The following is a 41,741-nucleotide window of genomic DNA, read 5'->3' on the forward strand; positions in this document are numbered from 1 at the left end:
GAACCCCGCCTGACGACAGAGATCGTGGAGAGCCCGTTGCCGAGAGATCGGCACGGCGGGTTCGGCGAGCGGCCTGGGGAAACGGACCGAGAGCAATCCCGGCACCGCGCCCCAGGCCGACTCAACAACCGTGTGCCCTTCTCTAGTCCAGCCTTCTCGACACCTTCCCTCCAGCACTCATTGAACGACTTCCGCTGAACGATCCGACGACAGCGATTGGTGATGAGAACCTTGTCGGGGCCTTGGTCGTGTTGAGCTATGTGCCGATTGATCTCGTCGAGCAGGAAGTCATCGATCGGAAGTGACCTCTTGCTGGCCTTCGTCTTCAGCTCGACCAGCTTTCCGCCTTGTGCTTGCTTGAGGACCTGAACCCGTTTCCTGAGGAAGTCCACCCGAGGAAGGGTCAGCCCGAGAGCTTCCCCTTCTCTGAGTCCCAAGCCGGCGCCCAACCACACTGCCAACCTGTATCTGGGAGTGATGAACGCGGCCAAGGCAACGACGGCCGAGGGCGGGAGAGGCTCCACTAGTTCCTTCTCGATGGTCGGTAGAGGAACTCGGGTACAGGGGTTGGCCGGTATCACACCATCGTCCACAGCAGCCTGCATCATGGCCCGAAGGACCGAGAAGACTGTGTGAGTGGTGGACGGAGCAAGCCTGAGCGATGCGACGAAGGCTTTCATATCACTACGACTGAGGGTCCCCATCCTGCGATCACCGAGAAGCGGGATGATGTGGGCCCTGATGTGCGTCCTGTAGGTGTCTGAGGAGTTCTTCCTGAGGTGGACCTGAGCAGGTAGGTACTTGGCCTCTGCATACTCTCGGACCTTCACCGCACCGTTCTTGGGGTCGAAGCCTGGAGTTGTCTGCTGCGCGGCCTCCATCTTCTTGTGGTGAGCCTCAGCCTCGGTCTTCTTGGTGAATGCCTCGGTCTGCTCTCGGCCGTTGACCCCCATCCAGCAGGCTAACCACCTCTTTCCTCTGCCGTTCTTCTTGGTGGGCTTCCTCGTCGGGCCTGTGCCGCTGAACCACTGATCTTTGACTCTTCCCATGCACCGCTCCTCTCCTTCGTCGTTCCGCTAGCCAATCTAGGTGCTCTATGCGCTCTACGTCTACTGTCCAGCTCACTTCTCATAACCGCTGCTCACCTACCACTGCTCACGCTGTTCGCACCTAGGAGGTACTCGTATGAACCCTGTTGCTATGTCCGTTACCGCGAGCCTGATCACGTTCTTCCTCACGGGTCTCCTTGGCTTAGGTGGCCGGCTGATGCTGAAGTCCCTGAAGAGATGGATGGACGAGGAGATCAAGTCACGACTCGTCCCCAATGGTGGGTCCTCGATCGACGACAAGCTGAGACGCATTGAGAAGTCTGTGACTGCCTTGATGGAACTGCACGAGGAAGATCCGACACACGCTCACAACACAAGGCCCTAGCGACGCAACACAGGTGGATCGTTTGTGTCGCGCCTGAGACGGCTCCTGCGGGCCTATCAGACTGAAGTGGTCTCCCAGTACCGGGGAAGGCTCCAAGGCGCTCACAAAGCCGTACAGAGCCCTCCAGGACTGTCTAGGGGCTGTGGGACTCTGAGCCGCACCGAGCGAGGAGTCCCCAGTCTTACCCTCGAAGCTCTCAGATCGATTCTAAGGGCCTCTGAGGGTCGGCCCTAGTCCATGTACCCAGAACGGCTGTGAGGCCCTGAGATTCCCGCTGTGTCGCTCTCTAGGAGGTGTCATGCCGTTACGCCCGTGTGGAACCTGTAGGAGGCCAGTCCCCGACGGTCGGTGTGCTGCGCACCCTCCCGCGGCCAACAGGTACAGGCCCAACAAGCCGAGGGGACCGTATGGCACTGCTGAGTTCAAGAGGAACCGTCTGATCGTCCTGGATGCTGCGGGGTGGACGTGCGTGGTCCGAGGGTGTGGTGCCTACGCCGATACCGCTGACCACATCACTCCATGGACCAAGGGTGGCAGCTCAGCCGTCGAGAACCTTCAGGCGATGTGCCGGCCTCACAACTCGGGTAAGAGAGACCGCTAGGGAGCTCTGATAAGCGCGATCGATAGGAGTGCTGGCAAGAGGGATCGGTGAACACATGTCAGGCATAGGTTGCTAGATGCCCAGGTCAACCCTATGTGACCTATCTCACACCCCTGGAATGTTCGGGATCCTTGATTTTTACACCTTTATATAAGTGAGGGACCAAAGAGGGGCGGAGGTTCACCGGAGCGGACAGCCGAGGCATCGAGGAGGCTCCGTCATGGGTCGCCTCCTGCCCAACCCCTCGACGACCTCGGACAGATACACCGTGGATCTTGAAACCTCAGAGTGCCTAGTTGGAGCCCCAGATACCCTCTCAACGTTGCAGGTCAAACCACGTGACGCAGATCACACTTGAGAATCCGCCGCTTTTCGTGATTTGCCGCCCTATATACACATGTAGAGGGGAAAGAGGAGACGAGCCTCGACGGCGGAGTCTCCTCATCGCCTCCACACCCGCTTCGCTCTGCTGACGCCCCTGAGGCCCTGAGAGCGGCTGTGCGGGCCTGTGAGCGTCTCTCTGGTACCGACTAAGCGCAGCACCTCCACTCCGTGATGCGCTGCTACCCAAGATGGCTCTGAGTCGCTTAGGGAGCTTCTCAGGGCTTCGAGACAAGAAGTTGGAGCCCCAAGCACCCTCATCTCGCCGGATTCCTAGATTTGGCGGGTTATAAACAAGTGAGAGGGGAAAAGGGGTACAGCATCCATCGGCAGGTGTCCAGAGCCCTCAGGCAAGAAGTTGGAGTACCAGGCACCTAGAATGTTCGGAATCCTCGATTTTTACACCTTTATACAAGTGAGAGGGGAAAGAGAGGGCATGGCTCCGGCCGAGGGGCCTATGCCGAGGCTGACAGCTCCTCCCACTTCGCTGACAGCTCCGTTGCCCGGAACACTCCTGACACGTCCAAGATTCTTTAGAGCCCAACCCCAGGTCAGAGTGATGGCTCAAAAAAAGTTGCTCGAAACCTGTGCAGGATCGGGGATTTTAACACGTATACACCTATGAGAGAACAAGAGAGCAAACCCCTCCGCACCACCAAGGCCCCACCGGCTTGACGCCTAAGGGGCCTTTCGCATGTCCAAGGAGACACCCGTGAAGACCAGCACCAAGGCTTGTAAGCACTGCACCACCGCCTACGAGGTTCCTGCACGTCGAGGACGGACCAAGGACTTCTGCTCTGACCCTTGCCGTACCACCTACCGGAGGGCGTACAAGGCTGAGTACAAGAGGGACAACGGCAGCAAGTGCGAGGGATGCCTGAAGACGAAGTTCATGGAGGAGTACGAGCGGACCTGTTCCCCCTGGTGCTCTGAGGTCGTCAAGCTGATGGAGGGCTACGACGGCGTACGAGGGCTTACCCGAGAGCAGGCCGTGGTGGTTGCGGATGCTGAGGGTTGGCCCAAGGTGAACCTCCCGCACCGTCCCCGCATCAACGACCTGGAGCAGCTACAGAGGTACGAACTCGCTCCGGTGATACACGAGGACGGAGGTTGGTCACACGGGGACTACCGCATCATCACCTGTGACAGCGACTTCGAGTCCTACGACGACAACGCTTTCGGGGTGCGTGACTGGATCGCTGACGATGACAACACACCCTACGCGAGGCTGGCACGGGATCCTGAGGCTACGGCGTGGTTGAACGAGAACAAGGGTTGGCACCTCTGACCTCGGCGAGTAGTCTTTTTGGTATACATAGGAGGGCATAGCATCTAGCGGAGCATCACGAAGAGACTGCGAAGCTCCTATGGTGTGCTTGTAAGTCCCTCCGAACCACAGCCACCCCCACGCTAGACCATAGCACAAGCGGCCAGTCCTGTCTCTCGACGTCCTGGCCATACCTAGCATGCCTACAATGCCTACAGTCGGGACCTGAGCGATCAGTTCCCTAGGAGACACCATGAGCAGCACCGCACCGACGTTCTATCGCTCGCAGCCCGCTGACAGTGACAACGCCCGGGAGCCCAATGAGGCGACCATGGCGAAGATTCGGGAGATCGAGCAGGCCCTGACCGACGGCTTCGCGATGATGGATGACTACTTCGAGAGGATCAACGCCAAGCTCGACGACATGGGCTTCTCCCGCTGATCGCTTCACTGACGCTCCGCTAGACCTCACAGCTTCATAGACGTACGACCTCAGAGCCCCTTTGGCATCCGTGCCGGCGGGGCTCTCCTCATGTCCAGCAACCTCCCAAGGAGCGAACCATGCACATGGAATCCCGCGACACCAACCCTGTGATCGAGAACTTCATCATGGACTCGATCGAGCGCGGCAGTGACTGGAAGCAGGGCCTTGAATACCTGGAGTTCATCCTCACCGAGTGCACCTACGTCAACGACAACGGCACGATCCGGAAGCTGATGAGGCGGTTCAAGCCGATGGGGTTCGTCCGGGCAAGGGCGCTGCTCCAGGAACTTCCGATCGAGCGCGATGACCTAGGCCGTTGGGTCCACGCAGCCTGACGACCGACACACCCACCGTCTGACCTCTCAGGCGCGAACCTCCTAAGGAGATAGAACGATGACCTCAGAAGTGCACGACATCACGCTAGACGCCCTCGACGAGCTGGAGCTTACGTGGAACGACGCTCCGCAGCCTGAGCCCGAGGCCGGTAACCGTCAGTGGGGCAAGGTCTTCCAGCAGTTCTCAGGAGAGGTCGCAAAGGAAAGCTCAGGGCCTGGTCCTTACCGCCTCCTGCTCGCTGCCATGTCCAGGGCCGATAACCAAGGGCACGCTCTGTTCGCACCAGGAGAGCTACAGGAGATCCTCGGCAAGAACGGCAAGCCAGCCTCCAGGAGGACCGTGTTCAACGTCCTGGAGGTTCTCCGAGAGGACGGCCTGACCTACGGAGGCGGCGGTGAGCACTGTGTGTGGCTGTCCCGAGAGTTCTGGTCCAGGGGTCGAGCCTCGTCGGGGTACTGCCGGGTGCACAAGACGAGCGGCTATCCAGGCTGAGTGCTAAAAAGCTGCACTGGCGAGTGAAGAAAAGCTGCACTGGACGAGTCTCCTACCTGCCAGGATGCGAACTCCTCTAAGAGGCTCTAATCCATGGACGGGTAATAGAACCCCTGGTAGGAGGCTGGAATCCAAAGGGAAGCCTCCTTACTCCGTATCGGCTTCCTAGTAGTTGGTGACTGCCTCACTGTCGTTCGGCTACCAGAAGGTTGGCCGACCGGAGGAAGAGGCCAACCAGTCCATGGGTCCCTGCCTCATCGGCTTCCCATGTACTACCCCTGATGAAGAAAGAAGTAAGTCACCAGTCCTGGCTTAGGCCGTCCTGGTGCTAGAGGGTCCGACCTCCAAGAGGACCCTCGTAGAAAGAAGTAACTAACCACTCCACTCGTACCTCGTTCCGTTAACCATCCAAGCTGTCGAGTCCAGTTTGGGCTGTCCTCGACCTTTACCACTCCAGGCATGCTAACCAAACCTCCAAGACCTGAGGAACATCATGACCAACCAGCCTGAGCAGTTCTGCATCGGCCACATGGCCTCTCACTACCTCTCCTCGTTCTACTCCGAATACCCCATGTGCAAGGAGGCTGGCCGAGACATGAAGCTTCGAGGCCAGTTCTCCATCTCAGCCGATGAGTACGATTCCATGTTGGAGGCCCAAGGCTACTGCTGTGCTCTCTGCGGTAAGTCCGAGGTCGAGAACGCAATGACGAAGGCCGACGGGAGTGTCAAGCCTCGGAAGCTGGCTGTAGACCACTGGCACGGATGTACTCACCAGCCTACGGACAAGCACCTCTCCTGCGGTCGGTGCATTCGGGCTCTGCTCTGCAACGAGGACAACATCCAGCTCACTGAGGCAGTCGAGAAGTACCTCCTGTCTCTCACTTCCTTCGAGGTCATCGAGAAGTACGGAGAGGCCAGCAAGGAACTGCGTCAGTGGCGTTACCTGATGAGGTTCAACCGACGTATGCAAGAGGACATCCCGCCCTACGGCCTCGACTACTTCCCGAACTCACCGGTCTTTGAGAACAGCGTGAGGCGATACACCGAGGAGCTTCACTACATGTCCTCTGCTGTTGGCATCGCCTGATTAACCCCAAGACGTTCTGAGAGGCCCCCTAAGGCTCCATGCCGGTGGGGGCCTAGTCATTCCACCACCCAATCTTCACAGCCCCTTAGAAAGGCACACAGGCACATGAACGAGTACCCCACCACCGAAGAGTTCTGCAAGCTCAGCTCCGACGAACAGCACCGCCTTATCTACCAGCTGTTCGAGGACATCAAGGACACCATGGACCGCATCCTCGACAAGCACTGATCAGCTCGACCGCTTAGCCATCCCCACTGCACTTCGTTCCGTTCCATTGCCATCCCCACTCCATTCGAGTACTAGGCAAAGGGAAAAGAACCATGGGTTACGACGCGCTTCAGGACTGGATCACGAGCTACAACCAGGCCCGCCCCAACATCCACAACACCACGCCGCTGGCCAGCACCCATCGCAGGGAGTATGCCGAGATGCGTTGCCTGGGCTGTGGCAATGAGGATTGGGCCAAGTCCGGTGACATCTCCTACCGCTGTTCGCCCTGTCGCAGGAGCCGATACACGCTAGGTCTGTCGAGGATCGTCAAGCAGTTCATCTGATCCCAACTGAGAACTGGTAGGCGCGACACACTCACTTCGTGGCGCGTCGCTGGGGAGTGCCTACTGATGGGCGCTCCCCTTCTTGCTGCTCATGACTAGTTCAACCAATCAACGCATCATCACTATCACTCGAAGGACTAACCAACATGTGCGAGTTCTGTGGTCGTCGTCCGATCAGAAGCCAGAAGAGCAAGGCGTGCAACCGCTGTCACACCAGGCTGCACCGGAAGGGGAAGTGATCCCAAGCCAACCGAGAGCTTCAATCGTAAGACCAACCAAGGAGAAGTAATGGCTAAGATCGCATGCTCAGGTTGTGGAGATCTGAAGGTCGTCCCCGCGGGTAAGACCGAAGTCCTCTGTCACCCATGCCGGCGGACTCGTAAGCAGAAGTCGTGCGAGGTGTGTGGCACTGACTTCACTACCTATCGCCTCGGGTACGACGCCTGCGGCCAGGAATGTGGGAAGGTTCTCGCCTCACGACGCCACCCTAATCCGAACTACGGCAAGCCTAAGACCTCTCGGCCATGTGAAGGCTGCGGTGAGGACTTCATTCCGAACCGTGAGACCAGGCCACAGAAGTGCTGCTCCCGTGAGTGCGGCGTCAAGGTCAGACCACCGCGGGCGCGTAAGGAACCTGAGCTTAAGGTCATCGAGATCAATGAGGTTGCCTGCGCTGAGTGTGGTGACCCAACCATCTACGTCGGAGTACCCAAGAAGTATTGCTCAGACGAGTGCAGCAAGACAGTCCACAACCGTCGAGCCCTCAAGCGAATCCTCAACAAGTACCACAGCAATCCCGCCTACCGAGATGAGGTCCTTGCCCGAGCACATGCCAGACGAGCAGACAAGTTAGGGCTGGGTTCAGCAAAGGTCGTGCTCTCACACCTGATCGAGAGAGACGAGAAGGTGTGCGGGATCTGTAGTGCACTGGTCGTCGATACCACTGGGCCAATGAAGCCGAGCATCGACCACATCATTCCGTTGAGTCGAGGCGGAGAGCACAGCATGACCAACGTCCAGCTCTCGCACTACCGATGCAACCTGAGCAAGAACAACAAACTCGAATCGGAGATGGCAGCGTAGCTCACAGTGACCCAATTATTCCCGTGCGTTAGGGGAAGACCTGACCCTGTTACCTCCTCGAAAAAGATGTGTACGGGTTGGGGAGTTTCACTAACTTGAAAGGAGGCTCAGCGCATGCCTGGACCGCTACCTAAGGCCGACAAGACAAGGCGCAACAAGCCCAGGACACTCGACGCTCGTAACGGAGAAGTGCCCGAGGCTCCCGAGAACCTACCCGATTACCTGCTGCCTGCGTGGATCGCTTACTGGGGGTCCGCGGCTGCATCGCTCATAGACGTGGATAGTGACCTGGTCCTGGTTGCCCGTCTGTTCAGGGCCTATGCCGCGATTGATGAGGCCACGTCGAGGCTTGAAGAGGAGTTCTCGACCGCTGCCATCAATACGTTTGTGAAGCTCTCGGCAGAAGCCCGCATGCTCGAAAACGCACTTGGTTGCTCTCCTCGTAGCCGTGCTGCCCTTGGTGTAACGAGTTCTGATTCCAATGGCTCACTAGACGATTACCTGTAGCCCTCAAGGAGGTGGTGAGGCATGAGTGATTGGACCAAGCTACCTCCTCGATTCCTGGAAGCCCTCACCAAGCACAACGGGCCTATCCCTCCTCCCGAGCGCACCCTTGGACCACAGATCGTTGAGTGGCTAAGCAAGGTAGCGGTCTTCGGAGAAGGGGATAGGTTCGGTCAGCCTGTAGTGCTAGAGCCATTCCAACGGGCCATCTTCTGGAAGCTATTCGAGCTGAAGGATGATGGCTCCAGGCGTTACCGCTTCGCCCTCATCAGCCTAGGTAAGGGCAGTGGGAAGACTCCTCTCGGTGGTTGGGTAGCGACCGCTGAATTGGCCGGCCCTGTGGTCTTCGATGGTTGGAATCCTGATGGAAGTCCGAAGGCCACACGAAGGACTTCCCCTGACATCCTGGTAATGGCCTCTAGCTACATGCAGGCCGACATGATCCTTGATGAGGTCCGAACTACCTTCACCGAGGGTCCTCTAGCCAAGCACGCCAATACCTTTCAGGGTGTTGTCCAGCTCAAGGGAAGCCGCGGTAAGGCCAGACGGATCCCCGCAACGGTTAGACAGGCTGACGGCTCGAAGGCCACCGTGCTCCTGATCGACGAAGCCCACGAGCTGATAACCGAGCGCCACGAGAATGCTTACGATGTGGCCGCGGCTGGTACTGCTAAGCGCTCTGATTCGCTGACTGCCCTGTTCTCAACGGCCGGCTACGACCTGAGCACCCTCTTTGGTAAGCAGGTCGCTAGAGGGCTCCGAGGTGACTTCACCGACGAGGAGCTGTTCTTCTACATGCAGGCCGAGGAAGGTCTTGATCCCACCAATGATGAGGATATCGCCAAGGGCATCACGCAGGCGAACCCTCTTGTTGAGTCGGGTATCGCCAATGTCAACAGGCTGGTATCGCAGTTCAAGTCCATGCCAGTCTTCCGAGCTAAGCGGTATCTGTGGAACCAGTGGACGAATACGGATGAGTCCTGGCTTCCAGTCGGTGCTTGGGATAGGTGCAAGGGAGAGACCACCTTTGACCCCTCGCTCCCTACGTGGCTCGGGGTGGACATGGCTATCAAGAGGGACTCTGCCGCGGTGGTGATGCTGCAACGGCGCCTCGATGGCAAGTTGCAGGCTTCCTCTCGTATCTGGTTTCCCAATGGTGAGCTTATCGACCAGGAGGAGGTTGACGACTACATCCGCTCTGTCTGTGCGACTCAGAACGTCCTGTGGATAGGAGCTGATGAAGCTTGGTGGCCAACACTCCCGACTCTCGAAGCTGAGGGCCTACCGATCGTACGTGTCCCTCAAATGGGTCGGAATATGGTCTACGCCTACTCCAAGACCTACCGAGTGATTGTTGACGGTGTGCTTGTCCATGACGGCGCACCAGACTTCAGTGACCAGATCGCCTCAGCCGTACCGCAGTCCACAGACGGAGGTTGGCGACTACGTAAGGGCAAGCAGAAGCGCCGTATCGACTCATGCCCCGCACTGGCAGGAGCTGTCTTTGTGTCCGAACTTGAAGTTGAAACCGAACCCGTAATCCCACGATCGGAGGTGTTCTAGATGGTCAAGAAGTACCTGTCTACGAAGTTCAAGCAGTGGTTCTCCCCTAAGCAGGGACCAGCCACAAGTCAATACATCGGCCTATGTATGTGCGTTGGTGGCCTCCTGGTCCTGGTTGGCTTCGGTTGGGCTCTCCTGGCGGCCGGCGTTATCACCACTGCCCTAGGAACTCTTAAGGAAATGGGGAGGCTCTGATGCTTGGAACGACCTTCACACGAGCTAAGAACATTGAGATCACAGACACCATCTCAGGGGCCTCGGAGCTGTTCGTCATCCATGACCACCTTGCCCCCGACTTCGCTACTGGTGCCTTCCGTGGTGGCATGTCTCTTCCTGGTGCCTGGAGAGCGGCCAACCTGATTGCTGACCTCATCGGCGGTATTCCTTGGCATGCCTACCGTGAGCGAGGGGGAGAGCCCGTAAGGAAGCTCGACCCTACTCCTCCCCTACTGGAACAGCCTGCACCGCCAGAGACTCGGATCAATACCTTCTCCTCGTGGGCGCTGGATCTGCTGTGGAACGGTAACGCGGTTGGGCTCATCGCTGACAGGAACTCTGATGGCTACCCGACTGCTGTGAACCCCGTTCCTTCGGACATGGTTCAGATTCGTCGAGTGACCGAGGGTATGGATAGCATCCTGCCGATTGGTGAGATCGAGTATTCCTTTGGGACTCTCAAGAACCTCGGCCCACACGACGTCATCCACATCAAGGGCCCGCACGCTCCTGGTGAACTCCGCGGCATGGGCGTCCTGGAAACTCACCTCGACACTCTCGGCCTCGGTAAGGAACAGAACAGACAGGCAAGGTCCCTCACCAAGCACGGCGTTCCTACTGGACTCCTGAAGTCGATGAACCCTGACCTGACCAAGCCGGAAGCCGAAACGCTGAAGGCTGGTTGGCTGGCTTCTCAGAGGGATCGTACGGTGGCTGTCCTGAATGCCTCTACCGAGTTCGTTCCGCTGTCCTGGAATCCGGAGGAGCTTCAGTTGGTCGAGGCCCGCAAGTTCACTCTCCACGAACTCGCGCTCATCTTCGGGATTCCGCTCTCGTTCCTTGGTGTGGAGCAGTCGAGCAGGACTTACACCAACGTCGAGCAGGAGGCGGTGAACATCCTCAAGTTCTCGCTGAACGGTCACCTGGTGAGGTTCGAGCAGGCTCTCTCACTTCACTTCCCGAATGGGACTTGGGTGAAGGGCAATGTGGATGGCCTCCTTAGGTCGGACAGCCACACTCGCTACGAGACGCACAAGATTGGCCTCGACGCCGGCTTCCTCACTATCAACGAGGTCCGGGAGCTTGAGGACCTTCCCCCGATTGGAGATGCGAATGAGTGACAGTGCAGACATCGTCTATCGCAGCTACGTCCCAGACCTCGAAGTCCGCTCTGCCGCTAAGGGTGGTGATGGGCGTACCGTCGTTGGCCTAGCGGTGCCCTACAACAGCCCTCAGAGGATCGATGCGAGGCTCACCGAGCAGTTCGCCAGGTCAGCATTCAACCGTCAGCTAGAGGCAGCTCACAGGATTCCACTGACTCGGGAGCACATGGCCCATGGTGGAACTCTGATCGGTAAGACCATCCTGCTTCGAGATGACTCCGCAGGATTGTATGGCGAATGGCGTATCTCCCGGACTGCCGTTGGTGACGAGACGCTGGAACTCATCAAGGATGGCGTCCTGTCTCACCTGTCCGTTGGCTTCAGGTCCAAGCAGGATCGCAGGCTCCAGGACGGAACCATCGAGCGTGTCACTGCGGAACTCCGTGAAGTGTCTGTGGTCCTCGAAGGTGCCTATGGCGATCACGCCGCTGTGGCCGAGGTCCGCTCTATCGAGGAGGGCCTAACCCGACTCGAAGAGGCTCGTCAGATCTTCGCCAATCTCCCGATCCTCCCATCGTGACACCTCTCCGAGGCAGCACGACCTAACTATCCTTTCATCGACCATCCCCCAATGTAAGGAAACCCACATCGACTAAAGGAGTGTGCCTATGGAAATCCCTGAGTGGGGCTGGATTGCTTGGTTAGCTGTCTCGGCTGGTGGCTTCGCTGTTCTGGAAGGCATCGCCCTGGTAACCGAGGACAAGCCCGACACCCTGAGCGAGAACATCCGGAAGTGGCTGGGTATCGATCCTGTGTCCAAGAGGAAGCGTGTGGCTGTGCCTGTGTTCGCCGGCTCCCTCATCGCCTTCCTGGCCTGGTTCATCCCCCACATCGTCTGGTCCATCTGGTAAAGCGCAACCAACCTCGTTCCTTGTGGGCGGGGTTCGTAGCGGGTTAGGGGAGTTCGGCCGTCCCCGCTGTCCTCATAAGTCAGAGATCGCAGGTTCAAATCCTGTACCCGCCACCACACCACCTCACGTGACTGCGTAGCTATATGAGTCCGTGCAGGTGGTGCATCTATGGCTAGTAGCTCAATTGGCAGAGCAACCGCCTCCAAAACGGTAGGTTCTCGGTTCGAATCCGGGCTAGCCAGCAACCTCAAGCCAAGTGCACAGGCCCGAGGAACAGAAACACATCGACACCTCAACCCCTAGTCCTGCTTGTGGGATGACACCTCGGCTTATCCTCCGGACGCCGACACCTCATCTTGGGCCCTACGTTGACACCTCGATCATCCATGAATGCAGTGCTAACGAAAGGACTTACCACCATGACGAACCCGTACCTCAAGAAGCTCCGCGGCCAGTACGACAGCCTCAAGGTCAGCATGGAAGGTCTCCAGACCCGAGCTGCGGACGAGGGTCGTGACCTGTCTGAGGATGAGCTTCGTTCCGTCAAGGACCAGAGCGCTACCGCGAAGGGCCTGGCCGAGCAGATCGAGTCCCTGACCGAGATCGAGAACCGTAACCGGAAGGTGGCTGAGCTTGCGACCGCTGCGGAGGGCACTGAGCAGACTCGCGCCCTGGGCATCACTGCCACCGATCGGGACCCTGGCCACTACCGCAAGGATGGGGGTCACTCATTCTTCGGTGACCTCTACCGCGCTCGGTCCCTCGGTGACGACGTGGCCAGTGACCGACTGACCCAGCACAACCGAGCCCTGTCCACTGGTACGAACGGCCCTGGCATTGTTCCTCCGAAGTGGATGACCGATGAGTTCGCGGCGCTCCCCTATCAGGGTCGCGCTCTGGCCAACGTCGTCCGGAACATTCCCCTGGGCAGTGACGCTCGACCGATCACGCTCCCGAAGCAGACGGCCGGCACTGCGGTTGGTGGTCAGGTTGGCGATGCCGAGAACGGCGCGATCGTCAGCACGGACGCCTGGGACTCGGACGTTGACACGATCGTTCCGAAGGCTGTTGCTGGTGCTCAGCTTGTCTCGCGTCAGATGCTCGACATGTCGTCTCCGGCGGTTGACATCCTGATCTACGGTGACCTCCTGGCGGCCTACAACAAGGAGATCGAGAACAAGCTTGGTGTTGCCCTGCTGGGTGTCGGTACTCCTCTGACGGCTACCCAGGCTCAGTTCATCGCCCACGCCTCGACTGGTGGGACGTTCGCGCCTGACCTGGTTGTGCGTGCGGGTGTGGCTGTCCGCAGTGCTCGTCACCAGGCGGCCAACATCCTGGCTATGACCCCTGACCGGTATGGCGAGTTCCTGATGCTGAAGGACTCCACTGGTCGTCCCCTGATCACCGATGGCTCTGAAGGCCCCATGAACGTTGTGGGTGTCGGCTCGGTCAACGTCGATGGTCGGATCAAGGGCTTCGGTGTCGTGGTCTCGGCTGGTATGGACGACGCTACGGCTAACCAGGACTCGTTCTCGGTGTTCCACTCGCCTGATGTCCTGCTGTTCGAGTCCAACCTTCTGCGCTTCCGCTACGACGAGCCCAATGGCCCTGAGTCGGTGAAGCTCGGTATCTGGCGGTATGCGGCTGTGGCTGTTCGTCAGGGTACTCGTGCGGTGAAGAACGTCGAGATCGACACCACTCCTGCCGGCTGACCAATCCCGTTGAGAGCCGTTCCCTTTCGAGGGGGCGGCTCTCTTCCCTTTCACCACTTCGCTACCGCTCCGTTAGGAGGCTCTATGACTTGGCCACCGACGATAGATGACCTGAAGAGTGACCTCGGGATTGCTTCTGATGACACCCGAGACGACTTGAGACTTACCGCCATGCTCCAGGCTTCGATGGCCTACGTCGAGAGAGTGCGTCCGGAGTTCGACTATACGGAGGACGCTGAGGATGTCCCTTCCTATGACCTGGTCCTGGGGACTATCCGTCTCGCTGGCCGTTGGCACACTCGCCGGCGCTCTCCTGATGGCCTGGTGAATATGGCCGAACTTGGAGCCTCACGAGTGCCGTCCTTTGACCCTGACATCGAGAAGCTACTTGGCGTAGGGCGTTATCGAGCGTCGGTGATTGCGTGAACGCGGTTACCGGACTACGTACGTCTCTGAGCGCCTCTCTAAAGGCCGTACAGGGTGCGAGGGTATACGAGGACCCTGGAGCTTCAATGGACCCTCCTGCACTCCTTGTGGGGCCTCCTGAGCTTATGTGGGAAGGCTACGGTGCTGCTCCCTCTGGTGCTCGGGTCATGGTCTATGTGCTTGTCCCTGCGGATGACCGTGTGCTGGAAAGACTCGGCGAACTGGTCACAGAGGTAGCCGAGGTCATCGATAGCACTCCGGATTCTGTCGTCCTCCGTGCTACTCCAGGGACGTTCACCACGGGCGGTTCAGAGCTACCAAGCTACGAAATTCTGGTCGAGGTAGCCCTGTAATCGGGAGCTTCAGACGTGACATAGAAGCTCCCTCGGAGATGCCCCTAAGTACCGTCTGGAGGCATCTCAAAAGCCCTGGTCGCAGGATCGCGTAGTTCCACAGGAGCGATCCTAGGCCGAATGTGGCGTTGACCCTATACCTAGTACCCCTCCGAAACACGACTCCTTAGAATCCGTCCTGGAGACACGACACATTCACTCCGTGGTGCGTCGCTAACCCCGGGACCAGCAGAAAGGACCCCTAACATGGTGGCACATCACCGCAAGCTGAAGACCATTACCCTGACCGTCGATGAGAGTTCCTGGCAGCAGCAACTCTCGAATTGGACGCTCGAAAATAACAGCGAGGATGGCGAGAAGTTCTACACGTTCAGCCCTGATGGCGAGTTCCGCGAGGAGGCCGAGCCTGACTATGCGCTGACCCTCACGTTCTTCTCGGACTGGACTGCTACCGGCATCTCGGATTACCTGGTTCTCAACGATGGCACTGATGCCGACTTCGTTCTGACTCATCGTCCGGATGTTGCCGCGGAGACTGTGATCTGGACTGGCAAGGTTCGTATCAAGGCTCCCAATGTCGGCGGTGAGGCCAGGACGACCGAGACGCAGGAAGTCACTCTCCAGTGCATCGGTAAGCCTGTCTACTCTCGGCCTGTTACTGAGGGCTGATCTAACCAACTCGGGAGGATTCCTTTAGGGGGATCCTCCCTTCTCTATGCCTCCACTCCGTTTCGTTAACACTCCACTCCTACCGAAGGGATTCACTCAATGATCACTCTGCATGTTGTTCCGGATGGTGCCGAGCCCTACACGGTGAAGGCAACCGCTCGTGACGTCCTTAAGTGGGAGCGTCTCGGTGGCGGTCGTTCTATCGCTGCCCTGGAAGAGGACATCAAGATGCGAGACATGTACGAGCTTGCTCACCTTGCCTCGCAGCGTACGAAGAACTTCACCGGCTCTCTTGAGTCTTTCGAGGATTCCTGTGACCTTTCCTTCGAGGAGGTTGAGGAAGGGGATTTTACCCAGTCGGCTCCTTCTACCGAGCCTGTATCTCCCTCGCAGTCGTCACCGGCATCTCCCCGACGGACTGGGCGAACGAGGGCGAGCAAGCAGTAAACACAGCCTTCCATCTCCTGGAGGAGGCCAACAAGAAAGCGAAGAGGTGATGTTGAATGGCCAAGGATTCTCTAACCATCAAGGTCCGTATCACTGGAGTTCGAGAGACCCTCAAGGCTTTCAAGGACCTCCCCGAGGATGCCAGTACCGAGCTTCGGGAAGGGACCCTCGCTCTGTCACAGCTCCTGGCCAAGAAGGTAGAAGCCGCAGGCAGGTCCGATTCTCCGCAGTCTGCTCTTGTGGCCGGCACGGTGAGGGCTCGTAAGGATCGTGTTCCCGTGATTGTGGCCGGCGGACCAAAGAAGGTCGGCTCTCGGAGGACTCCTGCTCGCAAGATTCTGTTTGGCTCGGAGTTCGGTGCCACCACGTTGAAGCAGTTCCGTCCGCATGTAGGCAACGGCAGCTATTGGTTCTTCCAGACCGTCGAGGCCCATCAGCACGAGATCGACAGTGCATGGAACAAGGTAGCCGGCGACATAGCAAGGAAGTTTGGAGGTGATGGGTGATGGCCAGCCCGAGTAGGACAGTCCGAGTTCGCTTCGATGGTGACGTTCAGGGCATGTCCAAGGCAGTCCAGCGTGGCGTCAAGGATATCCAGAAGTTCTCAGACGAGATAGGTAAGGTTGGCCGAGGTGGTGGTATCGCTAAGGGCCTGATGAGTGGAATCAAGGATGCTGCTGGCGGTGTGAAGGAATCCCTCTCCTCTGTCTTCCAGGGCGGATTAAAGGGAGCCCTGAGTACGCCCATAGTTGGCCCTGTCATCCTTGCTGCGTTGGCTGGTGTCGCCGCGGTGGCAGCTCCAGCAATAGCGACCATGATAGGTGGGGCGATAGTAGCTGGGTTAGGTGCTGCCTTCGTCGGAGTCGGTGTTGGCCTCCTCCTCGAAAACAAGAAGATCAAGAAGCAGTTCGAGGATGACTGGAAGAGCGTCAAGAAGACACTGACCGACGCGTTCAAGCCACTGATCCCTGTTCTGGATACGGTGCGCTCGGTGATGAAGTCGGTAGCCGATGAGTTCGCTCCGTTCATCAAGCAGGGTGCAGAGCTAGCCCAAGGTCCGCTGAAGCAGTTCGTAAAGGATCTCGGTGACGGATTCAAGGAACTGGCACCGACCCTAAAGCCACTCATGGAAGCCTTCTCGAACATCCTGCGTGACATCGGTCCTCAGCTACCTGGCCTCATGAAGAAGCTCTCAGAAAGCCTCAGCGGCCTATTCGATACGGTAGGCAAGAACAGCGACCTCATAGCAGCCATGTTCGTCACACTGGTCGATGGAGTCGTCTGGGGTATCGATGCGCTCAACTGGCTGATCAAGGTCTTCCGCGGCATCATCAATGTGGCCTTCGATGTATCAGCGTCCTTCCTCGACTTCGCTGATACAGCCCTAGGTGCCATTCAGTCTGTGGTCGATGCTGCTGCCAAGATTCCAGGCCCGATGCAGTCTACTTTCCAGAAGGTCTCTGCCTCGATCTCGGGTGCTCGGCAGACTCTCCAAGGGTGGTCGAGCGACATGAAGACCACCCCTAAGATTCTGAATCTGAAGGCCAACATCAACGACCTCAACAACAAGCTTGCGTCGGCTAGGGCTCAGCTCAAGGACCCTAACCTGACCAAGACTCGCGAGGCCAAGCTGAGGGCTGATATTGCTGACCTCCTCCGAAAGAAGCAGCAAGCTCAGGCATCCATCAACTCTCTCCAAGGTAAGACGGTATTCGTTAACGCCATCACCCGCTATAGCAGCATTGGACGTGGAACTGTGCTGGCACCTCGCGCTACTGGTGGCCCTGTTACCTCTGGCCGTTCCTACCTCGTTGGTGAGCGTGGCCCTGAGGTTCTCCAGATGGGTCAAGGCTCCGCAGGCAAGGTCACTCCTAACCACCAGCTCGGCAATGATGACCGTCCCATCGAGGTGAATGTGTTCCTCGGGGATCAGGAGCTTCGTGGCCTGGTTCGTTCGGAAGTCAGCGAGTCCAACAGGCAGCTCCGTCGAAGGGTGTCTGCGTAAGTCGCTAAGCAATGGCCCCAGAGAAGCCTGAGAGCGGATCTGGGGCCCTTTTCATGAGAGGAGGCACTAGCTATGGCCCTTACCACCAACTACCTTCAGGATCTCTCTCGTGTCCGTGTGGAGGGCACAAGCATTGTGGGCTCGACTGTCACGGTAGAGAAGTCCACTGATGGCGTTACCTGGAGCCTTGTTCGAGGCGGCTCCAGTGTGGCTGTCTTCGGTGGTGCGTTTACCCTTGATGACTACGAGTTCCCTGCCGGCATAGAAGTCACATACCGAGTCGGCTCTGAAACCTCCTCGGTCACAGTGAACCTCACGACTGTCTGGATTAAGGCCATCCTGCATCCCTTCCTCAACCGGCCTGCGACTGTCGTTGATTGGTCGAGCGTTGGGCGTGAGTTCCGTGGTGGTGTCTTCCCTGTAGTCGGTAGGTCCTTCCCTGTCTCGGTGACTGACCTTCGAGGGGCTAGGCGATACACGCTCGAAGTCGCTACCCATTCGCCTACGGCTGCTGAGGACCTTGACTATCTCCTGGCTTCTGGTGGGCCTGTGTTCATCCATACGCCGGCCGATAGCTCGATCCCCGGTGTGTATGCCGTCATCGTTGGCAGCGACGAGCGGAGAGCTGCCATGCGTTCGGATAGGCGCATCTTCACTCTCGAACTCCAGGAGGTAGCCAAGCCTGGTGTTGACGTTGTTGGGGCTACGACCATCTGGCAGTCCATCGTGAATGAGTATGTGTCCTGGAACGAGGTCATCACGGAGTTCGCTACATGGGCTGATGTCCTCGACTCGACCAGTGACGCTAGCTCGGTGATCGTCCAGTGATGGAGCTGATAAGGAGGTCACGACAGTGAAGAACGTCAGTGAAGCTTTCGAGAGTGCAGTCCGGGGAAGCCATCAGATGGTATCCAGGGCTCGTGTGTGCTCTACCTTCCAGACTGGGACGAACCCTGAAGGTGAGGCCATCCCTATCCTGGCGGGGGATGTCCTGATGGATGCTAGTTCCGATATCAGAGCCACCTTGGACATGACGACCGTCGGTGAATGGCCAGACAAGCCCCACAGCCTCCTCGCTCCATACGGCAATGAGATCTTCGTGGAGAGAGGTATCCGGTACGGCAGTGGTGATGTGGAGTACGTTCCTCTCGGCTACTTCAGGATCTATGCACCCGAGCAGGATGAGGCCCCACATGGCAGCATTCGTATCTCGGCCAAGGACAGGATGTCAGGGATTGTCGATGCCAGGTTGTTCTACCCTCGACAGTTCACGTCCGGCACGAGCCTAGGTGACATCTTCCTGGATCTGGTGAGAGAGGTTTACCCAGATGCTGTGATCGAGTGGGACGACGACACCAACGAGGAGTCCCTTACCCGTTCCCAGATAGCCGAGGAAGATAGGTACGCATTCCTCAGAGACCTGGTGACCTCATACGGCAAGGTCATGTTCTTCGACCACCGCGGCGTACTCGTCATCAAGACTCCTCCCGCCTCCAAGGTTCCTGTCTTCACTGTGAACCATGGCCGTGATGGAGTTCTGGTTTCCGTCTCCAGGCAGCTCACTCGGGAAGGTGTCTATAACGCTGTGGTGGCCATGGGAGAAGCAGCCGACACCGAGGAGCCTGTGAGAGCTGTTGTGGTGGACTCGAATGCGAACTCGCCCACCTACTTCTACGGCAACTTCGGGAAGGTCCCTAGGTTCTATGTGAGCCCGTTCATCACGACCTCGGTACAGGCTATCTCCGCGGCCACGAGCATCCTCAGCAAGGAACTGGGACTGCCCTACAACGTGGACTTCACCGCCGTACCCAATCCCGCTCTTGAGCCCCTCGACCCTGTGAAGATTACGTTCCCGAAGGGCAGGGCCGAAGTCCACATCATCGAGCGAATCACTATCCCTCTGGATGCCTCTGGTGTTCTCTCGGCATCTAGCAGGCAGGCAACGAACATGTCGATTGGAGCACCCAGTGACCTATAGAGCTGATGACCTAGCACCTCTCTTTAAGGCCGTCGGAGACAAGGCCGATATAGGCTTCCATCAAGGGCGTGTCATGGCATGGAATCAGGCGACCTCGATGAACACGATCTCGATGGCCGGCGGCGTACTCACGGATGTACCTGTCCTGAACGGCACCGAACCTCTCCTGTTGAAGGAAGGTGACGTTGTTGGGATGCTCAGGTTCAAGACCTCGTATTTCGTACTCGGTCGGATCGTCATTCCAGGCCAGTCCGAGGTTGGTACTCTCCCTGGCGTCAATCAAGGAGTAGGTATCACAGAGATTATGTTCGACCTGAGGATTGACCCTGCTCCGGTGGCTACGGCTGTGTTCCAGGTGCCGGTATGGGCTAACCAGGCTCTCGTCATGTGTACGGCCAACGCCACCATCTTCAACTCCTCGACCGACCATAGGTTTGTGTACTTGGCTGCGACTGTCTCTGGTGGCTATGGAGGCGAGATGTATACGAGCCTCAACTCTGGTGAATATGGCCCTGTGAGTGCAGCTACCCAATACCTCCTCGGTGCAGAGTCCTATGACGAGTTCCTGGAGGGTGAGCTGCCTCTCGGCTCGACTATCACTGTGGCTGCTGAGATGAGAGCCAACAACACCATCGTGGGGAACAGCGGCAACATCGCTTCTGTCCACGCAACCGCTATCTTCAGGAGGGTATGAGCCAATGGGAACTACCACTAACTTCGATCTACCCTATCCCGAGTCGTCGAGTACACCGAATGGGCCCGCACAGATTAAGGCCCTAGCCGAGGCTGTAGACAACCTGCTGATTCCCTTGGATGCTCCCGCGGAGTTCGCATCCAACCTGGAAGTCGTGGGCAACCTTGGAGTGCAGGGCGACACCTTCGTAGAAGCCCTGGAAGCTACCTCGGTCACCACTACCAACCTCGAAGCTACCAATGTGACTGTGGGCTCTCAGGACTGGACTGGTGAATGGATGGACTTCGACCCCAACTGGACGTCAGCCTCCGGAGCATCGCCTGACATCGGCAACGGCACACTCACAGCCAGGTATATGCAGCTAGGCAAGACTGTGTTCTTCAACATCTACCTGGCGGGTGGCTCGACGACTGTGTGGGGTGGTGGCTTCTGGCAGTTCAGCCTTCCTGTCCAGGCCAACAACTCGTTCACCGCTGCCTGTTCCTATCGAGACAACAGTATTCCGCTGAACGTTGCTGGCTCTGCTGACATCCGGAACAACCCTGGAGGCACCAACGCCATCATCAGATCCAACGTCCCTACAGGCGCAGCAGTGAGCAACACCATCCCGTTCACTTGGGCCACTGCTGACACGTACAAGGTAACCGGCGTCTACGAAGCAGCCTGAGGAGGTTATTCCTAATGCCCAATACAGCAATCTTTGCCCTGGCCTATCCCGACCCTGTGGATGCTCCGGATGGTCCGACACAGATGCAGGCCCTAGCCGAGTCTGTGGAGACAGCCCTTGACGGCATCTACGCAGGCATCCCGTTTGGTGGTGACGTCTCTGTTGGTGGCAACCTCTCGACTGATGGGAGCCTCACCGTTTCTGGGACGTCCACCCTCAACAACGTGAATGCTGGTGAGGTCTCGACAACCCTCGTGGAGTCCACTGGAGACATCTCGGCCGGCGGTGACGTCTATGCTCATGGCTTGGCTGTGGCCTATGTCGTGAAGGCCAAGGTGCATAAGGGCTCCCTGGTGGACACCAACACGACCAGCACGAGCAGCTACCAGAACATCTCAGGCGCCAACCTTCAGAGCGTTCCGGTTGTCGCTGGCCATCTGTACAAGGTCGAGTACCAGTTCGCCATCACCAGCTCTGTAGCCGACGACCGCATCAGGTACCAGATCCTCAATGGTGGGGATCAGCTTGGTTCTCATTCGCCGATCGTGAGGATAGAGACCGCCTCGACCTACACCGCGGCCACCATCTCGTTCCTGTGGAAGGCCGCAACCACCGAGGTCATCTCCAACCTGAACCTCGCGCAGATCCGATACTCGGGAAGTGGTTCGGTGTCTACCAGGGTTGAGGTCGCGTCGTTCTCGGCCATGGCATGGGATCTAGGCTTGGCCGGCGCAATCTCCAACGTCTGAGCTGGGAGAACGAGTGACGGGAGTTCTCCAGGAGGGATCCTAAGGGCCTATGCTCCGCGGCCCTACCTTGGGTACCCCTCGACCGTGGAAGACGCTTAGAAACGCTTTGAGAGCAGTCCAGACGTTACTTAGGCCGCTCTCCCGAGGAAGCTCCTATGTGCCGTCTGGAGCTTCCGAACTCAGGCAAGCAGAAACCCCCAGGGACAGGGCGGAGTGTGGGGAGTCCCTGGGGGTCGTCTTCTGGAGTGGTGCGTTTAACCAGGTGGGAGCGTGAGGTATGGATGAGGAAGGAATGGTGGTGGCTCTCGGACGCAGCAAACGCAGATGAACACGGACACGCCCTTCGCCTCAACCACGAGATGACCTCTACCCGCTTGGCCAATCCGTAGGGGCTCCGCGTTGAAGTCGAACCCACAGAGACGGCAGGAAGTCATAGGAAGTCCTCCGCTCCGCTATCGCTACGCTCCTGTCGCTGCCCTGGGATCTGGTCTCTCTCCTCGAAGGTGAACCTGCCTAGGCACTCCAACCGCTTGGGGGGATCTCTCCAGGGCTGGCTGATGTCGTAGGAGACCACGTGCCCGTAGCCGCCGCTGGTAAGTGAGTTCGCAAGGAAGGTCCAGGCGATCTCTTGGTCCGAGGTGACGTGAACCTTGTCCGGAAATAGTCGGCGATCGCCTTTCCAGGTTGCGGCGAAATAGAGGATTGGGTAGTCCGCAGGGACCGAGAGCAACCTTCCTTCGATCTCCAGCACGATCTTCCGTAGGGAATCGGTCATGAGAGGATACTAGTTCAGGCTTGCTAACCATGCTAGGGGTGCCGCTATCGCTGAGCAGGGCAAGCACTACATAGCCTCGTGATCGTGACTCAGTGGAAGCCCGATACGCCCCGATGGGTTCAGATTTACGAGATCATCAAAGAACGCATCGAGACTGGCGTTTACCAACCTGGAGATCAGTTGCCATCGGTGTTGAAGATCCAGGAAGAGTTCGGTGTCGCTACCGCAACCGGTCAGAAGGTCCTGCACCAGCTTCGTAAGGATGGCCTGTCCTACACGGAACCTGGTATGGGGACCTTCGTGAAGCAGCGGAGCCCTGGCGAAGCGCATCCTTAGCCTTCGGGCGGATGCTTCTGGAGTCTTCTGGCGGAGCAGTGACGGAGCCAGAAACCCCCCACCCGATGTCTTTCCAGGTGAGGGGCTTCTAGAGTGACGAGTTAGCCTGTAGGCCGGGTTCTGTTCCTTCGTGCGAAGGGGCGACCATCCATCTAGGGCCGCCGTTGCCGGCGGTCTCAAGCGGTCTACCCGCGCGGCTCGGGCGGGCAGCCCTCGAACGCCGCGCGCGAGACGCTCCGAAGAGCGTCCCTTCTTGACCTTGCTCCGGGTGGGGTTTACCTAGCCGCCCACGTCACCGTGGGCGCTGGTGGTCTCTTACACCACCCTTTCACCCTTACCTCCCGTAGGCCGGGAGGCGGTCTGCTTTCTGTGGCACTGTCCCGCGGGTCACCCCGGGTCGGCGTTACCGACCACCCTGCCCTGTGGAGCCCGGACCTTCCTCGGCGGGCCCGAAGGCCCGACGCGGTCGCCCGGCCGACTCGTCCACGGAAGTTTACCGCAAGTCATTCCCAACCGACCCACAAGATCAATTCGCTGGAACGGGTCGTGCCCGCGCTCAGCGCAGGTGTGAGGTGTCGTTGAACGTCTTCACCACGGCCGGCCCGTCCGCGTAGTACTCGATCAGCGACAGACACGCGACGTCGAGGTGCATCCGGTAGAGGGCCTCCAGCGGGGCCATCAGTGCCAGTCTCAGGAGCATCTTGATCGGGGTCACGTGGGAGACCGCGAGGACGGTCTTGCCTTCGTACCGCTCCACCAGACGCTCCCCCGCCGCCTGTACGCGCACCGCCGTCGTGGCGAAGCTCTCACCGCCCGGCGGGGCGGTGGCGGGGTCGGCGAGCCAGGCGGCGAGTTCGGCCGGCCAGCGGCGCTGGACCTCCGTGAACGTGTGGCCCTCCCAGGCGCCGAAATCGGCTTCCCTGAGGTCTTCGTCCACTTCGACGTGGAGGCCGGTTCGCTGGGCCACCGCCTCCGCCGTCTGCCTGGCCCGCTTGAGCGGCGAGGTCACGATCACGTCCAGCCGGTACGGCTCCCGCGACAACCTCTCCGCCGCCGCGGCCGCCTGAGCCAGGCCGTTGGCGGAGAGCTCGGCGTCGCCCCGGCCGGAGAACCTGCGTTCCACGGACAGTTCGGTCTCGCCGTGCCTGAGCAGGAGCAACGAGGTCGCCACCCGGGTCGGCGGCGCCCAGCCGGTGCCCTTGCCGCGCTGCTGCGCGGTGGCGAGCGAGGCGGTGGGGGCGGACAGCTCGGAGAGGTCGCCCGCGTCCAGGAGGTCCGTCTGCCGGGCGACGGCCGGCGGTGCGGTGCGGGCCGGCGGCGCGGGAGCCTCGGGAGCCGCGCCTGCGGCGCCGCCCGCCTTCCAGGTCAGGCCCTTGGCGGCGGCGTCCATGGCCTCGTTGGCCAGGCGGTCGGCGTGCTTGTTGCGTTCGCGGGGGATCCACGTCCACTCCGTCACGCGCAGCTTCCTGACCAGGGCGCTCGCCTCCCTCGCGAGCGGCCGCAGACCTTCGTGCTTGACCTTCCAGCGGCCGGCCATCTGCTCGATGACGAGCTTCGAGTCCATCCGCACGGCCACCGACGCCCCCTCGCCCCCGAGGCCGAGCACGGCGGTCAGGCCGGCGATCAGCCCGCGGTATTCGGCGACGTTGTTGGTGGTGACGCCGATCGCCTCGGCCACCTCCGCCAGCACCTGGCCGTCCGCGGCGTCCGTGACGACAGCGCCGTAGCCGGCCGGCCCGGGGTTGCCGCGCGAGCCGCCGTCGGCCTCGATGACGTACGACGTCAAAGGCCCGACTCCGCCGTGCGTACGAGGATGCGCCGGCACTCGTCGCACCGCAGCACCTCGTCGTGGGGCGCGGCCTTGATGCGGTTCATCTCGGCGATGGACAGGGCCACCTTGCACCCCTGGCACCGGCCGCCGCGCAGCATGGCGGCGCCGACGGAGTATTGGTCCTTGAGCTTCTCGTAGAGCGCGAGCAGGTCGGCGGGGATCTCACCGATGGCGGCCGCGCGGCGGCCCCGGACCTCGGCCGCCTCCTTGTCGATCTCGGCGAGCGCGGCGTCGCGGCGGTCCTCGGCCGTGGAGAGCGCGGCCCGGACCTCGTCGCGCTGCGTCACCAGGTCGGTGACCTTGGTCTCGGCCGCCTCGCGGCGCTCCATGATCTCCAGCACGACCTCCTCGAGGTCGCCCTGGCGCTTCTGCAGCGAGACGATCTCGGACTGGAGGCTCGCCAGGTCGCGCGGTGAGGTCACGGCGCCGGAGTCGAGGCGCTTCTGGTCGCGGTCGGCACGGGTGCGCACGGCGTCGACGTCGCTCTCGGACTTGGCCTGCTCGCGGGCCAGGTCACCGGTCTCCGTCTCGGCCTCGATGACCTGGGTGGCGAGTTTGGCGAACAGCTTGGAACGCTCGTCGATCTCGGCCAGCTCCGGCAAGGTGCGGCGGCGGTGCGCCAGCCGGTCGAGCACGGAGTCGAGCTCTGCCAGGTCGAGCAGTCGCTTCTGTGCCTCAGGGGCTGCTTTCATGATCAATATCCTCTTGTCCAAGCATCGGTGACCGCGGCGGAGACACGCGTTTCAACCGTAACGCCACTGGCGTGCAGGATGGACGCCGCGCTGTCGAGCCACGGCCACTCGGTCGCCCAATGTGCGGCGTCGATCAGCGCGGGCCCGCCGGACTCCACGAATTCGCTGGCCGGATGATGTCGTAGATCCGCCGTGAGGAACACGTCGACCCCGGCGGCCTCGGCCGCGCCGAGGAGCGAGTCGCCCGCGCCGCCGCTGACCGCCACCCGGGCGACGGGACGGGACAGGTCGCCCGCCACGCGCAGCCCTCCCGGCGTCCTGGGCAGCCCCTTGGCCGCCAGCACCGCGAACTCGCCCAGTGTCGTCTCCTCCGGCAGGTCCCCGACGCGGCCCAGGCCGCGCCACGGGTCGTCATCGAACGGCTGGAGCGGCACCAGGTCGCCGACCAGGCCGACGGCTCTGGCCAGGGCGTCGGAGACGCCGGGGTTGGCGACGTCGGCGTTGGTGTGGGCCGTGTAGAGGGCGACGTCGTTCTTGATCAGGGTGTGGACGAGACGGCCCTTGGGGGTGGTCGCGGCCACGCTCGTGGTGCCGCGCAGGTAGAGGGGGTGGTGGACGACGATCAGGTCGGCCCGCCAGTCGAGGGCCTCCCCGGCCACGGCGGCGACGGGATCGACCGCGAACAGCACCCGCCGCACCTGCTGGGCCGGGTCACCGCTGACCAGCCCCACCGCGTCCCAGGACTCGGCTCGGGCGGGCGGGTAGGCCGTCTCGAGCACCTCGATCACGTCAGTCAACGTCACAGCAGCCACCTGGGCAGACTATCGGTCCCCGGGAGGCCCGGGGGTGTCGCCAGAACGGGGTTCGGCGTAATGTAAGTGGATCCTGACAGGCGGAGGACGGGTCATGTCACCAAGCGTCGCGATCATCGGAGCGGGGTTCGGCGGACTGTGCATGGCGATCCGGCTCGAACGCGCCGGCATCCACTCCTACACCGTGTACGAGAAGGCGGACGGCCTCGGCGGCACCTGGCGCGACAACAGCTACCCCGGAGCGGGCTGCGACATTCCCTCGCACTTGTACTCCTACTCATTCGAGAAGTACACGAGCTGGACCCGCCGCTTTCCGGAACAGCCAGAAATTCTCAGCTATCTCGAACATTGCGCCGATAAATACCGCGTCAGGGAAAAAATCCGTTTCCGTACGGAAGTCCGGCGGGCCGTCTTCGACGACGGGGCCTGGCAGGTCACCTCGTACGCCGGAGACGAAGAGCGGACGGAGACGTACGACGTGGTCGTCATGGGGGTCGGCCAGCTCAACCGGCCACGCCTGCCCGACATCCCCGGCATGGCGGACTTCGAGGGCGTCTCCTTCCACTCCGCCAGGTGGGACCACGACCACGACCTCACGGGCCGCCGCGTCGCGGTGATCGGGAGCGGCTCCTCGGCCGCACAGCTCATCCCGCGCGTCGCGGAGCAGGCCGAGCACCTGTACGTCTTCCAGCGCACGCCCAACTGGGTGATCCCCAAGCCGGACGCCGAGTTCGGCCCGCTGGCCAGGCTCGCGTTCCGCTTCGTCCCCGGCCTCCAGCGCGTCTACCGCGAGTGGATCTACCGGTACGCGGAAGGCACCCTCCACCCCGCGCTCGCCCAGGGCTGGAGCGCGGAGCCGCTGAGGAAGCGGGCGCTGGAGCACCTGCACTCCCAGGTGCCGGATCCGGAGCTGCGCGCCAAGCTCACGCCCGGCTACCCGCCCGGCTGCAAGCGGATCGTCATCGACAGCTCCTTCTATCCGGCGCTGACCAGGGACGACGTCGAGGTGGTCACCGACGGGATCGTCCGGATCACGGCGAAGGGCGTCGAGACGACCGAGGGGCCGTACGCGGTGGACACGATCGTCTGCGCGACCGGGTTCAAGAGCACCGAGTTCCTCGCGCCGATGGAGGTCAGGGGGCGCGGCGGGCGTTCGCTGGAGGAGCAGTGGGCGGACGGGGCGGAGGCCTATCTGGGGATCTCCGTGCCGAACTTCCCGAACATGTTCCTGCTCTACGGCCCCAACACCAACCTCGGGCACAACTCCATCGTCTTCATGATCGAGTGCCAGGTGGCTCATGTCATGTCCTGCCTGGCGTACCTCTCCGGGAGCGGGCCCATCGAGGTGCGGCCCGAGGCGATGGCGGCGTGGCGGCGGCGGCTCGACGCGGCGATGGCGCGGATGGTGTGGGGCGGCGACTGCCAGAGCTGGTACAAAACGGCGGAGGGGCGCGTCACGAACAACTGGCCTGGCCCGACGACGCTCTACCGCCGGCTGACGGCCAGGCCCCCGTTCCGTGCGTATCGCCCGGTCAGCGCCGGGGAGGCGTTGGAGCCGGTCGGGGTCGCGCGATAACGTCCAACGCATGACGATTCCCCTGCAACAGCGCGCCGTCGTGGCCGACACGCACAACGATCTGCTCATGGCCGTCTCCGCCCGGCCGCCGGGGCAGTGGGCCTCGTTCTTCCGTGAGAGATGGTTGCCGCAGCTCATCGCGGGCGGTGTGAACCTGCAGGTGCTGCCGGTCTTCATCGATGACCAGCATCGGCCGGAGGGCGCGTTGCGGCAGACGTTGCGCATGATCGAGTGCGCCCACGTCCTCGCCGAGGGCAACGCCGAGCACGTCGGGATCTGCCTCGACGCGGCCGACATCGACCGGACGCTCGGCGAGGGCAGGATCGCGCTGGTGATCGCGCTGGAGAGCATGCCCGGCCTCGACACGAGCGTGGAGCTGATCTCGACCGTCCACCGGCTGGGCGTGCGAGTGGCGTCCATCGCGCACTTCGGCCGCACCGCGCTGGCCGACGGCAGCGGCGAGGACGCCACGGGCAGCGGCCTGACCTCCCACGGCGTGGCCGCGCTGCGCGAGATGGAGCGGCTCGGCATCGTCTTCGACATCTCCCACCTGGGCGCCTCCGGTGTCGCCCACGCACTCGAACTGGCGACCAAGCCGGTCATGGCGACCCATTCCGCCGCCCGCGCGCTGCGCGACCACCACCGCAACCTCACCGACGACCAGTTGCGCGCGGTGGCCGCCAAGGGCGGCGTGATCTGCGTCAACTTCTTCGCCCCCTTCCTCGCCGAGCGTACGGAGGACATGACGCTCGACCGCCTGCTCGACCACATCGAGCACATCGTGGCCGTGGCCGGGATCGACCACGTCGGCCTCGGCCCCGACTTCATCCGCGAGGTCATGCTGGACCTGACGCCACCGTGCTGCGAGGACGTCAACGCCAGGGGCGTGGACCCCAAGCGCGCGGTGCCCGGCCTGGAGGGGCCGGCGGGCCTGCCCATGGTCACCGAGGGCCTGCTGGCCAGGGGCCTGCAGGAGAAGGACGTCATGAAGATCATCGGGGGCAACGTCCACCGGTTCCTCGGGGAGCGGCTGGCATGATCGGGGACCTGGAAGAGCTGGTTCTGTGCGAGTCGTTCTCCAGCGACCACGAGGCCGTGGCGCGCAGCGCCAAGGTCGTCGCCGCGATGGGGGCCCGGCATCTGGGCGTCCAGCCCGAGTTCCTGGAGATCGACGGCGTGACCCACCTGCGGTGGACGTTCGGGACGCCCAGGGTGCTCCTCCTCGGTCACCACGACACCGTCTGGCCGATCGGCAGTCTCGCCACGCATCCGTGGTCGGTGGCCGACGGGGTGGCGCGTGGGCCCGGGGTGTTCGACATGAAGGCGGGGCTGGTGCAGACGTTCCACGCGCTGGCGGGGCTCGGCTCGCCCGACGGCGTCACCCTGCTGATCACGGGTGACGAGGAGGTCGGCTCCCCCACCTCGGCGAGGCTGATCGAGGAGACCGCGCGCGGACTTGCCGCCGCCTTCGTCATGGAGGCCAGCGCGGACGGCGGGGCGCTGAAGACCTCACGCAAGGGCACGTCCCTCTACACCGTGAACGTCCACGGCAAGGCCGCCCACGCGGGGCTCGAGCCGGAGAAGGGGGCCAACGCCGGGATCGAGCTGGCACACCAGATCCTGGCCGTCGCCGCCATGGGCCGCGGCGCGACGACGGTCACGCCGACCGTCCTGTCGGGGGGCACCACGCTCAACACCGTTCCCGCCGCCGCCTCGGCCGGGGTGGACGTACGCGTGGCCGAGGTGGCGGAGCAGGCCAGGGTGGACGAGGCGATGCTGGCCCTGCGGCCGGTCGTGCCAGGCACCCGCCTGGAGGTGCTCGGCGGCCCCAACCGCCCGCCGCTGGAGGGCACGATGTCGGCCGCGCTCTTCTCGCTGGCCCAGGAGCTGGCGGCGGGCCTGGGGCTGGGGCCGCTCTCCTCGGCGTCGGTGGGCGGGGCCTCGGACGGCAACTTCACGGCGGGAGCCGGATGCCCGACCCTCGACGGGCTCGGGGCCGTCGGCGGCGGGGCGCACGCCGACCACGAGCACGTCGTCGTCGCCGAGATGCCCCGGCGCACCGCACTGCTCCGCGCCCTGATCGAAGCGGTCCGCTGACTGCTCTGCTCCGCGCCCTGATCGAAGCGGTCCGCTGACTGCTCTGCTCCGCGCCCTGATCGAAGCGGTCCGCTGACACGGCGCCGCCCTCCGCCGGCGAGCGGCGGAGGGCGGCCGGACGCGCGCTACACGATCGGGCCGAGCCTCCTGTCCATGACGCACTTGTTGGGGAACTCCCGCTGGTACGTCGTCGGCCGGCCGTACCATTCGCCATTGATCTTGACCTCGACCGGCAGGTAGATCATCGGGCACGGCCCCGGGTTGACGTTGACCCGCTCGATCCAGCCGTCGACGTCGCGCAGCACGTCGCACGCGCGCGCCGGCCGGGGGTGGAGGCCGCCGTCCGGGTCGCAGGTGAGGTGCATCGAGTACGCGCCCGAGTTGGAGGGCGTGACGGTGATGTACAGGTCCGCCCCGGCGGCGGCGCTGGCGGGAAGCGCGGCGAACGGCGCGGCCAGCGTCGCGGCCACGCACAGTCCGAGGGCAGCCACCCTGCGAGCGGCGGTCAGCGCGAATGTCATGGAGAACCTTCCTGGTCAACGGCCATCCCGGGGTGGGTGGCGCACTTCCACATGACTACAGCGAGTAATCGCTCGGTGACCACCGGTGGGCAGGTAAGCAATCCGTCATTGTATGGCTACATAGAGCTACCCTTGACGGTAAGGGTGCGCCGAGGGACGCCACCACGCGGTGCTGGTTAACTGGCTATTCCACCGCTGTTTCAGGTCTCTGTAATGTGACGGCTAGGAAGCCGAACAAGGAGATCCGCATGGCGGAGTTCACCCCCACCGTTCCTGCGCGAGTCCTACCGTCCGTCACCGTCCGCGACCTGCCCGAACCCCCCAGCTCCAGGTGGCGCATCATCGGCCCCGGCCTGGTGGGCGCGGGAGTGGGACTAGCGTCCGGCGAATTCATCCTCTGGCCGTACATCGCCTCCCAGGTCGGGCTGGTGTTCGTCTGGGGAGCCGCGATCGGGATCATCACCCAGTGGTTCCTGAACATGGAGATCGAGCGCTACACGCTGGCCACCGGCGAGACCGCGCTGACCGGGTTCAGCCGGATGTGGCGGCACTGGGGCCTGGTCTTCGTCCTGATGACGCTCTGCTCGAACCTGTGGCCTGGCTGGGTGACCACGTCCGCCACCATGGTGACCTACCTGACGGGATCCGGCGCCGGGAGCGTGCGGTGGATCGCGATCGGGATGCTCGTCGTGATCGCGCTGGGCCTCACGCTGGCGCCGGTGATCTACACGGCGCTCGAACGCGTGATCTTCGTGAAGATCGCCCTGGTGGCGACGCTGATCGTGGTCGCGCTGTTGTTCGCGATCAACGCCGAGAGCTGGGCCGAGCTGGGCCGGGGTCTGACCGTCGAGGCCAGGTTCCCGGTGCCCGACCTGGAGTTCGCGGTGCTGATGGGCGCCATCGCGTACGCCGGCGCGGGCGGCGGCCAGAACCTCTGCCAGAGCAACTGGATCCGCGACAAGGGCTTCGGCATGGGTCTCTACGTGCCACGCCTGGTCAGCCCCGTGACCGGGCACGAGGAGGCGGCGGCCTCGACCGGGTTCCAGTTCGCGCCGACCAAGGAGAACCTCGCGCGGTGGCGGCAGTGGTGGCGCTTCGCGAACGTCGAGCAGGCCTCGACGTTCGCGGTCGTGTCGTTCGTGACCATCGCGCTCATGTCGATGCTGGCGTACTCCACCGTTTTCGGGCGGTCGGGGCTGGCCAACAGCATCGAGTTCCTGCGGGTCGAGGGCCAGGTGCTGCAGGACGTCGTGGCCCCGTGGTTCGGCGTGCTGTTCTGGGTGATCGGGGCGCTGGCCCTGTTCGCCTCCGCCATGGGCATCGTCGACTACACCTCCCGCCTGGCCTCCGACACGATCAAGACGGTCTACCTGCGTGACCGGGCGGTGTCGGTGAACCGGGTCTACTTCCTCGTCGTCTGGGCCCTGGCGCTGGTCGGCATCACGATCCTGCTGGTGGGCTTCGACCAGCCGCTCATCCTGCTGGTGTTCTCGGCGAGCTTCGCGGCCGTGATGATGTTCGTGTACTCGATCCTGCTCATCATCCTGAACCGGCGGGCACTGCCCGACGCCATCAAGGTCCGCTCCTACCGGCTCGGGTCGCTGGTCTGGTCGGTGGCGTTCTTCGGCACGCTGACCGTGCTGACCGTCATCCAGCAGGCCCAGAACCTGTTCGGCGGCTCCTGACGGGAAATGCGGGCGATCCGCTGACACCCGGATCGCCCTTTTCCGATAAATACCCCCAAATTTAACCGCGATATTTGGCCGCGACAAATCTCGCCAGGAAATTCGATGGGGTCGTATCGAGCGACGCGCTGGTTTACCGTTGAGGTCAATCGACGTCGCAGCGCGGAGTGGTCCGTGATCGAGCACAGCCTGCCGGAGGACGGGATCGCGCGCGGCCGCGTACTCAGGACGTTCTTCCTCGCCGCGCCCCCGGTCACCGCCTTCACCGTCTACGGCGTCCTCATCGACCACCTCCCCGAGTCCTGGTTCACTCTCGACGTGCTGCGCTACCTGCTTGCGCTGCTCGCCTCGGGCGTCGTGTGGCTCGGGCTGGCCTCGCTGCGCCGGCTGCCGGCGGTGGCCGCGCTGCTGGCCGAGCCGGCGGCGCCGGCCGCGGGGCTCCCCGTGCCGGTCGAGCAGCTTCCGTGCCGGGGCCGGCCGCGTTCGCGCTGTCCGCCGGGGCCAGGAGGCTGCTGGTCGAGACCAGCGGGCACCTGCCCGGCCGGCCGGAGTTGCGCGGGTGGTGCCAGTTCCTCGGCGACTCCATGCCGCCCAGCGCCACCGGCACGTCGTACGGTCTACGCCTGGTGCTGGCGATGGACCTGCGCCACGCCTCACTCGACCGCGGCATGCTGGTCCGCACCCTGCTGGCCCTGCAGTGCCCGAGCGGCGGGTGGGCCACACGCAGCCAGCGGGGCATCGGCAGGCCCGAGGTGACCGCCTGGGCGCTCGGGGCGGCCTGCCGGGCCGGGGCTGGGCGCTGGAGCCTGGGGGCACGGTGCCGATCGCTCCCGCGGCGACGCTGGAGGCCGGGCCGGGGGCGGCGTACTCGCAGGCGGCCACGACCTACCACCACGTGCGGGTGGAAAGCGGGCTGACCGTCACGATGTTCCTGGAGGGAAGGGTGACCCGGTCGCACTCGGAGGTCCTGCTCCGGCCGGGGCAGCGGCTGCCGGTGCGGACGCCGCGGATCCCGTTCGCGCCCGGGGAACTGCTGGATCGGTTCGCCAGGGTGAGCGGCGCGCTGCGTGGTACGCGGGCGGTCAGCGACCGGTAAGGCCGCGGTCAGCGGGGGCCCGCAGGATCGGCGGTATGAAGAACATGACGCAGGTCGCCGGCGGCAAGGACGCGTTCCAGCTCGTACACCACCTCACGTTGACCGGTAGCCAGTTCGAGATCGGCAGTGCGCTCACCGAGGAGGCCCGCAGGCTCGGCTGGTCCCCCACGCCGGCCGACCCGATCGTGAACCAGGCCCGCAGGGCCTGGTTCGAGCGGCACTGGCCGCAGCACCACGACCGCATGGACGGCGCGGCGGCGGCCCTCGGCCTCGACCCCGGCCAGGACGAGCTCGCCCTCGACGGTCTGAACTACATCCCCGAGGGCTCCGGCTGCTCGGCGCTGTGGGTGCCGCCGTCCGCGGCCACGGACGGCCACGGCCGGGTGGGCCGCAACTACGACTTCTTCCCGCTCACGACCAGCGAGATCATGGGCGGCACGCCCGGGCCGGACGAGCTGCCCATGGCCTCGCGCCCGTACGTGATCACGACGGTGCCCGACGACGGGCTCGCCTCGACCGTCATCACCATGTCCGACCTGGACGGCTGCATGGACGGCATCAACTCCGCCGGCCTCGCGGTGATGCTGCTGATCGCCGACTTCGAGAACGCCGCGCCGCCGGAGTACGTCTCGCCGCAGGTCGGACTCGGCAGCGTGCAGTTGCCCCGGTTCCTCGTCGACACCTGCGAGACCGCCGACCAGGCCAAGCAGGCGCTGCTGCAGGCCAAGCAGTACGACCACGGCACGCCCCTGCACTACCTGGTGGCCGACGCGCACGGGCAGGCGTTCGTGTGGGAGCGGGGCAGGGACGGCAGCGAGCACATCGTCGAGTTCGGCGACGGGCCGCTCTGCGTCACCAACCACCTGCTGCACCGCAACCCCGACCCGCTGAGCCTGCCCGCCGACACCGCGGCGAGCCTCGGCAGCTACGGCCGCCTGCGCACACTGTACGAGCGCAGCAAGGGCGGCGCCCTGTCACCGCGGGACCTGCGCGACAGCCTGCGCGCGGTCCAGCAGTCCGAGGATCCGGCGGTGCCGTTCCGCACGCTGTGGAGCACCGTGTTCGACACCGCCGACCGCACCCTGTCCACCCGCTTCTACCTGGGCGACGGGGAGAGCTACAGCGAGGAGCTGGTGTTCGGCCCCAGGTAGTCCGCGCGCACCTTCGAGCGCGACAGCTTGCCCGTGGGCGTGCGCGGCAGCCAGGAGCGGTATTCGACCACCTTCGGCTGCTTGAACCTGGCGATGCGCGGCCCGCAGTGCTCCAGCAACTCGGCCGTGAGCTCGGGCCCCGGCACGACCCCCTCGGCGGGCTGCACGAGGGCGACCACGTTGTGGCCCCACTCCTCGTCGGGCACCCCGATGACGGCCACGTCCGCCACCGCCGGGTGCTCCAGCAGCGCGGCCTCGATCTCGGCGGGGTAGATGTTCACCCCGCCCGAGACGATCAGGTCGGTACGCCGGTCGCACAGGAACAGGTAGCCGTCCGCGTCCAGGAACCCGATGTCGCCCGGCGAGTACCACTCCCCCAGCATGCTGGCGGCCGTCTTCGCCGGGTCCTTGCGGTACTCGAACGAGTTCGTGCTCGACTTGACGTAGATCATGCCGGGCTCGCCGGGCGGCAGCTCCATGCCGGCCTCATCGACGATCTTGGCCTCGAACGTGGGCGCCGGCCGGCCCACGGTGCCCGGCTTGGCCAGCCATTCGTGCGGTTTGACGGCGAAGGCGATCGCCGACTCGGTGGAGCCGTAGTACTCGTAGAGCACCGGCCCCCACCAGTCCATGATCTGCCGCTTGACGGCGACCGGGCAGGCGGCGGCGGTGTGGATGACCTGGCGCAGGCTGGACACGTCGTACTTGGCGCGGACGTCCTCGGGCAGCCTCAGCATCCGGTGGAACATGGTCGGCACCATCATCGCGTTGGACACCCGGTGCCGCTCGATGAGCTCCAGGATGTTCTCCGGCTCGAATTTGGGCGTGAGCACCAGCGTGTGCCCTAGGTGCAGGGCGAACTGCGTGTGCGCGCACGGCGAGGAGTGGTACATCGGCGAGGTCACCAGATGGACCTCGGCGCCCGGCCGCAGGTCCACGACCTCGCCGAGGAACCACGCGTAGAGCGGCACGATCGCCTCCGGCTCCGCGCCGGGAAGCGGCCGCTGCACGCCCTTGGGGAAGCCGGTGGTCCCGGAGGTGTACCACATGACCGCCCCGGACGTACGCTCGCCGGGCGCGTCCACGGGCTGTCCTTCGGCCAGCCCCTCCGTCCCGATCTCCGCCCCCGGCACGGCCCGGCCCGGCCCGGTGACGACGACCTTGGCGTCGCAGTCGTCCAGGATGTACGCCACCTCGGACGCGGTCAGATGCCAGTTGACCGGCACGTGGTAGAGCCCGATCTGGCCGGTCGCCATGAGCATGACGACGGCGTCGATCCCGTTCGGCAGCACGCCTGCGACCACGTCACCGGTGCCGAGCCCGCGGGCTCTGAGCCCGTGGGACACCTGGTTGACCCGGGCGAGCAGGTCGCCGTAGGACGTGTGTGAGCCGTCGGCGTCGATCAGCGCGAGGCGACCGGGGTCGGCGGCGGCGATGGCGTAGAAACCGGGCAACCCGCTGACGTCCATCACAGCTCCAGCAGTTGTGCGAGACGGGCACGGTGGTTCCGCGGCGGCCCGAGCAGCACTTCGTCCGCCTTGGCCCTTTTGTAGAACAGATGCGCGTCGTGCTCCCAGGTGTAGCCGATGCCGCCGTGCAGCAGCAGGTGGTCGCGGGCCACCTCGAAGCAGGCGCGGCCGACGTACGCCTGGGCGAGCGCGGCGGCCTCGGGCAGCTCGGCGGGCGACTCGTCGGCGGCCCAGGCGGCGTATCTGACGATGGACTCGGCCTGTTCGAGCTTGCAGTGCATGTCGGCGAGCTTGTGCTTGACCCCCTGATAAGAGCCGATATATCGCCCGAAGGCGACGCGTATCTTGGCGTAGCCGACGATGGCCTCCAGGGACGCCCGCATCACGCCGAGCTGCTCGGCCGCCACCGCCACGCAGAGCCGGTCCAGGATCCCGCCCTCCGGCCGCGGCCCCAGCACCCGGGCGGGCGCGCCGTCCAGCACCACCCGCGCCTGGCCGCGCGTGATGTCGAGCGTCTCCAGCACGGTCCTGGTCACGCCGGGCCCGGCCAGCTCGACGGCCACCATGACGGGGCCGTCGCCGGTCAGCGCGGGCGCCACCAGCACGTCGGTCTCCATGCCGCTGAGCACCTGGGCCAGCGTGCCGCGCACCGCCGAGCCGTCGTAGGACACCTCGGTCCCGTCGAGCGTGGCCGCGATCCGGCCTTCCGCGATGCCGGTCAGCAACTCCTTGTCGGGGACCCTGGTGAGCGCGATGGCGGCGAACGTGGTGGCCAGGAACGGACCCGGCAGCAGGGCCGCGCCCGTCTCCTCCAGCGCGACGGCCAGGTCGGACATGCCCGCGCCCGCGCCGGAGTGCTCCTCGGGGATGATCAGTCCGGACAGGCCGAGCTCGCCGTTCAGCCGGGCGTACACCTGCGGGTCGTAGCCGTCGCGGACCTTGGGGAGCGGCGAGGCGGAGGCCAGGAAGGCGCGTACGGCCTCGCGAAGGTGCCGCTGCTCGGGGCTGAGTACGAGCTTCATGCCTGCGTCCCCACCTTCAGGTCCTTGAACGGCACGTTCTTGTCCACCCGCGGCTCCGGCGGCAGCCCGAGGACGCGGTCGCCGACGATGTTGCGCATGATCTCGTTGGTGCCGCCGCCCAGCGACATCCCCGGGGCCTGCGAGATCGCGTGCGCGAGCGGGTGATCGGCCAGCGCGGCCTCCTGGCCGGCCAGCCTGGTCGCCACGTCCGCCTGGAACATCGTCAGCTCGGCCAGCAGCAGCTTGGCCGCGCTGCCGCGGGCGCCTGGGAAGATCCCGGCCCTGGTCTCCTGGGCGAGGCGCTGGTTGAACAGCGCCAGGGCGCGGGTGCGGATGTGCAGCTCGACGAGCTCGTCGCGGACCAGCGGATCGCCGGTGTCGACGACCTCGCGCAGCGCTTCGACCGAGGCCGGGTTGTCCTTCTGCCCGCTCATGCCGACGCCCGCCGAGATCGACAGCCGCTCGTGCAGCAGCGTCGTGACGGCCACGCCCCAGCCGTCGCCGGCGTCGCCGACGCGGTGCTCGTCGGGGATCGTCACGTTGTCGAAGAAGACCTCGTTGAAGCCGGACCTGCCGGTCATGTCCTTGAGCGGGCGTACGGTGACCCCCGGGTGGTGCATGTCCACCACGAACATGGTCAGGCCCTTGTGCTTGGGCACCTCCACGTCGGTGCGGGCCAGCAGCAGCCCCCAGTCGGCGTGCTGGGCGACCGAGGTCCACACCTTCTGGCCGTTGACGATCCAGTGGTCGCCGTCGCGTTCTGCCCTGGTCTGCAGGGCGGCCACGTCGCTGCCCGCGCCGGGCTCGGAGAACAGCTGGCACCAGATCTCCTCGCCGCGCAGCAGCGGGCGGACGAACCGCTCGCGCTGCGCGTCGGTGCCCCGGTCCACCAGTGTCGGGCCGGTCATGCCGAGGCCGATCGAGAAGACGTACGTGGGGAGGGTGTAGTGGCGGGCCTCTTCGGCGAACGCGCGCTCCTCCGCCTGCGTCAGCCCCTGACCGCCCCACCGCTCCGGCCACGTGATGCCCGAGTAGCCGGCGTCGTGGAGACGAGCCATGAAGTCCTTGGCGCGGGTGATCGCGTCGGCCTCGGGGTGGTCGTCCGACTGCGCGTTCGCCCTGAGCCAGGCCCTGGCGGCACGCCGATAGTCAGCAAGATTCACGTCGCCTCCTCGCCATCAGTGCTCACTTACTCTAGTCAGGCCGCCGCAGGTCGCATAGAGCATCGCTCTAGAGCTCCTTTTAACCGGATTTGTCGTGGAATCTCCGTTAATTCGAAGCCCAACCACTTAGTGTGATCGTCTGACTACTAGGGGGATGTGCGTGATCACACGGTTGGGCAGTTCCATGCGCGCGCGGCTGACGCTGTTCGCCGGCGTCGCCATGGCTCTGCTCTGCCTGGTGATCAGCACGCTGCTGCTGGGGGTGCTGCGCGACGCCGTGGTCGGCCTCCGCACGGAGGAGATGCTGAACTCCGCCCTGCGCATGGTCCATCTGATCAGGGAGCGCGAGCTGCCCATGACGCTCGCCACCGAGGTGCGCGGCATCCAGGTCGTCGACGCGACCGGCAGCGTGCGGTCATCGACGCCGAGCCTGGCGGGCTCGCCCCGCCTGAGCACCACGGTGCCCGGTTCGCAAGACGTCCACCGCACCGACATCGTGTGCGACCTGCCGCAGTTCGGGGGTGACTGTCAGATCGCAGTCGCCCTGCGTGTGTACCAGCCGGAGGGCAACTGGTACGTCTACATCTTCGAGGACCTGCCGCCCTGGTACGTCCGCCCAGAGGCGCTCGCCATTCTGACAGGTGCCTCCGTGGCGCTGGCCGCGCTGACCTCGTTCGTGGTGTCGCGGGTAGTGGCCAGGACGCTCGCGCCCGTCGACCGGATCACCGCCGAGCTGGCCGAGATCACCGCCGGCGACCCGCGCCGGCGGGTGCCCGTTCCCGAGAACGCCGACGAGATCAAGGCGCTGGCGCAGACCGCGAACCAGACGCTCGAACGGCTGGGTGCCGCGCTGGAGCAACAGCGCAGGTTCGCCTCCGACGCCTCGCACGACCTGCGCAGCCCGCTCACCGCCATGCGGGCCGAGCTGGAGGCGGCCCTGCTGGCCCCCGGCGAGGTGGACTGGTGCCAGACCGGCGACAAGTTGCTCACCAGCCTCGACCGGCTGCAGAACATCGTCACCGACCTGCTGACCCTGGCCAGGCTCGACGCCGGCGCCCCCACCCCGCCCGTACCAGTGGACCTGGGCGAGCTGGTCGCCTGCGAGACGTCGAGGCCACGCTCGAAGAAGACCGTCACCATGTCGCAGCCCCGCGTGTTCGTCAAGGGCCACCCGCTCATGCTCGCCCGTCTGCTGACGAACCTGCTGGACAACGCCGAGCGGCACGCCGAGAGCAGGATCACCGTGACCGTGCGCGGGGACGGCGAGGCCGTGCTCGAGGTGCTGGACGACGGGGCCGGCATCGCGCCGGAGCATCGCGAGTCCGTGTTCGACCGCTTCACCCGCCTGGACGCCGCACGCCGCCGCGACGCCGGCGGGACCGGGCTCGGCCTGCCCATCGCCCGCGAGATCGCCCGGATCCACCACGGCACCCTCACGATCGAGGACTCCGACAAGGGAGCCCGTTTCGTCCTGCGGATGCCGGTACAGGACTGACCGCGCCCGCGAGCGGGTAATGACACTTTTCTGACCCTGCCCGTCAACACCATCGAGACATGTCGTTACCATGATCAACCCGACTGTCCGTGAACAGAGTGGGGAGACATCGTGCGCGGCGTCCCCCTTTGATCAGAATTAAGAGCTACTTACTGTGACAACAGGATTCAGCCGATTACGGCGTGAGGATTTACTGAAGACGGCCTGCGAGGTGATCGCGGAACTGGGATTCGGGAACGCGCGGACCCTCGACATCGCCAGGGCGGCCGGCGTCAGCCAGGCGCTGCTCTTCTATCACTTCGAGAGCAAGGAACGGCTGTTCGCCCAGGCCTTCGGCTACGCGGCCCGCCTCCATCTCAACGCGCTCATCGACGTCGAGCAGTCCACGGGCGCCCCGCTCGAACGGCTGCGCACGCTGCTCAGGCTCTGCTCCCCGGCCACCCCCACCGAAGGCTGGCGGCTGTGGATCGACGCGTGGGGAGAGGCGATGCGCAGCTCGGAGCTGGAGCAGATCTCGCGGCGCATCGACGCCCGCGGCCGCCTGCTGATGCGCGCGATCATCGAGTCGGGCGTGGCGTCCGGCGAGTTCGAGTGCCACGATCCCGACGCGGCGGCGTGGCGGATCTTCGCCCTCATCGACGGGCTCGCGATCCAGATGCACGTGCACCCCAAGGTGCTGTCCAGGCGCCGGGTCAACGCGCTCATCCGCGCGGCCGCCGCGAGCGAGCTCGGCCTGGACGCCGAGAAGTTGTGAGGCGCTCGCGGCGGCTCATGCGGATCCGGGCGTGACCTTCCGCCTGGCCACCAGGACCTCGGTCGACGTCACCTGCTCCCACCTGCCCGAGGGGTTGCTCGCGAGCAGCGCCTTCCGCGCCGCCTCCGTGAACGCCTCCAGCCGGTCGCCGAGCCTGGCGGGCGAGGTGTAGGAGTAGGAGAGCTGCAGGCCGAGCACGGCGTCCAGGTCGTAGGTCAGGCGCCGCTCGTACGTCGTCGACTCCAGATCGGCGAAGGGCGAGCCGGCCAGCACGTCGTGGGGGTGCTCCCCGGTGGCCTGGTAGGAGTTGGCGGCCGTGAACGTGTTCACCTCGAACTCGTCGCGCACGGGCCGCATCGCCTCCTCCCCGGGTTCCTCTCCGGGGTCGCGGCCCGGGCCGACGAGCGCCACCACACCGTCCGCAGGGAGCAGCTCGTCCAGCTCGGCCAGCACCGCGCGGCGGTCCATCCAGTGGAACGATCTCCCCATGACGATGTGATCGAACGCCGGCAGCTCGCGCAGCCTCGTGGAGTCACCCGGCAGCCAGCGGATGTTCGCGACCCCCGCCGCCAGGCGCCGGCCCTCGGCCAGCATCTCCTCGTCCGGATCCACCGCCAGGACCTCCCGGACGCGCCGCGCCAGCGGGATCGCCACGGTGCCAGGGCCGCAGCCCAGGTCCAGCACGGTGCTGTCCTGGCCGAACGTCATGGCCAGGCGTTCGATCGCCGGCTCTCCGTGGCCGGCCCGGTATTTGGCGTAGTACGGCGCCGCGCCGCCGAACAGGTCAGTCATGTCTGGGACCATATACGGGTCAAGAACGTGTTCGATGGAAGGTTTGTTCTCTGTGAGGCGGCTACTCACGGTCCTGCTGCTCACGTGCGCCTGCGCCGGGATCTTCTCTTCCCCTGCCCTCGCGCACAACGTGCTGGTCGGGAGCGATCCGAAGGACGGGGCCACGCTGTCGGCCGCGCCCGGGCGGGTGACGCTGGTGTTCGACCAGGTGGTCCGTCAGGGGTACGCGCAGGTGCGCGTGACGGGGGCCGAGGGGTCCGCGTGGGCCGACGGGGCCGCCGTGGTGGCCGCTGAGCGGGTGTCGGTCGAGGTCAGGCCGTTGCCGGCCGGGGGCTCGTACGTGGTGGGCTACCGCGTCCTGTCCGCCGACGGCCACCCGGTCACCGGCCGCATCACCTTCCACCTCACCGCCACCGCCACCCCATTCCAGGGCTCCAGCGGGACCTCCTCGGGGGCCCCGTCCGAGACTGTGTCCGAGGCCGGATCTGAGGCTGGGTCGCCGGGCGCCGACGGGACCTCCTCCGAAGCCCCGTCCCCGGGCTCCGGCGCGGCCTCCCCCGGGGCACCCGCCCAGGGCTCCACCGCGGACGCTGCCGAGACGGCGGCCCAGGGCACCGGCGCGGACGCGGCCGAGGGGCCCGCCCAAGGCTCCGGCGCGGACGCGGCCGAGGCTGCGGCTCAGGGCTCCAGCGTGGACGCGGCCGAGGCGGCGGCCAACGGCGGGGCGGGAATGGCCGTGGTGTGGATAGTCGGCGCCC

At 63.8% G+C, this 41,741-nt stretch carries 45 protein-coding genes, 2 tRNA genes and 1 other RNA gene; 37 read left to right on the plus strand and 11 right to left on the minus strand.

Annotation, left to right across the window (positions count from 1 at the left end; genetic code table 11):
• The coding region (locus ITP53_RS25915; RefSeq protein WP_195898048.1) for a tyrosine-type recombinase/integrase at positions 1–1,049 on the minus strand (1,049 nt) is incomplete at its 3' end.
• Between the two features lie 136 nt (positions 1,050–1,185).
• On the opposite strand from ITP53_RS25915, the gene ITP53_RS25920 reads away from it, so the two are divergent.
• The 26 genes from ITP53_RS25920 (at position 1,186) to ITP53_RS26040 (ending at position 21,716) form a co-directional block, all read left to right on the plus strand.
• Complete coding sequence (locus tag ITP53_RS25920; protein WP_195898049.1) at positions 1,186–1,434, plus strand: hypothetical protein; 249 nt, start codon at positions 1,186–1,188, stop codon at positions 1,432–1,434.
• Between the two features lie 298 nt (positions 1,435–1,732).
• Positions 1,733–2,035 carry an HNH endonuclease gene (locus ITP53_RS61245; protein ID WP_407941301.1) on the plus strand — a complete coding sequence of 101 codons (303 nt, stop codon included), beginning with the start codon at positions 1,733–1,735 and terminating at the stop codon, positions 2,033–2,035.
• A 1,093-nt stretch (positions 2,036–3,128) separates the two neighbouring features.
• Positions 3,129–3,704: a hypothetical protein gene (locus ITP53_RS25930; protein ID WP_195898051.1), complete on the plus strand. Its 576-nt coding sequence runs from the start codon at positions 3,129–3,131 to the stop codon at positions 3,702–3,704.
• A gap of 232 nt (positions 3,705–3,936) precedes the next feature.
• A complete protein-coding gene (locus tag ITP53_RS25935) occupies positions 3,937–4,125 on the plus strand; it encodes a hypothetical protein (RefSeq protein ID WP_195898052.1) in 189 nt (62 codons plus the stop codon).
• Between the two features lie 119 nt (positions 4,126–4,244).
• Positions 4,245–4,502 carry a hypothetical protein gene (locus ITP53_RS25940; RefSeq protein WP_195898053.1) on the plus strand — a complete coding sequence of 86 codons (258 nt, stop codon included), beginning with the start codon at positions 4,245–4,247 and terminating at the stop codon, positions 4,500–4,502.
• A 58-nt stretch (positions 4,503–4,560) separates the two neighbouring features.
• The gene (locus tag ITP53_RS25945; protein WP_195898054.1) at positions 4,561–4,995 is read left to right on the plus strand and encodes a hypothetical protein; all 435 of its coding nucleotides are present in this window, start codon (positions 4,561–4,563) and stop codon (positions 4,993–4,995) included.
• Between the two features lie 493 nt (positions 4,996–5,488).
• Positions 5,489–6,082, plus strand: coding sequence for an endonuclease domain-containing protein (locus tag ITP53_RS25950; RefSeq protein WP_195898055.1), 594 nt, complete (start codon positions 5,489–5,491; stop codon positions 6,080–6,082).
• 105 nt (positions 6,083–6,187) lie between these two features.
• Entirely contained in the window at positions 6,188–6,310 is a 123-nt protein-coding gene (locus ITP53_RS59400) for a hypothetical protein (protein ID WP_268961140.1), read from the plus strand.
• A 92-nt stretch (positions 6,311–6,402) separates the two neighbouring features.
• On the plus strand, positions 6,403–6,636 hold the full coding sequence (locus tag ITP53_RS25955; protein ID WP_195898056.1) for a hypothetical protein: 234 nt from the start codon (positions 6,403–6,405) through the stop codon (positions 6,634–6,636).
• Between the two features lie 288 nt (positions 6,637–6,924).
• Positions 6,925–7,719, plus strand: a complete 795-nt coding sequence (locus ITP53_RS25960) for an HNH endonuclease (protein ID WP_195898057.1) — start codon at positions 6,925–6,927, stop codon at positions 7,717–7,719.
• 114 nt (positions 7,720–7,833) lie between these two features.
• Entirely contained in the window at positions 7,834–8,226 is a 393-nt protein-coding gene (locus tag ITP53_RS25965; protein WP_195898058.1) for a hypothetical protein, read from the plus strand.
• Between the two features lie 21 nt (positions 8,227–8,247).
• Entirely contained in the window at positions 8,248–9,786 is a 1,539-nt protein-coding gene (locus tag ITP53_RS25970; RefSeq protein ID WP_195898059.1) for a terminase large subunit, read from the plus strand.
• Positions 9,787–9,980: 194 nt separating this feature from the next.
• Positions 9,981–11,123 (plus strand): phage portal protein, encoded by a 1,143-nt coding sequence (locus ITP53_RS25975; RefSeq protein ID WP_195898060.1) that lies wholly within the window; start codon positions 9,981–9,983, stop codon positions 11,121–11,123.
• On the plus strand, positions 11,116–11,685 hold the full coding sequence (locus ITP53_RS25980) for an HK97 family phage prohead protease (protein WP_195898061.1): 570 nt from the start codon (positions 11,116–11,118) through the stop codon (positions 11,683–11,685). Before ITP53_RS25975 ends, ITP53_RS25980 begins: the two co-directional genes overlap by 8 nt.
• Positions 11,686–11,773: 88 nt before the next feature.
• Positions 11,774–12,016, plus strand: coding sequence for a hypothetical protein (locus ITP53_RS25985; protein WP_195898062.1), 243 nt, complete (start codon positions 11,774–11,776; stop codon positions 12,014–12,016).
• Positions 12,017–12,053: 37 nt separating this feature from the next.
• Positions 12,054–12,132, plus strand: a tRNA-Met gene (locus ITP53_RS25990).
• A 53-nt stretch (positions 12,133–12,185) separates the two neighbouring features.
• Positions 12,186–12,258 (plus strand) — tRNA-Trp (locus ITP53_RS25995).
• Between the two features lie 177 nt (positions 12,259–12,435).
• Positions 12,436–13,728, plus strand: a complete 1,293-nt coding sequence (locus ITP53_RS26000; RefSeq protein ID WP_195898063.1) for a phage major capsid protein — start codon at positions 12,436–12,438, stop codon at positions 13,726–13,728.
• Between the two features lie 1,025 nt (positions 13,729–14,753).
• A complete protein-coding gene (locus ITP53_RS26005) occupies positions 14,754–15,176 on the plus strand; it encodes a hypothetical protein (RefSeq protein WP_195898064.1) in 423 nt (140 codons plus the stop codon).
• A gap of 503 nt (positions 15,177–15,679) precedes the next feature.
• On the plus strand, positions 15,680–16,129 hold the full coding sequence (locus ITP53_RS26010) for a hypothetical protein (protein ID WP_195898065.1): 450 nt from the start codon (positions 15,680–15,682) through the stop codon (positions 16,127–16,129).
• Positions 16,130–16,182: 53 nt separating this feature from the next.
• Positions 16,183–17,628 carry a hypothetical protein gene (locus ITP53_RS26015; protein ID WP_195898066.1) on the plus strand — a complete coding sequence of 482 codons (1,446 nt, stop codon included), beginning with the start codon at positions 16,183–16,185 and terminating at the stop codon, positions 17,626–17,628.
• Positions 17,629–17,700: 72 nt separating this feature from the next.
• Positions 17,701–18,456 (plus strand): hypothetical protein, encoded by a 756-nt coding sequence (locus tag ITP53_RS26020; RefSeq protein ID WP_195898067.1) that lies wholly within the window; start codon positions 17,701–17,703, stop codon positions 18,454–18,456.
• Between the two features lie 25 nt (positions 18,457–18,481).
• Positions 18,482–19,606: a DUF5047 domain-containing protein gene (locus ITP53_RS26025; protein ID WP_195898068.1), complete on the plus strand. Its 1,125-nt coding sequence runs from the start codon at positions 18,482–18,484 to the stop codon at positions 19,604–19,606.
• Positions 19,596–20,300: a hypothetical protein gene (locus ITP53_RS26030; protein WP_195898069.1), complete on the plus strand. Its 705-nt coding sequence runs from the start codon at positions 19,596–19,598 to the stop codon at positions 20,298–20,300. Before ITP53_RS26025 ends, ITP53_RS26030 begins: the two co-directional genes overlap by 11 nt.
• 4 nt (positions 20,301–20,304) lie before the next feature.
• A complete protein-coding gene (locus ITP53_RS26035) occupies positions 20,305–20,967 on the plus strand; it encodes a hypothetical protein (RefSeq protein WP_195898070.1) in 663 nt (220 codons plus the stop codon).
• A gap of 14 nt (positions 20,968–20,981) precedes the next feature.
• Positions 20,982–21,716 (plus strand): hypothetical protein, encoded by a 735-nt coding sequence (locus ITP53_RS26040; RefSeq protein WP_195898071.1) that lies wholly within the window; start codon positions 20,982–20,984, stop codon positions 21,714–21,716.
• Between the two features lie 430 nt (positions 21,717–22,146).
• Here the strand turns inward: ITP53_RS26040 and ITP53_RS26045 are convergent, their stop codons facing one another.
• Complete coding sequence (locus tag ITP53_RS26045) at positions 22,147–22,491, minus strand: hypothetical protein (protein ID WP_195898072.1); 345 nt, start codon at positions 22,489–22,491, stop codon at positions 22,147–22,149.
• Between the two features lie 84 nt (positions 22,492–22,575).
• On the opposite strand from ITP53_RS26045, the gene ITP53_RS57860 reads away from it, so the two are divergent.
• Positions 22,576–22,827, plus strand: coding sequence for a GntR family transcriptional regulator (locus ITP53_RS57860; protein ID WP_207756432.1), 252 nt, complete (start codon positions 22,576–22,578; stop codon positions 22,825–22,827).
• A 93-nt stretch (positions 22,828–22,920) separates the two neighbouring features.
• Here ITP53_RS57860 and rnpB read toward each other — a convergent pair.
• The 4 genes from rnpB to ITP53_RS26070 all read right to left on the minus strand — a co-directional run bounded on the left by rnpB (position 22,921) and on the right by ITP53_RS26070 (position 26,153).
• Positions 22,921–23,309: RNase P RNA component class A (gene rnpB / locus ITP53_RS26055), an RNA gene on the minus strand.
• A 74-nt stretch (positions 23,310–23,383) separates the two neighbouring features.
• A complete protein-coding gene (locus ITP53_RS26060; RefSeq protein ID WP_195898090.1) occupies positions 23,384–24,613 on the minus strand; it encodes a bifunctional RNase H/acid phosphatase in 1,230 nt (409 codons plus the stop codon).
• Entirely contained in the window at positions 24,610–25,350 is a 741-nt protein-coding gene (locus tag ITP53_RS26065; RefSeq protein ID WP_195898073.1) for a zinc ribbon domain-containing protein, read from the minus strand. Before ITP53_RS26065 ends, ITP53_RS26060 begins: the two co-directional genes overlap by 4 nt.
• A 2-nt stretch (positions 25,351–25,352) precedes the next feature.
• Entirely contained in the window at positions 25,353–26,153 is an 801-nt protein-coding gene (locus tag ITP53_RS26070; RefSeq protein ID WP_195898074.1) for a Nif3-like dinuclear metal center hexameric protein, read from the minus strand.
• A gap of 103 nt (positions 26,154–26,256) precedes the next feature.
• Here ITP53_RS26070 and ITP53_RS26075 point away from each other — a divergent pair, with 103 nt between their 5' ends.
• The 3 genes from ITP53_RS26075 to ITP53_RS26085 are packed head-to-tail and all read left to right on the plus strand — an operon-like array spanning position 26,257 to position 29,835.
• On the plus strand, positions 26,257–27,738 hold the full coding sequence (locus ITP53_RS26075) for a flavin-containing monooxygenase (RefSeq protein ID WP_195898075.1): 1,482 nt from the start codon (positions 26,257–26,259) through the stop codon (positions 27,736–27,738).
• 10 nt (positions 27,739–27,748) lie between these two features.
• On the plus strand, positions 27,749–28,777 hold the full coding sequence (locus ITP53_RS26080; RefSeq protein ID WP_195898076.1) for a dipeptidase: 1,029 nt from the start codon (positions 27,749–27,751) through the stop codon (positions 28,775–28,777).
• Positions 28,774–29,835 (plus strand): M20 family metallopeptidase, encoded by a 1,062-nt coding sequence (locus tag ITP53_RS26085; protein WP_195898077.1) that lies wholly within the window; start codon positions 28,774–28,776, stop codon positions 29,833–29,835. The genes ITP53_RS26080 and ITP53_RS26085 overlap by 4 nt, the downstream gene beginning before the upstream one ends.
• 125 nt (positions 29,836–29,960) lie before the next feature.
• Here ITP53_RS26085 and ITP53_RS26090 read toward each other — a convergent pair whose 3' ends face one another.
• Positions 29,961–30,356 (minus strand): SSI family serine proteinase inhibitor, encoded by a 396-nt coding sequence (locus ITP53_RS26090; protein WP_195898078.1) that lies wholly within the window; start codon positions 30,354–30,356, stop codon positions 29,961–29,963.
• Between the two features lie 248 nt (positions 30,357–30,604).
• On the opposite strand from ITP53_RS26090, the gene ITP53_RS26095 reads away from it, so the two are divergent.
• The 4 genes from ITP53_RS26095 (at position 30,605) to ITP53_RS26110 (ending at position 34,288) form a co-directional block, all read left to right on the plus strand.
• Entirely contained in the window at positions 30,605–32,041 is a 1,437-nt protein-coding gene (locus ITP53_RS26095; RefSeq protein WP_195898079.1) for an Nramp family divalent metal transporter, read from the plus strand.
• A gap of 174 nt (positions 32,042–32,215) precedes the next feature.
• Positions 32,216–32,797 (plus strand): hypothetical protein, encoded by a 582-nt coding sequence (locus ITP53_RS26100; RefSeq protein ID WP_195898080.1) that lies wholly within the window; start codon positions 32,216–32,218, stop codon positions 32,795–32,797.
• A 61-nt stretch (positions 32,798–32,858) separates the two neighbouring features.
• On the plus strand, positions 32,859–33,137 hold the full coding sequence (locus ITP53_RS26105; protein WP_195898081.1) for a hypothetical protein: 279 nt from the start codon (positions 32,859–32,861) through the stop codon (positions 33,135–33,137).
• A gap of 35 nt (positions 33,138–33,172) precedes the next feature.
• Positions 33,173–34,288, plus strand: a complete 1,116-nt coding sequence (locus ITP53_RS26110; protein ID WP_207756433.1) for a C45 family autoproteolytic acyltransferase/hydolase — start codon at positions 33,173–33,175, stop codon at positions 34,286–34,288.
• On the opposite strand, the gene ITP53_RS26115 is transcribed toward ITP53_RS26110, so the two are convergent.
• From ITP53_RS26115 to ITP53_RS26125, 3 genes are read right to left on the minus strand one after another with little or no spacing between them, the layout of a single operon-like run.
• On the minus strand, positions 34,255–35,757 hold the full coding sequence (locus ITP53_RS26115) for an AMP-binding protein (protein WP_195898082.1): 1,503 nt from the start codon (positions 35,755–35,757) through the stop codon (positions 34,255–34,257). The two genes, ITP53_RS26110 and ITP53_RS26115, sit on opposite strands and share 34 nt — an antisense overlap.
• Positions 35,757–36,779, minus strand: coding sequence for an acyl-CoA dehydrogenase family protein (locus ITP53_RS26120; protein ID WP_195898083.1), 1,023 nt, complete (start codon positions 36,777–36,779; stop codon positions 35,757–35,759). The genes ITP53_RS26115 and ITP53_RS26120 overlap by 1 nt, the downstream gene beginning before the upstream one ends.
• The gene (locus ITP53_RS26125; RefSeq protein ID WP_195898084.1) at positions 36,776–37,942 is read right to left on the minus strand and encodes an acyl-CoA dehydrogenase family protein; all 1,167 of its coding nucleotides are present in this window, start codon (positions 37,940–37,942) and stop codon (positions 36,776–36,778) included. The genes ITP53_RS26120 and ITP53_RS26125 overlap by 4 nt, the downstream gene beginning before the upstream one ends.
• 160 nt (positions 37,943–38,102) lie before the next feature.
• Here ITP53_RS26125 and ITP53_RS26130 point away from each other — a divergent pair, with 160 nt between their 5' ends.
• Together ITP53_RS26130 and ITP53_RS26135 are read left to right on the plus strand one after the other, a co-directional pair.
• Positions 38,103–39,437: a sensor histidine kinase gene (locus ITP53_RS26130; RefSeq protein ID WP_195898085.1), complete on the plus strand. Its 1,335-nt coding sequence runs from the start codon at positions 38,103–38,105 to the stop codon at positions 39,435–39,437.
• A 154-nt stretch (positions 39,438–39,591) separates the two neighbouring features.
• Positions 39,592–40,191, plus strand: a complete 600-nt coding sequence (locus ITP53_RS26135; RefSeq protein ID WP_195898086.1) for a TetR/AcrR family transcriptional regulator — start codon at positions 39,592–39,594, stop codon at positions 40,189–40,191.
• Positions 40,192–40,206: 15 nt separating this feature from the next.
• On the opposite strand, the gene ITP53_RS26140 is transcribed toward ITP53_RS26135, so the two are convergent.
• A complete protein-coding gene (locus ITP53_RS26140; RefSeq protein WP_195898087.1) occupies positions 40,207–40,983 on the minus strand; it encodes a class I SAM-dependent methyltransferase in 777 nt (258 codons plus the stop codon).
• A gap of 52 nt (positions 40,984–41,035) precedes the next feature.
• Here ITP53_RS26140 and ITP53_RS26145 point away from each other — a divergent pair.
• Positions 41,036–41,741: copper resistance CopC family protein (locus tag ITP53_RS26145; RefSeq protein ID WP_195898088.1), on the plus strand; the 706-nt coding region annotated here is incomplete at its 3' end.

It is taken from the genome of Nonomuraea cypriaca, from assembly GCF_015645445.1.
GTDB lineage: Bacteria > Actinomycetota > Actinomycetes > Streptosporangiales > Streptosporangiaceae > Nonomuraea > Nonomuraea cypriaca.

Bases quoted from the DNA above. Each gene is read 5' to 3' on its own strand.
- ITP53_RS25920 (WP_195898049.1), top strand. From the start codon at position 1,186: ATGAACCCTGTTGCTATGTCCGTTACCGCGAGCCTGATCACGTTCTTC.
- ITP53_RS61245 (WP_407941301.1), top strand. From the start codon at position 1,733: ATGCCGTTACGCCCGTGTGGAACCTGTAGGAGGCCAGTCCCCGACGGT.
- ITP53_RS25935 (WP_195898052.1), top strand. From the start codon at position 3,937: ATGAGCAGCACCGCACCGACGTTCTATCGCTCGCAGCCCGCTGACAGT.
- ITP53_RS25940 (WP_195898053.1), top strand. From the start codon at position 4,245: ATGCACATGGAATCCCGCGACACCAACCCTGTGATCGAGAACTTCATC.
- ITP53_RS25945 (WP_195898054.1), top strand. From the start codon at position 4,561: ATGACCTCAGAAGTGCACGACATCACGCTAGACGCCCTCGACGAGCTG.
- ITP53_RS25950 (WP_195898055.1), top strand. From the start codon at position 5,489: ATGACCAACCAGCCTGAGCAGTTCTGCATCGGCCACATGGCCTCTCAC.
- ITP53_RS59400 (WP_268961140.1), top strand. From the start codon at position 6,188: ATGAACGAGTACCCCACCACCGAAGAGTTCTGCAAGCTCAGCTCCGAC.
- ITP53_RS25955 (WP_195898056.1), top strand. From the start codon at position 6,403: ATGGGTTACGACGCGCTTCAGGACTGGATCACGAGCTACAACCAGGCC.
- ITP53_RS25960 (WP_195898057.1), top strand. From the start codon at position 6,925: ATGGCTAAGATCGCATGCTCAGGTTGTGGAGATCTGAAGGTCGTCCCC.
- ITP53_RS25965 (WP_195898058.1), top strand. From the start codon at position 7,834: ATGCCTGGACCGCTACCTAAGGCCGACAAGACAAGGCGCAACAAGCCC.
- ITP53_RS25970 (WP_195898059.1), top strand. From the start codon at position 8,248: ATGAGTGATTGGACCAAGCTACCTCCTCGATTCCTGGAAGCCCTCACC.
- ITP53_RS25975 (WP_195898060.1), top strand. From the start codon at position 9,981: ATGCTTGGAACGACCTTCACACGAGCTAAGAACATTGAGATCACAGAC.
- ITP53_RS25980 (WP_195898061.1), top strand. From the start codon at position 11,116: ATGAGTGACAGTGCAGACATCGTCTATCGCAGCTACGTCCCAGACCTC.
- ITP53_RS25985 (WP_195898062.1), top strand. From the start codon at position 11,774: ATGGAAATCCCTGAGTGGGGCTGGATTGCTTGGTTAGCTGTCTCGGCT.
- ITP53_RS26000 (WP_195898063.1), top strand. From the start codon at position 12,436: ATGACGAACCCGTACCTCAAGAAGCTCCGCGGCCAGTACGACAGCCTC.
- ITP53_RS26005 (WP_195898064.1), top strand. From the start codon at position 14,754: ATGGTGGCACATCACCGCAAGCTGAAGACCATTACCCTGACCGTCGAT.
- ITP53_RS26010 (WP_195898065.1), top strand. From the start codon at position 15,680: ATGGCCAAGGATTCTCTAACCATCAAGGTCCGTATCACTGGAGTTCGA.
- ITP53_RS26015 (WP_195898066.1), top strand. From the start codon at position 16,183: ATGTCCAAGGCAGTCCAGCGTGGCGTCAAGGATATCCAGAAGTTCTCA.
- ITP53_RS26020 (WP_195898067.1), top strand. From the start codon at position 17,701: ATGGCCCTTACCACCAACTACCTTCAGGATCTCTCTCGTGTCCGTGTG.
- ITP53_RS26035 (WP_195898070.1), top strand. From the start codon at position 20,305: ATGGGAACTACCACTAACTTCGATCTACCCTATCCCGAGTCGTCGAGT.
- ITP53_RS26040 (WP_195898071.1), top strand. From the start codon at position 20,982: ATGCCCAATACAGCAATCTTTGCCCTGGCCTATCCCGACCCTGTGGAT.
- ITP53_RS26045 (WP_195898072.1), bottom strand. From the start codon at position 22,491: ATGACCGATTCCCTACGGAAGATCGTGCTGGAGATCGAAGGAAGGTTG.
- ITP53_RS26065 (WP_195898073.1), bottom strand. From the start codon at position 25,350: ATGAAAGCAGCCCCTGAGGCACAGAAGCGACTGCTCGACCTGGCAGAG.
- ITP53_RS26075 (WP_195898075.1), top strand. From the start codon at position 26,257: ATGTCACCAAGCGTCGCGATCATCGGAGCGGGGTTCGGCGGACTGTGC.
- ITP53_RS26080 (WP_195898076.1), top strand. From the start codon at position 27,749: ATGACGATTCCCCTGCAACAGCGCGCCGTCGTGGCCGACACGCACAAC.
- ITP53_RS26085 (WP_195898077.1), top strand. From the start codon at position 28,774: ATGATCGGGGACCTGGAAGAGCTGGTTCTGTGCGAGTCGTTCTCCAGC.
- ITP53_RS26090 (WP_195898078.1), bottom strand. From the start codon at position 30,356: ATGACATTCGCGCTGACCGCCGCTCGCAGGGTGGCTGCCCTCGGACTG.
- ITP53_RS26095 (WP_195898079.1), top strand. From the start codon at position 30,605: ATGGCGGAGTTCACCCCCACCGTTCCTGCGCGAGTCCTACCGTCCGTC.
- ITP53_RS26110 (WP_207756433.1), top strand. From the start codon at position 33,173: ATGAAGAACATGACGCAGGTCGCCGGCGGCAAGGACGCGTTCCAGCTC.
- ITP53_RS26115 (WP_195898082.1), bottom strand. From the start codon at position 35,757: ATGGACGTCAGCGGGTTGCCCGGTTTCTACGCCATCGCCGCCGCCGAC.
- ITP53_RS26120 (WP_195898083.1), bottom strand. From the start codon at position 36,779: ATGAAGCTCGTACTCAGCCCCGAGCAGCGGCACCTTCGCGAGGCCGTA.
- ITP53_RS26140 (WP_195898087.1), bottom strand. From the start codon at position 40,983: ATGACTGACCTGTTCGGCGGCGCGGCGCCGTACTACGCCAAATACCGG.